This window comes from Phycicoccus jejuensis, assembly GCF_044797865.1.
In the GTDB taxonomy this organism is placed as follows: Bacteria; Actinomycetota; Actinomycetes; order Actinomycetales; family Dermatophilaceae; genus Phycicoccus; species Phycicoccus jejuensis.
Genome location: NZ_CP085209.1, coordinates 1531702 through 1588161 on the forward strand (window position 1 = coordinate 1531702; position 56460 = coordinate 1588161).

General features: G+C 74.2%; 51 protein-coding genes (2 of these 51 cut by a window edge). 22 read left to right on the plus strand and 29 right to left on the minus strand.

All coding sequences use genetic code 11. The annotated features are described in order from the left end of the window. From LG324_RS07225 to LG324_RS07285, 13 genes are all read right to left on the minus strand, one after another. Positions 1-155, minus strand: the 5' end (the start) of a protein-coding gene (locus tag LG324_RS07225) for an NAD(P)H-binding protein (protein WP_404352726.1). 709 nt of this gene lie to the left of the window's left edge; the window shows 155 of its 864 coding nt (coding positions 1-155); the start codon lies at positions 153-155; its stop codon lies off the left edge, out of view. Continuing rightward, a complete protein-coding gene (locus LG324_RS07230) occupies positions 155-2146 on the minus strand; it encodes a hydantoinase B/oxoprolinase family protein (protein ID WP_404352727.1) in 1992 nt (663 codons plus the stop codon). Before LG324_RS07230 ends, LG324_RS07225 begins: the two co-directional genes overlap by 1 nt. After that, positions 2143-4254: a hydantoinase/oxoprolinase family protein gene (locus LG324_RS07235; RefSeq protein ID WP_207024596.1), complete on the minus strand. Its 2112-nt coding sequence runs from the start codon at positions 4252-4254 to the stop codon at positions 2143-2145. Before LG324_RS07235 ends, LG324_RS07230 begins: the two co-directional genes overlap by 4 nt. A 111-nt stretch (positions 4255-4365) precedes the next feature. Further along, entirely contained in the window at positions 4366-5070 is a 705-nt protein-coding gene (locus LG324_RS07240) for a GH25 family lysozyme (protein WP_404352728.1), read from the minus strand. 505 nt (positions 5071-5575) lie between these two features. Then, a complete protein-coding gene (locus tag LG324_RS07245) occupies positions 5576-7129 on the minus strand; it encodes a flotillin family protein (RefSeq protein WP_404352729.1) in 1554 nt (517 codons plus the stop codon). A gap of 109 nt (positions 7130-7238) precedes the next feature. Continuing rightward, positions 7239-7736 (minus strand): hypothetical protein, encoded by a 498-nt coding sequence (locus tag LG324_RS07250; RefSeq protein WP_051750574.1) that lies wholly within the window; start codon positions 7734-7736, stop codon positions 7239-7241. A 96-nt stretch (positions 7737-7832) separates the two neighbouring features. Next, positions 7833-8057 (minus strand): hypothetical protein, encoded by a 225-nt coding sequence (locus LG324_RS07255; RefSeq protein WP_036830171.1) that lies wholly within the window; start codon positions 8055-8057, stop codon positions 7833-7835. 83 nt (positions 8058-8140) lie between these two features. Beyond that, complete coding sequence (locus LG324_RS07260; RefSeq protein ID WP_404352731.1) at positions 8141-9040, minus strand: carbon-nitrogen hydrolase family protein; 900 nt, start codon at positions 9038-9040, stop codon at positions 8141-8143. After that, on the minus strand, positions 9040-9711 hold the full coding sequence (locus LG324_RS07265; protein ID WP_030528747.1) for a carbon monoxide dehydrogenase subunit G: 672 nt from the start codon (positions 9709-9711) through the stop codon (positions 9040-9042). Before LG324_RS07265 ends, LG324_RS07260 begins: the two co-directional genes overlap by 1 nt. Continuing rightward, positions 9708-12110 carry an aerobic carbon-monoxide dehydrogenase large subunit gene (gene cutA / locus LG324_RS07270; RefSeq protein ID WP_404352732.1) on the minus strand — a complete coding sequence of 801 codons (2403 nt, stop codon included), beginning with the start codon at positions 12108-12110 and terminating at the stop codon, positions 9708-9710. The genes LG324_RS07265 and cutA overlap by 4 nt, the downstream gene beginning before the upstream one ends. Then, positions 12107-12619, minus strand: a complete 513-nt coding sequence (locus LG324_RS07275; RefSeq protein ID WP_404352733.1) for a (2Fe-2S)-binding protein — start codon at positions 12617-12619, stop codon at positions 12107-12109. Before LG324_RS07275 ends, cutA begins: the two co-directional genes overlap by 4 nt. After that, positions 12616-13485 carry an FAD binding domain-containing protein gene (locus LG324_RS07280; protein ID WP_404352734.1) on the minus strand — a complete coding sequence of 290 codons (870 nt, stop codon included), beginning with the start codon at positions 13483-13485 and terminating at the stop codon, positions 12616-12618. The genes LG324_RS07275 and LG324_RS07280 overlap by 4 nt, the downstream gene beginning before the upstream one ends. A 133-nt stretch (positions 13486-13618) precedes the next feature. Beyond that, positions 13619-15118, minus strand: coding sequence for a uracil-xanthine permease family protein (locus LG324_RS07285; RefSeq protein WP_404352736.1), 1500 nt, complete (start codon positions 15116-15118; stop codon positions 13619-13621). 224 nt (positions 15119-15342) lie between these two features. On the opposite strand from LG324_RS07285, the gene LG324_RS07290 reads away from it, so the two are divergent. From LG324_RS07290 to LG324_RS07300, 3 genes are all read left to right on the plus strand, one after another. Beyond that, on the plus strand, positions 15343-15879 hold the full coding sequence (locus tag LG324_RS07290) for a 2'-5' RNA ligase family protein (protein WP_404352738.1): 537 nt from the start codon (positions 15343-15345) through the stop codon (positions 15877-15879). Further along, on the plus strand, positions 15876-16265 hold the full coding sequence (locus tag LG324_RS07295) for a hypothetical protein (protein ID WP_404352739.1): 390 nt from the start codon (positions 15876-15878) through the stop codon (positions 16263-16265). The genes LG324_RS07290 and LG324_RS07295 overlap by 4 nt, the downstream gene beginning before the upstream one ends. A gap of 67 nt (positions 16266-16332) precedes the next feature. Further along, positions 16333-16695, plus strand: coding sequence for a VOC family protein (locus LG324_RS07300; RefSeq protein ID WP_404352740.1), 363 nt, complete (start codon positions 16333-16335; stop codon positions 16693-16695). 50 nt (positions 16696-16745) lie between these two features. On the opposite strand, the gene LG324_RS07305 is transcribed toward LG324_RS07300, so the two are convergent. Next, positions 16746-18335, minus strand: a complete 1590-nt coding sequence (locus LG324_RS07305; RefSeq protein WP_404352741.1) for an HNH endonuclease signature motif containing protein — start codon at positions 18333-18335, stop codon at positions 16746-16748. 249 nt (positions 18336-18584) lie between these two features. Then, on the minus strand, positions 18585-19901 hold the full coding sequence (locus tag LG324_RS07310) for a PucR family transcriptional regulator (protein ID WP_404352742.1): 1317 nt from the start codon (positions 19899-19901) through the stop codon (positions 18585-18587). 76 nt (positions 19902-19977) lie between these two features. Between LG324_RS07310 and LG324_RS07315 the strand changes: the two genes are divergently transcribed. From LG324_RS07315 to LG324_RS07325, 3 genes are read left to right on the plus strand one after another with little or no spacing between them, the layout of a single operon-like run. Next, positions 19978-20787: a DUF2877 domain-containing protein gene (locus tag LG324_RS07315; RefSeq protein WP_404352743.1), complete on the plus strand. Its 810-nt coding sequence runs from the start codon at positions 19978-19980 to the stop codon at positions 20785-20787. Beyond that, entirely contained in the window at positions 20784-22274 is a 1491-nt protein-coding gene (locus LG324_RS07320) for an FdrA family protein (RefSeq protein WP_404352744.1), read from the plus strand. The genes LG324_RS07315 and LG324_RS07320 overlap by 4 nt, the downstream gene beginning before the upstream one ends. Next, positions 22271-23677 carry a DUF1116 domain-containing protein gene (locus LG324_RS07325; RefSeq protein ID WP_404352745.1) on the plus strand — a complete coding sequence of 469 codons (1407 nt, stop codon included), beginning with the start codon at positions 22271-22273 and terminating at the stop codon, positions 23675-23677. Before LG324_RS07320 ends, LG324_RS07325 begins: the two co-directional genes overlap by 4 nt. A gap of 22 nt (positions 23678-23699) precedes the next feature. Here LG324_RS07325 and LG324_RS07330 read toward each other — a convergent pair whose 3' ends face one another. Beyond that, the gene (locus LG324_RS07330) at positions 23700-24050 is read right to left on the minus strand and encodes a hypothetical protein (RefSeq protein ID WP_404352746.1); all 351 of its coding nucleotides are present in this window, start codon (positions 24048-24050) and stop codon (positions 23700-23702) included. A 258-nt stretch (positions 24051-24308) separates the two neighbouring features. Between LG324_RS07330 and LG324_RS07335 the strand changes: the two genes are divergently transcribed. Beyond that, positions 24309-25190, plus strand: coding sequence for a bifunctional methylenetetrahydrofolate dehydrogenase/methenyltetrahydrofolate cyclohydrolase (locus LG324_RS07335; RefSeq protein ID WP_030528734.1), 882 nt, complete (start codon positions 24309-24311; stop codon positions 25188-25190). A gap of 1 nt (position 25191) precedes the next feature. After that, entirely contained in the window at positions 25192-26304 is a 1113-nt protein-coding gene (locus tag LG324_RS07340) for a calcium:proton antiporter (protein ID WP_404352748.1), read from the plus strand. Positions 26305-26396: 92 nt separating this feature from the next. Here LG324_RS07340 and LG324_RS07345 read toward each other — a convergent pair whose 3' ends face one another. From LG324_RS07345 to LG324_RS07355, 3 genes are all read right to left on the minus strand, one after another. After that, a complete protein-coding gene (locus LG324_RS07345; RefSeq protein WP_404352749.1) occupies positions 26397-27386 on the minus strand; it encodes a malate dehydrogenase in 990 nt (329 codons plus the stop codon). Between the two features lie 144 nt (positions 27387-27530). Further along, complete coding sequence (gene aqpZ, locus LG324_RS07350; protein WP_207024555.1) at positions 27531-28346, minus strand: aquaporin Z; 816 nt, start codon at positions 28344-28346, stop codon at positions 27531-27533. 154 nt (positions 28347-28500) lie between these two features. Continuing rightward, on the minus strand, positions 28501-30717 hold the full coding sequence (locus LG324_RS07355; RefSeq protein ID WP_404352750.1) for an NADP-dependent isocitrate dehydrogenase: 2217 nt from the start codon (positions 30715-30717) through the stop codon (positions 28501-28503). A 137-nt stretch (positions 30718-30854) separates the two neighbouring features. Between LG324_RS07355 and LG324_RS07360 the strand changes: the two genes are divergently transcribed. Beyond that, positions 30855-31652 carry an exodeoxyribonuclease III gene (locus tag LG324_RS07360; protein WP_404352752.1) on the plus strand — a complete coding sequence of 266 codons (798 nt, stop codon included), beginning with the start codon at positions 30855-30857 and terminating at the stop codon, positions 31650-31652. A gap of 30 nt (positions 31653-31682) precedes the next feature. Here the strand turns inward: LG324_RS07360 and LG324_RS07365 are convergent, their stop codons facing one another. Genes LG324_RS07365 through cysC form a run of 3 tightly spaced genes read right to left on the minus strand, consistent with a single transcriptional unit; the run spans position 31683 to position 34559 of the window. Further along, positions 31683-32432, minus strand: coding sequence for a 3'(2'),5'-bisphosphate nucleotidase CysQ (locus LG324_RS07365; protein ID WP_404352753.1), 750 nt, complete (start codon positions 32430-32432; stop codon positions 31683-31685). Beyond that, positions 32429-33433, minus strand: a complete 1005-nt coding sequence (locus LG324_RS07370) for a sulfite exporter TauE/SafE family protein (RefSeq protein WP_404352754.1) — start codon at positions 33431-33433, stop codon at positions 32429-32431. Before LG324_RS07370 ends, LG324_RS07365 begins: the two co-directional genes overlap by 4 nt. Beyond that, positions 33426-34559 (minus strand): adenylyl-sulfate kinase, encoded by a 1134-nt coding sequence (cysC, locus tag LG324_RS07375; protein WP_404352755.1) that lies wholly within the window; start codon positions 34557-34559, stop codon positions 33426-33428. Before cysC ends, LG324_RS07370 begins: the two co-directional genes overlap by 8 nt. A 107-nt stretch (positions 34560-34666) precedes the next feature. Here cysC and cysD point away from each other — a divergent pair, with 107 nt between their 5' ends. Together cysD and LG324_RS07385 are read left to right on the plus strand one after the other, a co-directional pair. Next, entirely contained in the window at positions 34667-35578 is a 912-nt protein-coding gene (gene cysD / locus LG324_RS07380) for a sulfate adenylyltransferase subunit CysD (RefSeq protein ID WP_030528725.1), read from the plus strand. After that, complete coding sequence (locus LG324_RS07385; RefSeq protein WP_030528724.1) at positions 35578-36819, plus strand: sulfate adenylyltransferase subunit 1; 1242 nt, start codon at positions 35578-35580, stop codon at positions 36817-36819. The genes cysD and LG324_RS07385 overlap by 1 nt, the downstream gene beginning before the upstream one ends. Positions 36820-36907: 88 nt before the next feature. On the opposite strand, the gene galK is transcribed toward LG324_RS07385, so the two are convergent. Further along, complete coding sequence (gene galK / locus LG324_RS07390) at positions 36908-38065, minus strand: galactokinase (protein WP_404352757.1); 1158 nt, start codon at positions 38063-38065, stop codon at positions 36908-36910. A gap of 33 nt (positions 38066-38098) precedes the next feature. Between galK and trpS the strand changes: the two genes are divergently transcribed. Both trpS and LG324_RS07400 read left to right on the plus strand, forming a co-directional pair. Further along, entirely contained in the window at positions 38099-39133 is a 1035-nt protein-coding gene (trpS, locus tag LG324_RS07395; protein ID WP_404352758.1) for a tryptophan--tRNA ligase, read from the plus strand. An 11-nt stretch (positions 39134-39144) separates the two neighbouring features. Beyond that, positions 39145-39657, plus strand: coding sequence for a 2'-5' RNA ligase family protein (locus LG324_RS07400; protein ID WP_030528721.1), 513 nt, complete (start codon positions 39145-39147; stop codon positions 39655-39657). A gap of 13 nt (positions 39658-39670) precedes the next feature. Here the strand turns inward: LG324_RS07400 and LG324_RS07405 are convergent, their stop codons facing one another. Next, positions 39671-40933 (minus strand): glycosyltransferase family 4 protein, encoded by a 1263-nt coding sequence (locus tag LG324_RS07405; RefSeq protein WP_404352759.1) that lies wholly within the window; start codon positions 40931-40933, stop codon positions 39671-39673. Between LG324_RS07405 and LG324_RS07410 the strand changes: the two genes are divergently transcribed. Next, positions 40932-42008: a mannose-1-phosphate guanylyltransferase gene (locus LG324_RS07410; protein ID WP_030528719.1), complete on the plus strand. Its 1077-nt coding sequence runs from the start codon at positions 40932-40934 to the stop codon at positions 42006-42008. The two genes, LG324_RS07405 and LG324_RS07410, sit on opposite strands and share 2 nt — an antisense overlap. A 147-nt stretch (positions 42009-42155) precedes the next feature. Beyond that, a complete protein-coding gene (locus LG324_RS07415) occupies positions 42156-43802 on the plus strand; it encodes a hypothetical protein (RefSeq protein ID WP_404352760.1) in 1647 nt (548 codons plus the stop codon). A 72-nt stretch (positions 43803-43874) separates the two neighbouring features. Here the strand turns inward: LG324_RS07415 and LG324_RS07420 are convergent, their stop codons facing one another. Next, positions 43875-45473, minus strand: coding sequence for an ABC transporter permease (locus LG324_RS07420; protein WP_404352761.1), 1599 nt, complete (start codon positions 45471-45473; stop codon positions 43875-43877). Next, positions 45470-46384, minus strand: coding sequence for an ATP-binding cassette domain-containing protein (locus tag LG324_RS07425; protein WP_404352762.1), 915 nt, complete (start codon positions 46382-46384; stop codon positions 45470-45472). Before LG324_RS07425 ends, LG324_RS07420 begins: the two co-directional genes overlap by 4 nt. Before the next feature lie 54 nt (positions 46385-46438). Here LG324_RS07425 and LG324_RS07430 point away from each other — a divergent pair, with 54 nt between their 5' ends. The 5 genes from LG324_RS07430 to LG324_RS07450 all read left to right on the plus strand — a co-directional run bounded on the left by LG324_RS07430 (position 46439) and on the right by LG324_RS07450 (position 51186). After that, entirely contained in the window at positions 46439-46942 is a 504-nt protein-coding gene (locus LG324_RS07430) for a GbsR/MarR family transcriptional regulator (protein ID WP_404352764.1), read from the plus strand. A gap of 138 nt (positions 46943-47080) precedes the next feature. Further along, positions 47081-48298, plus strand: a complete 1218-nt coding sequence (locus tag LG324_RS07435) for an amidohydrolase (protein WP_404352765.1) — start codon at positions 47081-47083, stop codon at positions 48296-48298. After that, complete coding sequence (locus LG324_RS07440; RefSeq protein WP_404352766.1) at positions 48295-48702, plus strand: cytidine deaminase; 408 nt, start codon at positions 48295-48297, stop codon at positions 48700-48702. Before LG324_RS07435 ends, LG324_RS07440 begins: the two co-directional genes overlap by 4 nt. A 103-nt stretch (positions 48703-48805) precedes the next feature. Continuing rightward, a complete protein-coding gene (locus tag LG324_RS07445) occupies positions 48806-50095 on the plus strand; it encodes a thymidine phosphorylase (RefSeq protein WP_404352767.1) in 1290 nt (429 codons plus the stop codon). Further along, positions 50095-51186: an adenosine deaminase gene (locus LG324_RS07450; protein ID WP_404352768.1), complete on the plus strand. Its 1092-nt coding sequence runs from the start codon at positions 50095-50097 to the stop codon at positions 51184-51186. Before LG324_RS07445 ends, LG324_RS07450 begins: the two co-directional genes overlap by 1 nt. A 27-nt stretch (positions 51187-51213) precedes the next feature. Here LG324_RS07450 and LG324_RS07455 read toward each other — a convergent pair whose 3' ends face one another. Further along, positions 51214-52047, minus strand: coding sequence for an RDD family protein (locus LG324_RS07455; protein WP_404352769.1), 834 nt, complete (start codon positions 52045-52047; stop codon positions 51214-51216). A 52-nt stretch (positions 52048-52099) separates the two neighbouring features. Here LG324_RS07455 and LG324_RS07460 point away from each other — a divergent pair, with 52 nt between their 5' ends. Continuing rightward, a complete protein-coding gene (locus LG324_RS07460) occupies positions 52100-53095 on the plus strand; it encodes a stage II sporulation protein M (RefSeq protein ID WP_404352770.1) in 996 nt (331 codons plus the stop codon). A gap of 116 nt (positions 53096-53211) precedes the next feature. Further along, positions 53212-53814, plus strand: a complete 603-nt coding sequence (locus tag LG324_RS07465) for a DUF2231 domain-containing protein (protein WP_404352771.1) — start codon at positions 53212-53214, stop codon at positions 53812-53814. Positions 53815-53915: 101 nt separating this feature from the next. Here the strand turns inward: LG324_RS07465 and LG324_RS07470 are convergent, their stop codons facing one another. Continuing rightward, complete coding sequence (locus LG324_RS07470; RefSeq protein WP_404352772.1) at positions 53916-55364, minus strand: HNH endonuclease; 1449 nt, start codon at positions 55362-55364, stop codon at positions 53916-53918. A 137-nt stretch (positions 55365-55501) separates the two neighbouring features. Next, positions 55502-56460, minus strand: the 3' portion of a protein-coding gene (locus LG324_RS07475) for a DUF58 domain-containing protein (protein WP_404352773.1). 334 nt of this gene lie beyond the right edge of the window; only the last 959 of its 1293 coding nucleotides appear in the window; the start codon falls outside the window, past its right edge; it ends in the stop codon at positions 55502-55504.

The following is a 56460-nucleotide window of genomic DNA, read 5'->3' on the forward strand; positions in this document are numbered from 1 at the left end:
TCCACGGCGACGGGCTCGGTGCCCGCCGGGGCGGACGCCTCACGGCCCGGTCGCACCGCGGCCCGCACGGCGGCGCCCCGCGAGAGCAGGGCGCCGCACACGGCCCGGCCCGTCTTGCCGGCGGCGCCGACGACGAGGACCGGGCCGGTGGGCATCAGAGCCAGTCGACGTCCGCCGCGCCGGCGCCGCCGGCCAGCTGGGCGTACCCGGGGCCGCGGTCGAAGAACGGCTCCTCGCCGCGAGCGGCCCGGCGCTCGGCGCGCAGCGAGTCGGAGGCGGCGACGTCGACGACGGGCTCGTCCTTCGTGCCCGACGCCACGACGCCGTAGTCCTCGCGGGCGCCGTCGAACGACACCTTGCCCCAGCGCAGGTCGCGCTCGACCTCGTCGTAGGGGCGCTCGAGCGGGTCGCCCCAGCCGCCGCCACCGGTGGTCCGGATGCGGATGACCTGGCCGGCCTTGACCGGCTCGGCGTCGGCGAGCGCGTCGACGGTGCGCTCGGTCGGGCCGCCGAGGTCGATCGTCACCTCGAACGGCCGACCGGCCCTGCCGCCCTTGACACCCCAGCAGGCGAGGATCGAGCGGTCCGCGATGGACATGAAGTGCGCGTCCTCGAGCATCCGGATCTGCTTCTCGTAGCCGAGGCCGCCGCGGTGGCGCCCGGCGCCACCGGAGTCGACCGCGAGCCCGAGGCGCTCGACGCGGAACGGGAAACGGCTCTCGGTGAACTCGGTCGGGAGGTTGCGGCTGTCCGGGACGACGTGGATGGTGTCCTCGCCGTCGGCGTAGTAGCGGCCGCCCGAGCCGCCACCGAGCACCTCGCGCATGAGGTAGTCGTTGCCGTCGCGGTCCTTGCCGTAGACGCCGGTGTAGCGGATGGTCTCCTGGTCGGCCGGCATCCGGCCGTCGACCGCCTTGGCGACGACGCCGGCGAGCACGCCGAGCAGGCGCAGGATGACGAAGGTCCGGGCGTTCGTCGGCGCCGGGTAGACCGGCGTCAGCAGGGTCCCCTTCTCCGGGAATCGCATCTCGATGAGCGGCACGACGCCCTCGTTGACGTCGAGCTCGGCCATCCGCTCGGGGGTGTCGGCGAGGTTGCGCAGGATCGGGGCCAGCCACTTCTTGAGGAAGTTGCCGCCGACGTAGTCGCCGCAGTGGTTGATCGGGCCCTTCGCCTGGGCGCTCGTCCCGGTGAAGTCGATGATGAGCCGCGGCCCGCCGTCACCGGGGCCGGGGCCGCCGGTGCTGGTCTTGGTCAGCGTGATCCGCTGCGTGTGCAGCATCGGCTCGTCGACGCCGTCGTGCTCGGCGTAGTCCTCCCAGACGTACGAGCCGTCGGGGATCTTGTCGAGGATCTCGCGGCGGTAGGTCTCGGTCGTCGCGTCGAGGATGGCGTCGAACGCGGCCTCGACCGTCTCGCGGCCGTAGCGGGTGAACAGCTCGCCGAGGCGGCGCGCGCCCATGAGGCAGGCGGAGCACTCGGCGTCGAGGTCGGCCGCGAGGCTGTCGGGCATCCGGCTGTTGCGGGTCATGATCCGCAGCGCCGCCCTGTTCGGGACTCCGCTGTCCCACAGCTTGATCGGGGGGACCGAGAGGCCCTCCTCGAACACGCTCTGGGCGCCGCTGGGCATCGACCCGGGGCACGCGCCGCCGATGTCGTCGTGGTGGCCGAAGGCCTGGACGAACGCGACGACCTCGCCCTCGTGGAAGACGGGGACGGTGACGCAGAGGTCGGGCAGGTGGCCGATGCCGCCCTCCGACTCGTAGACGTCGTTGTGGAAGAAGACGTCGCCCTCGTGCATCTCGTCCAGCGGGAAGTCGCGCACGATCGGGTGCACGAGAGCCGAGTACGAGCGGCCGGTCAGCTTGCGCAGCTGACGGTCGTGGATGCCGGCGCGGAAGTCGTGGGCGTCGCGGATCATGGGGGAGCGCGAGGTGCGCGCGATGGCGGTCTCGACCTCCATCTCGACGCTGGCCAGCGTGCCCTGCACGATCTCGACGAGCACCGGGTCGACGGCGCTGCCCTCGGGGGTGAGGCGGCCGCCGTGCTCGTACGCGGTCGGCAGGCCACCGGGGTTGACCGGCTCGCTCGCGAGGTACGCCTCGAGGTCGACGAGCGGGTCGGGGGTGGTGGGGACGGCGGTCATCGGGTCGCCTCCTGGGTGATGACGAGGTTGCCCCAGGTGTCGACGCGGACGGCGAAGCCGGGGTGGACGGGGACGGTCGAGCCGAACTCCTCGACGATGGCCGGGCCGCTGAAGGAGTCGCCGGCCCGCAGGTCGGGGCGCCACAGCACCGGGGTGTCGACGTAGCCGGCGGCGGGGTCGAAGCAGACCGGGCGCACCGAGCGCTGCGCGGGCAGCCCGTCGGTGACCTCGGACGACCCCTCGCGGTCGGGGAGCGGGCGCAGCTCGGGACGGGTGATCGGCCCGACACCGGTGACGCGCAGGTTGACCCACTCGACGTGCTGGGTCGGGTCGTCGCGGAAGTCGTAGCCGTAGAGCTGCCGGTGCTCGTCGTGGAAGCGCGTCGCGACCTCGTCGGCCCACGCCTCGTCGACCGGCCCGGGGCCGGCCGGCACGCGCACCTCGTAGGCCTGCCCGAAGTAGCGCAGGTCGGCGGTGCGGACGAACTCGTGCTGCTCGGGCGCGAAGCCCTCGGCCGTGAGCGCCGTGGCGCCCTTGGCCGTCAGCGAGTCGAGGACCGCGGCGACGGACGAGAGGTCGATGCCCTCGTGGCGCGTCACGTGCGTCTGGACGTAGTCGTTGCGGACGTCGACGGTCAGCAGGCCGAACGCGCTGAGGTTGCCCGGGTTCTGCGGGACGACGGCGCCGGCGAGGTCGAGGACGTCGACGAGCCGGCACGCGAGGAGCGAGCCCGAGCCGCCGAAGGTCGTCAGCATGAAGTCGCGCACGTCGAGGCCGCGCTTGACCGAGACCTGGCGCAGGGCGTTGGCCTGGTTCCACGCCGAGATCTCGAGGATGCCCGTCGCGCAGGTCTCGAGGTCGAGCCCGAGCTTGCCGGCGAGGTCGACCAGGCCCGCGCGGGCGGCGTCGACATCGAGGGGGATCTCGCCGCCGAGCAGGTGCGGGGGGATGCGGCCGAGGACGACGTGCGCGTCGGTGATCGTCGGCTCGGTGCCGCCACGGCCGTAGCAGAGCGGTCCGGGGTCGGCGCCGGCCGAGTGGGGCCCGACCTTGAGCGTGCCTTCCGGGGAGACCCAGGCCACCGAGCCGCCGCCCGCGCCGACGGTGACGACGTCGATCATCGGGATCTTGCTCGGGTACGCCCCGACCGAGCCCTCCGTGGTGAGGGTCGGCTCGCCGTCGAGGACGACCGAGACGTCGGTCGAGGTGCCGCCACCGTCGCAGGTGAGGACCTTGTGGAAGCCGGCCTTCTCGGCGATGAGCGCGGCGCCGAGCGCGCCGGCGGCCGGGCCCGACAGGACCGTCGTGATCGGCTGGTGCACGACCTCGTCGGCCGAGAGCACGCCGCCGTTGGACTTCATGACGTAGAACGGCACCGGCCGTCCGCCGGTGAACCCGTCGAGGCGCTCGTGGATGTTGGTCACGTAGCGGCTGACGTTCGGTTTGACCGCGGCGTCGACGAGCGTCGTCATCGCCCGTTCGTACTCGCGGTACTCGCGCAGCACCTCGCTGCTGATCGAGACGACGGCCTCGGGGTGCTCGCGGCGCAGGACCTCGCGCATCGCGAGCTCGTGCTCGTCGTTGGCGTAGGCGTGCAGGAAGCAGACGCCGATCGTCGTGATGCCGCGGTCGCGGAAGAAGCGGGCGGCGGCGACGGCATCGTCCTCCGAGAAGGGCCGCACCTCGGCGCCGGTGACGTCGAGGCGGCCGCCGACCGTGCGGACGGCGTCGGCCGGGACGATGCGCGGGGGCTTGACCCAGAAGTAGGAGTTGCCGTAGCCGTCGGGGACGGCCTGGCGGGCGATCTCGAGCATGAACTCGTAGCCCTCGGTGGTGATGAACCCGAGCCGCTCGACCTTGCCCTCGAGGAGCTTGTTCGTCGCGACCGTCGTACCGTGCGAGACGGCGGTGAGGTCGTGGCCCGAGGCGCCCATGACGCCGAGGATCTTCTCGATGCCGGCGATGAAGCCGTCGGCGGGGTTCGAGGGGGTGCTCGGGGTCTTGGTCGTCACGACCTCCCCGGAGTCCTCGTCCACGGCGACGACGTCGGTGAACGTGCCCCCGGTGTCGATGCCCACCCGGATGCGTCTGCGGTGCCCGTCGGTCATGGGGACGATCAAACCCGTCCCGGGGTCACGATCGCGTTGGCAGATGCTGCCGACGGAACGCCGATTCGACGGCCAACCTCGCCAGGGGTCCGTGGCTGCTCGCCGCGGCGGTCAGCCGCGGGGCGCGACCACGTCGAGGTCGACGGGGCCGTCGATGCCCGCGACGCTCGCCCGGCTGCTCACCTGCCACCACGCCCAGCCGTCCGTCGACGGGCGCAGCAGGAGGCGGCGCTCCCAGCGGTCGCGGTCGCGCAGGCCCTCCGGCAGCGGGTAGCGGCTCGTCCAGTCGTCGAGGGCGTAGAGAACGACGCGTCGGCCGGTGCCGCGCTCGACGGCCTCGACGAGGTCGGTCAGGCGCTGGTCGACGACGCCTCGGGGCGGCCGGGCCGAGCAGTTGCCGCTCAGCTCGAGGTCGAGCACCGGTGGAAGGGCGGTGTCGTCGGCGCCCACCTCGCGCAGCCGGGCCAGCAGGTTCTCGGCCTGCTCGGTGCCGTCCTTGCAGAGGGTGAAGAAGTGGTACGCCCCGACCTCGAGGCCGGCCTCGCGCGCGCCGGCCCAGTTGGCCGCGAAGCGCGGGTCCTCGAACGTCGCGCCCTCGCTGGACTTGAGGTACGCGGCGTCGATGCCGTCCGCGGCGACCGCCTCCCAGTCGACGTCGCCCTGGTGGGCGGAGACGTCGATGCCGTAGCGCTCGCCGGCGGCGAGGTCCGGACGGTAGTGGGGGAGCACCCAGCGGTACCCGGCCCAGCCGGCCGCGACGACGAGCGCGAGCACGACGACGACGCCGGTCGTCCACCGCAGCACCCTCCGCCCCATCCGCGCAGCCTAAATCTTGGTCGTCCGGGGCCGAGAACCGGTCGGCGGGCGCCACGGGTTCATCGGGGAGGAACAGTGTGCTCTCCCGGCCTCCATGCGGCATGGAAGGAATCCCTTCCACCCCGCAACCACTCCTTCCACCTGCAAGGGATCCCTTGCCGCGCGACAGGAAACCCTTGCCGGCTGGAAGGGAAACCATGCTGAGTGGAAGGGAGACCATGCTGGGTGGAAGGGAAACCTTGTCGCGTGACTGCTTCCACGCCGTGCCGCCCCGACCTCGCCCTGCCGTCCCGACCTCGCCCTGCCCTCGCGACCTCGCGGTGCCGCGCTGACCTCGCCGTGCCGCCGTGCCATGGCACCCCGGCGAGGCGACCGGACCGCGGCACGGCGAGGTCGCACCGGCCGCCCGGTCACGACACCCCGGAACGTCCACGAGACCCCGGCTCGGAGCCGGGGTCTCGTGGACTTCTCGGGGTGACCCCGAAAAGTCGAGGTCGCGGAGGGGTCAGGCGGTCGGGGACGACGCGCTGCGCACGACCTCCCCGTCGGTCGCCGCCGGCGTGCCCGACGCTCCCGCCGCCGACGCGGTGAAGCGCTGGAGCAGCGCCTGCAGGTCCACGCCCGTCGTGTTCTCGAGCATCGCCATCGTCTGCGTCAGGTTGTCCGTCACCTGCTTCGGCAGCGCGGCGGCGCCGTCGGTCGAGACGACGGTCAGCTTGTCGATGGCCGCCATCGGGGCCGCGACCTCGCGGGCCACCTGCGGCAGCACCTCGACGAGCATCTGGAGCACCGCCGCCTCGTTGTACCGGGCGAACGCGTCGGCGCGCTTGTTCATCGCCTCGGCCTCGGCCTGACCGGTCGCGAGGATGGCCGACGCCTGCGCCTCGCCCTCCGCGCGCGTGGCCTCGGCCTGCGCGACACGCAGCGCCTTGTCGGCCTCACCGCGGCGCGAGCCCTCGATGGCCTCGGCGTCGGCGAGCGCCGTGCGGCGGGCCTTCTCGGACTCACCGGTGAGGCGCGCCTTCTCGGCGTCGGCCTGAGCGGCGGCGATGCTCGCGGCCTTGCGGGCCTCGGCCTCGGCGATCGCGGCGTTGCGCGAGGCCTCGGCCTCCTGCTCGACGCGGTAGCGCTCGGCGTCCGCCGGCTTGCGGACCTCGGTGTCGAGCTGGCGCTCCTTGAGCGCGGCCTGCCGCACGGCGACCTTCTCCTGCTCGGTGAGGATGGCCTGGTCGCGGTCGGCCTGCGCGAGCGGACCCGCCGCGGCGGCCTGCGCCTGGGCGGCGTCGGTCTCGGCCTTGATCTCGGCCTGCTTGAGCGCCAGCTGCCGCTGGCTGATCGCGATCTCCTGCTCGGCCACGATGCGCGCCTGCTCGGCCGCCTGCCGGGCGTTGGCCTCGGCGATCGCGGCGAGCTGGCCGACCTTGGCCGACTCCGGGCGCCCGAGGTCGGAGAGGTAGGTGCCGTCGTCGGTGATGTCCTGGATCTGGAAGGTGTCGAGGACCAGGCCCTGGCCGGTCAGCGACGACTCGGCCTCGTCGGCGACGCGCTGCGCGAAGGCGGCACGGTCGCGGATGATCTGCTCGACGGTCAGCGAGCCGACGATCGAGCGCAGCGAACCGGCGAGCGTCTCCTGGGTGAAGGTCTCGACCTCGCCCTGCTGCGAGAGGAAGCGCTGCGCCGCCGCGCGGATGGAGTCCTCGTTGCCGCCGACCTTGACGATCGCGACGCCGTCGAGGTTGAGCTTGACGCCCTGGCCCGACACCGCCCCGCGGATCTGGACCATGATGCGGCGGCTCGAGAGGTCGAGGATGTGCAGCCGCTGGACGAAGGGGATGACGAAGATGCCGCCGCCCATGACGACCTTCTGCCCCGAGAGGTCGGTCGAGATCTCGCCGGTCTCGGGGTTGCGCACCTCCTTGCCCTTGCGCCCGGTGACGATGAAGGCCTCGTTCGGCCCCGCCACGCGGTAGCGCGACGCGACGACGAGGCCGCTGAGGACGACGAGGAGGACGAGCCCGAGAACCGCGATGAGCCCGGTCGAGACGTCTAGCCCGAACATGGGTGCCTGGCCTTTCCGGGCGCACTCGGCACCCAGGTCTGTGGGGTGACGACATGGACGCGGCGGACGGCCCCCCGGTTCCGGCCGACGCGTGGGTGCGGGGTGCCGGTCAGTCCGTCCGGCGGGCGACGGTGACGGCGGTGGGGCTGAGGACCCCCGTGACGACGATGGCCGCGCCGCTCGGGAGCGGCTCGGCGGCGCGGGCGTTGAGGCGGGTGATGTGACCCGCGGCGACGACGCTGACCATCCCGTAGCCCTCGGCCGGGACGGGCTCGACGACCGTGCCGGTCAGCCCGACGAGGCCGGCCGTGCGCACGGTCGCCTCGTCACCGCCGCGCATGAGGCGGCTGCTGGCCCATCCGGCACCTCCACCGGCGGCGACGCCCGCCAGCACCCCGGCGCCGATGGCCACGCCGCTCGGCGCGCCGGCGTCGAGGGCGAGGGCGCCGACGAACCCGAAGGCCGCGAGGAAGCCCGCCACCGCGAGGCCCGACAGGAAGTCGGGGCCGATGCCGTCGAGGAAGCCGTCGACGAGGTCGCCGACGACGAGCGAGACGACGAGCAGGAGCAGGCCGACCCCTCCGATGACGAGCATCGTGACCTGCATCCGTCGTGTCCTTCCCGCCCCGGGAGCGCGACGCAGCCGGTGCGCGCCGTCGTGTCCGGCGACCCTACCGGGTGCCGTGGAGCGGCGCCGCGGGTCTCAGATCTTCGTGAGGCGGGTGAAGGGGCTCGTGACCCGGGCGCGCTGGGCGCCGAAGTCGACGAGGACGGCCGCGGACTCGAGGACGATGACCTTGCCGAGCCCGTAGCGGTCGTGCGTGACCCGGTCACCGACGGCGAAGGTCTCGACCGGGGACTCCACCGCCTGGACGAACGGGCTGCGCGCGGAGTAGGTCGTGGGGCCGCTCGGGCGTCGTGAGGTCACGACCCCAGTGTCCCCCGGATCCGTCCGCGACACGCCGACGGGGGGGGTGCCGGGTCCGGTCGAGGGTCCGGACCCGGCCCCGCTCACGCGTGCGGGAAGGAGGTCTTCGCCGGGGCCTCGAGGTCCGCGCGGTGGTTGCGGATGAGGTCGAGGTTGCGGTCGCGCAGGTGGTCGAAGCCCTGCCCGACGTTCGAGCCGGGGGTCAGCGAGGCCAGCGCCTCGGCCGGGTCGAGCCGCGCGGACACCCAGCCCTCGTGCGAGGCGGCCTTGGCGGCGATGTGCCCGATCGGCGTCACGACGTGGCTGTTGCCGAAGTAGTGGACGCCCGCGGCGTCCGTGCCGGTCGCGTTGGCCCCGATGACGTAGACGTGGTTGTCGTACGCCCGGGCCCGCGAGGTCAGCTCCCAGACGTCGGCCGAGCGCAGCAGCGCCGACGGGCGGGCGATGACCTCGGCACCCTGGACCGCCTGGATGCGGGAGAGCTCCGGGTAGTCGCCGTCGAAGCAGATGATCATCCCGATCCGGCCGAGCTCGGTGTCGACGACGGTCACCGTGTCGCCGGGCGTCACCCAGCCGCCGCCGGAGACCGACTCGGAGCAGAACGGGTGCGTCTTGCGGTAGATGCCCCGGACCTCGCCGCTGGGGTCGACGAGCACCGACGCGTTGTAGACGACGTCGGGGCTCGGGCCGCGCTCGTAGGTGCCGAAGACGAGGTGGATGCCGAGCTCGGCGGCGAGGTCGGTCAGCCGCTGGGTGATGGGGCCGGGCAGCTCGGAGACGAGCTCCCACAGCTCCTCGGTCGGGCAGCCGGGGGTGAACCCGGTCGTGCAGGACTCGGGGAGGACGACGAGCTCGGCGCCGGTCGCCTCGACGCAGCGGCGCGTGTACTGGATGCAGCGGTCGATGTTGGCGGTGACGGTCTCGGCGGTGAGCGGGGCCGCGACGGGCGCGACCTGGACGGCGGCGGCGGTGAAGGCGCGCATCAGCGGGCCCGCCCGATCCGGGCGCCGAGCGCGACGCCGACGAGGGCGACGACCGCCCCCGCGACACCGGCGAGGACGAGGTCGCGCGCCGACGCGGCGCCACCCGCGCCGCCGGAGCCGGGGGCGGAGGCCGCCTTCCCGACGAAGGTGGTGCCCACCGGCGCCTCGCTCGGCACCGCGACGGCGTCGGCGGACGCACCGGGCGGCGCGATGACGGGGGTGGCCGGGCCGTCGCCGGCGATGTCGGCGTCGAGAGCGCTGAAGAACTGGCCGGCCATCTTCTTCGTGACGCCGGCGAGCATCCGCTGGCCGACGCCGCCGATCGTGCCGCCGACGGTCGCGTCGGCGTCGTAGGAGAGGTCGGTGCCGCCGTTGGCCGCCGGCGACAGCGTGACGCGCACGTCCGCGTCGATGGTGCCGGGTGCCCCGGACCCGTTGGCGCGCAACGTGAGCGCCGAGGGCTTCTCCATGTCGGTCAGCGCGACCTCGCCCTGGTAGGTGCCCTTGATGGCCGCGACGCCCGCGGTGACCGTCATTGCGTAGCGGTCCTCGCCGACGGTGCGCAGGGCCTCGCAGCCGGGGATGCAGCGGGCGAGGACGGCGGGGTCGAGGATGGCGGCCCAGACCTGCTCGACGGGGGACTCGAGGGTGGACGAACCGGAGATCTTCATGACGCACCTTCCAGGGCGGCGGGGACGGACGAGTGCTGCCGGCGCAGCTCCCACAGCTCGGCGGGGCTGATCGGCATGGAACGGATGGGGAAGCCCTCGGCGTCCTCGACGGCCGAGGCGATGACGGCGGTGACCGGGATGGTCCCGGCCTCACCGGCTCCCTTGAGCCCCAACGGGTTGAGGGGCGAGGGGGTCTCGAGGTGATCGGTCTCGACGTGCGGGACCTCGGAGGCGTAGGGCACGAGGAAGTCCATGAACGAGGCGTTGAGCAGCTGGCCGCCCTCGTCGTAGACCATCCGCTCGTAGAGCGCGCCGCCGACGCCCTGCGCGACACCGCCATGGACCTGGCCCTCGACGATCATCGGGTTGACCATGACGCCGCAGTCGTGGATGACGCAGTAGCGCAGGATGCGGATCTCGGCCGTCACGGGGTCGGTCTCGACGACCGCCGCGTGCATCCCGTTCGCGAACGTCGCCTGGGTCGGCGAGTAGAAGTCCTGCCCCTCGAGCCCGGGCTCGTCGTCGTCGGCGACCGGCGGCTTGTCGGGGTCGAACGCGCCCGCGAACTGGGTGGCCGCCTGGGCTGCCGTGTCGAACGCGTAGCGCAGCGGGTTGGACATCACCGCGATGGTCTTGAGGTCGATGCTCGTGCCGGGCGCGCCCTTGACCGAGATGACGCCGTCGGTGATCTCGAGGTCGTCGGGGGAGACCTCGAGCGCGTCCGCCGCGATGCGGAGGGCCTTGTCGCGCACCACCTTCGCCGCGAGGGCGACGGCGTTGCCGGACATCACCGCGCCGCGCGAGGCGAAGGTGCCGACCGCGTACGCCATCCGCCGGGTGTCACCGGTGGTGACGTGCACGTCCTCGAGGCGCACCCCGAGCTGGTCGGCGACGATCTGCGCCAGCACCGTCTGGTGGCCCTGGCCCTGCGTGGTCAGGCCGGTCGCGACGTTGACGCGCCCGTTGGTCTCGACCTGCACGTGGCCGCCCTCGTAGGGGCCGACCCCGGTGCCCTCGACGTAGCAGCCGATGCCGAGCCCGACCTTGCGGCCCTCGCGCGCGGCCTGCTCGCGGTAGGCGGCGAAGTCGTCCCAGCCGACGAGGTCCTTGAGCTTGGCCAGCGACGCGGGGAAGTCACCCGAGTCGTACTTGAGCGGGCGGCCGTCCTGGAACATCAGGCCGTGGTCGTACGGCATCTCGTCCGGCTGGATGAAGTTGCGGCTGCGGACCTCGGTGCGGTCCAGGCCGAGGTGCGCGGCGATGGCGTCCATCGTCCGCTCCATCGCGTAGCAGCCCTGGGGGCGGCCGGCGCCGCGATACGGCGTCACGAGAACGGTGTTCGTGTAGAGCGACCAGAACTCGACGCGGTAGGCGCCGGGCTTGTACGGGCCGAGCAGCTGGGTCGCCGTGATGATCGGGACGATGATCCCGTAGGGCGTGTACGCGCCGTTGTCGTGCCAGAAGCGGACGTCGAGGGCGAGCAGGCGGCCGTCGTCGTCGAAGCCGACCGTGACCTTTTGGAGCTGCCCGCGCTCGTGCGCGCTCGAGACGAAGTGCTCGCGGCGGTCCTCGGTCCACTTGACGTCGCGGCCGAGCCGGCGTGCCGCCCACGGCACGAGAACCTCCTCGGGCCATGGGTGCATGATCTTGACGCCGAAGCCGCCGCCGACGTCGGGGGTGACGACCTCGACCTTGGCCAGCGGCATCTCGAGCTTGGCCGCGACGGCCGCGCGCACCCCGGTGCTCGTCTGCGTTGAGGAGTAGAGGCGCAGCGACGCGTCGTCGGCGTCCCAGCGGGCGTAGACGCCCTTGCCCTCCATCGGCATGCAGGCGCTGCGCTCGATCTCGAGCTCGAGGGTCAGCGTGTTGGGGGCCGCCGCCATCGCCGTGTCGACGTCACCGACCTCCTGGAGCAGGTTGGCCGCGACGTTCCCCGGGGCGTCGTCGTGCACGAGTCGCTCTGCGGCGCGGGCGTTCTCGAGCCCGACGACCGGCTTGAGCGTCTCGTACGTGACCTGGATGCGCCCGCAGGCGTCCTCGGCGACGTAGCGGTCGCGGGCGACGACCATGACGACGGCCTCGCCGACGTGGTTGACCTCGCTCTTGGCGAGGCAGTAGCCGGTGCGCGGGTGGGTCAGCGCGGGGTGGGGGATGAGGACGGGCAGCGGCTCGCCGACGCGGCCGTCGAGGTCCTCCCACGTGTAGACGGCCTCGACGCCGTCGAGCTCCCACGCGTCGTCGATGTCGATGTCGACGATGCGCGCGTGGGCGTGCGGGCTGCGGACGAAGGCGGCCTGGAGCGCCCCGAGCCCGAGGTCGTCGAGGTAGCGGCCGTTCCCGGTGAGCAGCCGCGGGTCCTCGCGCCGCTGGACCGGCTCGCCGACCTGGCGGGTGGTCATCGGGTCTCCTCCTCGCGCTCGCGGACGATCTCGGAGGCGCGCACGACCGCCTTGACGATGTTCTGGTAGCCGGTGCAGCGGCAGAGGTTGCCCGAGATGGCCTCGCGCGCCTCCTCCGGCGTGGGCCTCGGGTTCTCGTCCAGGTAGGCGGTGATCGTGGTGACGAACCCCGGTGTGCAGAAGCCGCACTGGAGCGCGTGGCACTCGGCGAAGGCCTGCTGCACCGGGCTGAGGTTCGCCGGGTCGTTGCCGATGCCCTCGACCGTGGTGATCTCGTGCGCCTGGGCGGTCACCGCGAAGACGAGGCACGCACGGGCCGGCTCGCCGTCGAGGAGCACGGTGCAGGCACCGCACACCCCGTGCTCGCAGCCGACGTGCGTGCCGGTGAGGCCGAGGTCGTGGCGCAGGAAGTCCGACAGCAGACGACGCGCGGGCGCGCTCGCCGTCCGGCGGACGCCGTTGACCCTCAGGGTGATGTCGAGCAGCTGCTCCGTGGCGGCGTCGGTCATGCCGCTCCCTCCGTCGGGGTGGTCGTCGTGGTCAGGACCCGCCGGGTGAGCTCGGCGGCGAGCATCCGCCGGTAGTCGGCGGGGGCGTGGATGTCGGACTCGGGGTCGACGTGGGAGCGGACGAGCTCGACCGCGTCGTCGAGGGGGAGGTCGTGGGCCGACCGGCCGGCGAGCGCCGGCCCGAGGTCGAGCACGTCGGGCACCGGGGTGACCGAGACGAACGAGGCGCGGGCCGAGGTGACGACCTCCCCGTCGAGCCCGACCGCGAGGGCGACGCCGGCGAGGGCGTAGTCGCCGGAGCGCCGGGCCGACTCGACGAAGCCCGTGCGGGTGCCGGCGGGCAGCCGGCCGAAGCGCACGGCGACGACGAGCTCGTCCTCGGCGAGGGTGGTCTCGAGCGGTCCGGTGAAGAAGTCGGCGGCGGCGATCTCGCGCCGGCCGCGCGGCCCGGCGGCCTCGACGACGCCGTCGGTGAGGACGGTGACGGCCGGCATCTCGCCGGAGGGGTCGGCGTGGGCGATCGAGCCGACGGTCGTGCCGCGGGTGCGGATGGCCGGGTGGGCGACGTTGCGCAGGGCCTGGCGCAGGAGGGGGAGCGCGGCGGCAGCGCCCTCGTGCCGCTCGAGCCCGGCGTGCCGGACGAGGGCGCCGACGCGCACGTGGGTGTCGGTGACCTCGACGGTGTCGAGCCCGGCGACGCCGTTGACGTCGACGAGGTGGGCCGGCGAGGCGAGGCGCATCGAGAGCAGGGGGATGAGGCTCTGGCCGCCCGCGAGCACCTTGCCGTCGTGCCCGACGTCGCCGAGGACGGCGACCGCCTCCTCGAGCGTGCGGGGTGCGTGGTGGACGAAGGGGGCGGGCTTCACCTGGTCGATCCTGCCTCTCGGGTGGGCGCCGCGGTAGGGGCGGGGCCGGTGGGTGGGGTGGGGTGTGCGGGTCGTCCGGGAAAAGCAGTGCGCCCCGCCCGGTGCGGTGCCCGGGCGGGGCGCACGTGGTCGGTCAGGGGCGGCTGTCGCGCCCGGGGTCGCGGGAGCCGCGGCCGCCGGGGTAGCCGTCCTGGTAGAGGTCGTCGATGCCGTCGCTGTCGCCGTAGACGTGGTCGCCGACCGCGACGAGCGTGCCCTCGGCGTCCGTGCGCAGCTCGGCCGGGGCGAGCGCCCGGGCCAGGTGCCAGCCGGCGACCGTGACGATGGTGCCGAGCGCGATGCCGCCGAGCGAGAAGTCGTCGGTCACCTTGAGCTCGACGTTGCCGATGCCGATGATGATGCCCGCGGCGACCGGGACGAGGTTGATCGGGTTGCCGAAGTCGACCCCGTTCTCCTTCCAGATCTTCGCGCCGAGGAGGCCGATCATCCCGTAGAGGACGACGGTGATGCCGCCGAGCACGCCGCCCGGGACCGACGCGACGAGGGCGCCGAACTTCGGCGAGAGGCCGAAGAGGAGCGCGACGATCGCGGCGACGTAGTACGCGGCCGTCGAGTAGACGCGGGTCGCGGCCATGACGCCGATGTTCTCGGCGTAGGTGGTCGTCGGCGAGCCGCCGACCGAGGTCGCGATGACCGTGCCGATGCCGTCGGCGGCGATGGCGCGGCCCATGACCGGGTCGAGGTTGGCGCCGGTCATCTCGGCGACGGCCTTGACGTGGCCGGTGTTCTCGGCGATGAGGGCGATGACGGCGGGCAGGACGAGCAGGATCGCGGTGGCGGAGAAGCTCGGCAGGTGCCACCCGACGACCTCCTTGCCGTCCGCGGCGACCATCGTCTGGCTCGGGAAGCCGAACCATGCGGCGTCACCGACGCCCGAGGTGTCCCAGCGCAGGTGGGTCGTCGCCTCGGTGGCGCCGCCGAGCACGGAGGTGATCTGGCCGACCGTGTTGTCGAGGACCCACGAGAGGAGCGTGCCGAAGATCAGCGCGAGGAAGATCGCGACGCGGCCGATGAAGCCCTTGAAGGCGACGGCGACGACGATCGTGAAGAGCATCGTGAGGAAGCCGACCCACTGGTCCTGCGGCCAGTAGATGCCGGCGACCACGGGGGCGAGGTTGAAGCCGATGAGCATGACGACCGCGCCGGTGACGACCGGGGGCAGCACCTCGTGGAGGACGCGCGAGCCGAGGAAGTGGATCGCGACGCCGACCGCGGCGAGGACGAGGCCGGCGACGAGGATCGCACCGGTGACCTCGGCCGAGTCGCCGCCCTGCGCGCGCACGGCCGCGACGCCGCCGACGAACGAGGCGGAGGTGCCGAGGTAGCTCGGGACCTTGCCCGAGACGATGAGGAGGAACGCGATGGTCGCGATGCCGCTCATCATGATGGCCAGCTGGGGGTTCAACCCCATGACCAGCGGGAAGACGAACGTCGCGCCGAACATCGCGACGACGTGCTGGGCGCCGAGCCCGATGGTGCGACCCCACGAGAGGCGTTCGTCGGGGGCGACGACCTCACCGGGGCCGAGCGACGCGCCGTCGCCCTTGACCTTCCATCCGAGACCGAGGGACATGCGGTGACCTCTTTCGCCGGGGCCGCGTCGGTGACGCCGCTCACAGGGTTTGTGATACCGGGAACCTAGTGACCGGTGTGGGAGGACACCCTCAGCAATCTTTGACAGCCGGATGCCGCTTCGGTTGGCAACCTGCTGTCACTGCGGTCGTGGTGTCACACGCCCGGGTCGGTCGTGTGACGCGCGCGTGTCCAGCGGCGTGTCGGGCGGGCGAGGATGGCCGGGTGCACTCCGTGGAGCTCCTCCTCGACGACGCCGGCGACGCGGCCGTCGTCGCCGAGTGGGGCGCCCTCGCCGACGCGGGGCTGCCGAGCCAGGCGCAGCACCGCGGGGCGTCCAACCGCCCGCACGTCACGCTCGTGACGAGCGAGGGCTGGCCCGGGCGCGAGGCGGTGGCCGACGCGCTCGCGGACCTGCCGCTGCCCACGCGGCTGGGGGCGCCGGTCGTCTTCGGGCGGGGGCCGTTCGTGCTGGCCCGTCTGGTCGTGGTGACCGCCGGGCTGCTCGGGGTGCAGTCCGCGCTCGGGGGTCTCCTGGCCCCGGTGTCGTCGCCGCTCGTCGAGCCGGGCCGGTGGGTCCCGCACGTGACGCTCGGCCGGCGGCTGTCGGCATCCCAGGTGGGGGAGGCGCTCGCGCTGCTCGACGACGGGCCGGGCGAGGTGGTGTTCGACGCCGCACGGCACTGGGACTCCGTCGCCCGCGAGACCGAGGAGCTCACCCCGCCCCGCGGCCCGGCCGGCGCCCGTAGCGTCGACGGATGACGTCCCGCCGCTTCGACTTCGCGTTCGACCCCCGCTACCGGATCGCCGGGCTGCCGTTCGGCGTGCTGCCGGCGACGACGTGGGTCGAGGTGGGCGACGGGCGGCTGCGGGCGCGGTTCTCGTGGTGGAGCCTCGACACCTCGCTCGCCAACGTGGCGGGGGTGGAGCAGTCGGGCGGCTACGCGTTCGTCAAGACCGCCGGTCCGCCGCACCTGTCGTTCACGGACCGGGGCGTCACCTTCGCCACCAACGGCGAGCGGGGCGTCTGCGTCTCGTTCCACCGGCCGGTCCCGGCCATCGACCCGACCGGGACCATCCGGCACCCCGGTGCCACGTTCACGGTCGCCGACCCGGACGGCTTCGAGGCCGCCCTGCGCGACGCCTGATGATCTCTGTGGGTTCGGAGGCCCGCGGGATGCCCGTGCGGCATCGGCGACGGCGAGGACGGGGACCGTGGATGCGTCGCTGAGGGTCGAGATCTTCGTGGCCGACCTGGACGAGACCGTCAGGTTCTACGAACGGCTGGGCTTCGGGACGACTGGCCGGTCGGACGGGCGGCCGCGGTACGCGGCCTTCCGGATGGGGCGCGCGCGGATCGGTGCCGCCGAGGCGGCGGCCGTCGACCCGGTCCTTCGAGCGGTCCCGACCGGTGTCGAGATCGTCATCGACGTCGACGACATCCGTGAGGTCCGGGACCGGGTCGTCGGTGCCGGCCTCCCACTCGCCGAGGACCTGCAAGACAGGCCGTGGGGCCTGCGGGGCTTCCGCCTGAGCGACCCGGACGGCTACTACCTGCGGTTCACCAGCCGTCACTGAACGGCGGACGTGGCCACGCCGGAGCTGCCGACGGTCCACGGTGCGTCGTGTCAGAAGGGGGGTGGGTCGGTGACCCGGGAGGTGTCTGCTCGGCGCGATCGAGGGTGCGGGCGGAGCGCGCAGGTCAGCGGGACCGGTGGGCGGATGACGTGGACGCGGCAGGCCGGGGCGCGGTGCTCGTGCTCGAGCTGGTGCTCGACGGCCGAGTGGGGGCCGTCGGGCAGGACGAGCCGCGGCATGCCGCGGGGCGGGGGACTGGCATCGGTCCCGGTGTCGGGTAGCACGGTGAGGCCAAGGCGGTCGGGCGGATGGGTGGTCCGGACCCGGCCGGTGGGGTCGGTCCAGGTCATCGTGGCGTCGGGGTGGAGGACGGCCCGCCAGCCTGGGCGCTGCTTGGTGCGGTGGTGCCGACGGCACAGGCAGACGAGGTTCGAGGCGCTGGTGGGCCCGGTGGGGAACGGGACGACGTGGTCGAGGTCGCAGAACTGGGCGGCGACGTGGCAGCCGGGGAAGCGGCAGTGCTGGTCGCGGTCGCGGACGAAGGCTGCCAACCGGGCGCCGGGTCGGTAGGCCGCGGTGGCGAGGGTGTCCTCGGGATCGACGGGCGCTCCGGTGGTCGGGTCGCAGCGGAGGAGGGGCGTCGCGTCGGCAGCGTCGCTGCCGCTGCTGCGCCCGAGGGCCGAGGCCAGCCATCCGCGGGGGACGAGGACCGGGTCGCCGGGGCGCAGGCCGGTGACCTCGACGAGGTCGGCGTCCGAGACGGTGGCGAGCGGCGCCACCGAGTTCCGTTCGGCGACAGCAGTGGACCCGTCCGGGGTGGCGACGACGACCCGGACGTCGATCGTGGCCTGCCCGATGACGAGGTCGGTCAGGGCCTTGGCGCGGGCGCGGTCGACCCTGTCGCAGACCCCGTCGGCCACGTACTGCTGGGCGAGCCGGTCGATGGCCGCCCACGCCGCGCAGGCCTCTTCGGACGGGAAGGTGCCGTGCCAGGTGTCGACGCCCGGCTCGTCGACCCACCGTTGCAGGGAGGACTCCGAGCGGGCACGGATCGCGCGCTGCCGCAGAAGGTCCGGCGAGATGCGGGCAAGGGCGCGCCGGACCCGCCGGCGCAGCGCCGGCGCGGCCTCGCGGTCGAGGTGCTCGTCGATGGTCGTGACCACCGTCGCGGCCACGTCGGTGGGCACCTCCTCGAGCTCGTGGGCGACGACCTGGGCGCGGAAGGCGTCGAGCCGGCCGGCGGCCATCGCGTCGTGCAGCCCGCCGAGCCCGGTGTGGGTGCCGGTCCCGTCCGGACCGTCGGCCGCGCGCCGCACGGCGTCGCGGACCCGACGCTCGGCGGCGACGGACGAGAGGCACAGGACGCCGGAGACGATCGCCGGCGCGTCGAGGGCGATGTGCCCCGGCGCATGACGGCGCTCGACGAGCGTGCCGTCCTCGGCCACGTCCGTCTCCACGGCAGCCAGGGCGACGATCGCGCTGTCCTGCAACGCCGTCGCGGCGTTGACGAGGGCCTGCAGCTCGCCGACGAGGGAGGCGCAGTCGACGAGCGAACCACCGACCGGAGCCGCTGGGTCGGCCTCGGCAAGGAGCTCGCGGGCGGCGCGCACGGCCGCTGCGACCTGTGCCGGGTCGAGCATGAGCACCCCCTCGCTGTAAGGGTCCCAGTCTATCGAAATCCTGTTCGAACGGCAAGAGCAAAGTCGGCCAATCGTGCTGTCGGCCAGTCCTTTCCGTCGAACATGTGTCATCACCGTGACCGGGGGAAACTGGCGCTCGTCGACCTGCGTGGGCGACTTCTCGACTCGGTCACATGAGCTTGCTGGGCACCCGCCGAGGCTGCGCGGCCCGCTGCGGCCCATCGATGTCCCAATGGCAGCGTCTGGCTGTCAGAGGCCCTTCATGCGGTGGACGCGCAGCGCGAGGGCGAGCGTGAGGCGCAGCTGGGGGTCGGTCGTGAACGGGCCGAGCATCCGCTCGAGCTTGGCGATGCGGTAGCGCAGCGTGTTGTAGTGGAAGAACAGCCGGCGCGCGGTCTCGGCGACGTTGAGGTTGGTGTCGATGAGCACCGACAGGGTGTTGCGCAGGTCGGCGTTCTCGGGGACGTCGTCGGTCGCGAGCTCGCCGAGGCTCTCGGTGACGAAGCGCCGTAGGTCGGCCGAGTCGGGGACGAGCGCGAGCAGGCGGTAGATGCCGAGCTCGTCGAAGTGCGCGAGCCCGGAGTCGCCGTGCACCTGGCGACCGACGTGCACCGCCGTCAGCGCCTCGTCGTAGGCGCGGGGCAGGTCGGCCGGCGAGGTGACGAGCCGCGAGACACCGGTGGTGAAGGTGCGCCGCCCGCCGCCGCCGTCGCCGCGGACGACCCGCGCGAGCTCGGCGACGGGGCGCAGCACGGCCTCGGTGTCGGCGTCCTCGTCGACCGGCAGGAGCACGACGACCTCCTGGCTGAACCCCGCGACCGCCACGGAGGTGTCGCGCGAGCGCACCGCCTGGGTCCACGCCCGGACGAACCGGTCCTGGAGGCCGCGCACCTCCTCGGCGCTGCGGGTCGTCGCCGAGTCGTCCTCGTCGGTCTCGGCGGCGACGACGACGAGCGGCCGGTCGACCCGCCACCCGAGCGACGCCGCGTGCGAGGCGACGTCGGCGGGGTCGCCGGCGCGCCCGGCGAGGGCGTCGCGCAGGAACTCCGCGCGGTACTTGCCCTCGACCGCGGCGACCGCCTGCTCCTTCGTGATGGCCAGCGCCGCCACGGTCGCCGCCCGCTCGAGCATGTGGACGTCGGTGCGGGACAGGGCCGGACCGGGGGAGTACGCGCCCAGCATCCCGAGGTCGGACGAGCCCGCGACGATGCGGACGAAGGCACGGGTCGGGTCGGCGCCGCGGTCGGGGTCGCGCCAGCCGACGGGCTCGTCCTCGACGAGCAGGCGCCCGGTGCGGTCGAAACAGGCGAGGTCGGTCACGTCGTCGACGCCGGCGAGCGAGCCAGCCTGCGACAGCAGGCGGCCGTCGGTCGTCGTCACGGTCGCCGCGCCGCCGAAGAACCCGGCGACGGCCTCGGCGACCTGCGCCAGCCCCCCACCGTCGAGCACGACGTGGACGAGGACGCGGTGCACCTCGTCCTCGCGGGCGAGCAGGGCCCGCTGGTGCTCGACGAGGGCGGCGAGCTCGACCGGGTCCGCGCTCTGCTCCGGCGGGACGGCTGGCAAGGTCTGTGCGCCATCGGGCCCATCGTTGGCAACTCTGACCATCCGGGCACTCTAGCGGCGTCACTAGCGTCTCGGTATGCCCATCCCGGACCCCACCGCCGAGCCCCGCGTGCTGGCCGGTGCGGTCTCGCCGCTGACCGCCGACCTCGTCCACGGTCCGCCCCGACGCGCCGAGGTGCTCGCTGCCGGCCGCGTCGGCGTCTACCTGCGGCTCGACGGGCGCGTCCTCCCGGTGCTCGGCCCGGACGCCGTCGCCCTCCCGTCGGCCCTGCGGGTCACCGAGCCCCTCGACGTCGCCGCCCTCGCCCCGGGGGACGCGGTCGTCGTCGGCGAGGGGAGGGTGCGCCTGCCCGCGGCCACGGTCGTCGCGCGGCGCACCTGGCGTCCGGCGCGCGTGCCGACGGGGCACCTCGGCCTCGACGACGGCCGCGTGGCCGCGCTGCTGGCCGCCGCCACCGTGGAGGCTCCGGGATGGCTCGTCGCCGGCACCGCGGGCGCCGTCTCCGATGCCGAGCCGGAGGTCGCCGTCCGCGCCCTCGTCGGCCGTGGGCCGGGGCTCACCCCGAGCGGGGACGACGCCCTCGCCGGCGCACTGCTCCTGCACCGCGCCGCGGGCGTCCCCTCCGACGCGCTCGCCGCCGCCGTCCGTGGGCGGCTCACCGCGACCACGGCGGTGTCGGCCGCGCTCCTCGAGGGCGCCGCCGACGGCTGGGCCACGCCGGACGTCGTCGCGCTCGTCTGCGCCGTCGCCCGCGCCGACGCCGCCGGCGTCACCACCCATCTGCCCGCCGTCCTCGCGGTGGGGCACACCTCCGGCCGCGACCTCGTCACCGGGCTCGCCGCCACCCTCGCCGTCCTGGCACCCACCGGAAGGATCGCCGCATGACCGTCCACGTCGAGCTCCGTCGAGGGGCCTACCACGACTCGGTGAGCCTCATGCAGGTCTCCCGCAGCGTCGCCGGCGCCCCGGGGGTGCAGGCGGCCCAGGTCGCGATGGCCACCGAGCTCAACGTCGACGTCCTGCGCCAGATGGGCTTCGAGGTGCCGACCGACGCCGGGCCCAACGACATGGTCGTCGCCGTCCGCGCGGACGACGAGGCCGGCGTCGAGAGCGGCCTCGCCGCCGTCGAGGACGCCCTGCGCGCCCTCTCCGCCAGCTCGTCCGACACCGGTGCGGCCGACGAGGTCCCGCCGGCCACGCTCGGCTCGGCCATTCGCCGGGCCGGCGCCGGCCTCGCCGTGGTCTCGGTCCCCGGCGCGCACGCCGTCACCGAGACCTACGACGCCATCGCCGCCGGGGCCTCGGTGATGCTGTTCTCCGACAACGTCTCGGTCGAGGACGAGGTCGCCCTCAAGGACGCCGCGGCCGCCGCCGACGTCCTCGTCATGGGGCCGGACTGCGGCACCGCGCTCGTCGGCGGGGTCGCGCTGGGGTTCGCCAACGTCGTGCGCCAGGGCCCGGTCGGCCTCGTCGCCGCGTCGGGCACCGGTGCGCAGCAGGCGATGTGCCTCCTGGAGGCCGCGGAGGTGGGCGTCAGCCACTGCCTCGGCGTCGGCGGTCGCGACCTCAAGGCCGCCGTCGGCGGTCGCTCCACGCGGCAGGCGCTGCGGGCGCTCGCCGACGACGCGTCGACCGAGTGGGTCCTCGTCGTCTCCAAGCCCCCGGACGACGCCGTGCTCGAGACCGTGCGGGCGGAGGCGGCCGACCTCGGCCTGCGCGTCCACTGGGCGACCCTCGGCGCCGGCCGCCCCGACCTCACCGCCGCCGTCGAGCAGGCGCTCGCCGCGGAGGGCGTCACCGTCCCGACCTGGCCCGCGACGACCGCCACCCCCGAGGACGCCGGCCTCACCGTCGGTGCGGCCCTGCGCGGCCTCTTCTGCGGCGGGACCCTGGCCGAGGAGTCGCTGCTGGTCGCCACCGAGACCCTCGGTCCGATCGCGTCCAACCTCGGTCACGAGCCGGCGCTGGGCGCCGACCTCACGGGCACCGGGCACGTCGTCGTCGACTTCGGCGCCGACGAGCTGACCCGCGGCCGCGCCCACCCGATGATCGACCCGACCCTGCGGATGGAGCGGATCGCCGCCGAGGCCGCCGACCCGACCTGCGGCGTCCTCCTGCTCGACCTCGTCCTCGGCCACGGCGCGCACCCCGACCCCGCCGGCGAGCTCGCCGACGCCGTCCGCGCCGCCCGCGACACCGCGCACGCCGACGGCCGAGCGCTGCCGGTCGTCCTCTCCCTCACCGGGACCGACGCCGACCCCCAGGGTCGCAGCCGCTGCGCCGAGGCGCTCGCCGCGGCCGGCGCGTCCGTCTTCCTGTCCAACGCGGCGGCCACCCGGCACGCCGTCTCCCTGCTCGGAGGTGCCCGATGACCGCCCCGCTCCGCGGCCTGCTCGCTGCCGACCCCGTCGTCGCGACCTCCGGCGTCGCGCTCTTCGCCGACGCGCTGCGCGACCAGGCCGTCCCGGTCACCGACGCCGGCTGGCACCCGCCGATGCCCGGCACCGAGGACGCCCTCGCCCGGGTCATGGCCGACCCGCGCCGCGAGGACGCCAACGCCACCGCCGTGGCTCGGATGACCGCGGCCGAGGCCACCCTCGTCGACGTCGCGCCCGCCTCGGAGGCCCTCGGCCTCGAGCGCGGTACCTTCCTCCACGCCGGCCCGCCCATCACGTGGGAGCGCGCGTCCGGGCCGCTGCGCGGCGCCCTCATCGGCGCGGTGCTCCTCGAGGGCCTCGCCGAGACCGCCGAGGACGCCGAGCAGCGCCTCGCGGCAGGCGAGTTCGAGCTCGAGCCCTGCCACCACCGCGGCGCGGTCGGGCCGATGGCCGGCGTCGTCAGCCCGTCGATGTGGACCTACGTCCTGCGCGACGAGGTGCACGACAACACCTCGTGGTGCTCGCTCAACGAGGGCCTCGGCAAGGTGCTGCGCTACGGCGCGTACGGCCCCGAGGTCGTCGAGCGCCTGCGCTGGATGGGCGACGTCCTCGGCCCGATCCTGCGCCAGGCCGTCCGCAGCACCGGCCCCATCGACATCCGGGCCATCGTCGCGCAGATGCTCCAGATGGGCGACGAGGGTCACAACCGCAACCGCGCCGGCTCGCTCATGCTCCTGCGCGAGCTGCTGCCCGGGATGATCACCGCCGACGCGTCGTCGGCCGACGTCGCCGAGGCCGTGCGCTTCTCGGGGGCGAACGAGCACTTCTTCCTCAACCTCGGCATGCCCGCCTGCAAGCTGGCGACCCTCGCAGCCGAGGGCATTCCCGGGTCGAGCGTCGTCACGACCATGGCGCGCAACGGCACCGACTTCGGCATCCGCGTCTCGGGCACCGGCGACCGCTGGTTCACCGGCCCGGCGAACACGCCGCAGGGGCTCTTCCTCGGCGACTACGGACCCGAGGACGCCAACCCCGACATCGGCGACTCGGCGATCACCGAGACCGGCGGCATCGGCGGCTTCGCGATGGCCGCCGCGCCGGCCATCGTCCGGTTCGTCGGCGGCGACGTGCCGTTCGCCCTCGCCGCGACCCGCCGGATGTACGAGGTGACCGTCGGCGAGCACCCGGTCTACCAGGTGCCGGTGCTCGGCTTCCGCGGGACGCCGGTCGGCATCGACGTCACCAAGGTCGTCCGCACCGGCGAGCTGCCCCAGATCAACACGGGGATGGCCGGCCGCGTCGCGGGCACCGGACAGGTCGGCGCCGGTCTCGTCACCCCGCCCGAGCAGTGCTTCACGCAGGCCGTCGAGGCGCTCGCGGAGGCCGTCCTCCGCTGACCGGCCGCGCTGCCGGCCGCGGTCAGCCGCTCGTCGCGTCGAGGAGCTGGAGCAGGTCGTGCGCGGCCAGCTCCACCTCCTTGTGGCGCCACTCGGACGCACGGTAGACGCACGCGATGAGCGCGCTGCGGTGCACGCGGCGGAAGTCCCCGGCGACGAAGGCGTAGCGCGCCTTCGTGCCGTCGGTGGCGCCCTCGGTCAGCCCGAGGTGCCACGCGGCGTACTCCGGCCAGGAGTGGCGCTCGAGGAAGGCGTTCTGCGCGGCGGCGTCCGGCTGGACCGCACCCCAGTCGCTGTCGAGCACGTACTGGTGGGCCGTGATGCGCGCCCGCACGTGCTCCACCGCCTCGTCGTTGACCCGGTAGACCGCCACCCCGACCACGCTAGCCGCGCGGCGGGACGAGTGGCGTCCGGTCGCCGACGGAGGTCGTCGGCGACCGGACCCATCCGGACCCATCCGGACCCCCGGACCGTTCCGAACGACTCGTCGTGACCGGCTCCTGGCAGAGGAGGACCGGCCACGGGTGCCGGTGGGGCGGCGTAGCAGAGGGGCCGCCCCACCGGTGCTCCCGTGCCCGGCGTGGACCGGACGGCGTCCCCACCCCCGTCGCGTCGATGGGAGGATGGGCGGGTGAGCGCCACGACACTCGACGGCAAGGCCATCCTCGCGACGATCAAGGACGAGCTGCGCGCCCGCGTGGCCGCGCTCGCGGAACGCGGGGTCGTGCCCGGGCTGGGCACCGTCCTCGTCGGGGAGGACCCCGGCAGCCAGTGGTACGTCGGCGCCAAGCACCGGGACTGCGCCGAGATCGGGATCCACTCGATCCGCCGCGACCTGCCGGCGACCTCCTCACTCGACGACGTGCTCGCGGTCGTCCGCGAGCTCAACGCCGACCCGGCGTGCACCGGGTTCATCGTCCAGCAGCCGACCGGCCTGGACGAGAACGCGATCCTGTCGGCGGTCGACCCGGCCAAGGACGTCGACGGGCTGCACCCGACGAACCTCGGGTGGCTCGTGCTCGGCGAGCCGGCGCCGCTGCCCTGCACGCCGGTCGGCTGCATCGAGCTCCTCCGCCGCTACGACGTGCCGATCGCCGGCGCGAAGGTCGTCGTCGTGGGTCGCGGCCTGACCGTCGGCCGCCCGCTCGGGCTCATCCTCACGCGGCGTTCCGAGAACGCCACCGTCACCCTGTGCCACACCGGCACCCGCGACCTCGCGGCCGAGGTGCGCCAGGCCGACATCGTCATCGCCGCGGCCGGCGTGCCCGGCATCGTCACGGCCGAGATGGTCAAGCCCGGTGCGGCCGTGCTCGACGTCGGCGTCTCGCGGATCGTCGACGAGGAGACCGGCAAGGGCCGGGTCGCCGGCGACGTCGCCGACGACGTGTGGGACGTCGCGGGCTTCGTCAGCCCGAACCCCGGCGGGGTCGGGCCGATGACCCGCGCGATGCTCCTCTCCAACGTCGTCGAGGCCGCCGAGCGCGCCGCCGGGCTGCACCCAGGGGGTGGCTGAGGTGGCCGCCGCCGGAACGCACCCGATGGCCGCGAGGACGTGGACGGCCGCCCCCGTCGTCGCGCTCGTCGCCCTGGCCCTGACCTGGGGCCGCGACATCGGCACGCTCGTCGTCGTCCTCGTCGCGATCCTCCTCGCCCTCGCCGTGCTCGCCGCCGTCCACCACGCGGAGGTCGTCGCGCACCGGGTCGGGGAGCCGTTCGGCTCGCTCGTCCTCGCGGTCGCGGTGACCGTCATCGAGGTCTCGCTCATCGTCACGCTCATGCTCAGCGGCGGCGACGAGGCCGCGACGCTCGCGCGCGACACGGTCTTCGCGGCGGTGATGATCACCGTCAACGGCATCATGGGCCTCTCGCTGCTGCTCGGGGCGCGCCGCTTCGGCTTCGCGCGCTTCAACGCCGAGGGCACCGGCGGCGCGCTGGCGACGGTCGCGGCCCTCGCGGCCACCTGCCTCGTGCTGCCGACCTTCACGACCGGCCAGCCCGGCCCGGAGTTCACCGGCCCGCAGCTGGTCTTCGCCGCCGTCGCCTCGCTCAGCCTCTACGCGGCGTTCGTCGTCACCCAGACCGTCCGCCACCGCGACTTCTTCCTTCCCGTCACCAAGCAGGGCAAGCCGGTCACGGAGGAGGACTCGGAGGACCACGCCGACCCGCCGACGAACCGCGAGGCGAGCGTCTCGCTGGTCCTGCTGCTGCTCTCGCTCGTCGGGGTCGTCGGCCTCGCGAAGATCGAGTCGCCGGCCATCGAGTCGGCGGTCCTCGCCGCCGGGCTGCCGGTGTCGTTCGTCGGTGTCGTCATCGCGCTGCTCGTGCTCCTGCCGGAGACGATCGCGGCGGCCAACGCGGCGCGGCGCGAGCGCATCCAGGTCTCGCTCAACCTCGCGATGGGGTCGGCGATGGCGTCCATCGGCCTGACCATCCCGACCCTCGCGGTGGCGTCCATCTGGGTGCCGACGCCCCTGCACCTCGGGCTCGGGCCGACGCAGATCGTCCTGCTCTCGATCACGATGATTGCGGCGGTGCTGACCGTCGTGCCGGGTCGCGCGACGCGGCTGCAGGGCACGGTGCACCTGACGCTGCTCGCGGCCTTCTTGTTCTTGTCGATGTCCCCGTGACACCCGTCGAGCGAACAGAACACGCCGTGCAGCCCGAGGGCCGCACGGCGTGTTCTGTTCACTCGACGGGGTGAGCCGCCGGGGAGGCCGGCTCAGATGAGGCCGAGCTCCTTGACGGCGTCGCGCTCACCGACGAGCTCGGCGACCGAGGCGTCGATGCGCCCGCGCGAGAACTCGTCGATCTCGAGGCCCTGGACGATCTCCCAGCGACCGCCCGAGACGGTGACGGGGAAGGAGGAGATGATGCCCTCCTGCACGCCGTAGGAGCCGTCGGAGCGGACGGCCATCGACACCCAGTCACCGTCGGGCGTGCCCTCGACCCAGGTGCGGGCGTGGTCGATGGTCGCCGACGCGGCGGAGGCCGCCGAGGAGGCGCCGCGGGCGTCGATGATGGCGGCGCCGCGCTTGGCGACCGTCGGGATGAAGGTGTTCTCGAGCCAGTCCTGGTCGCCCACGGCCTCGGCGGCGTTGCGGCCGCCGACCTCGGCGTGGAAGAGGTCGGGGTACTGGGTCGCCGAGTGGTTGCCCCAGATCGTCATCTTCCTGATCTCGGTGACCGGCACGCCGAGCTTGGCGGACAGCTGCGAGATGGCGCGGTTGTGGTCGAGGCGGGTCAGCGCCGAGAAGCGCTCGGTGGGGATGTCGGGGGCGTTGCTCATCGCGATGAGGGCGTTGGTGTTGGCCGGGTTGCCGGTCACGGTGATGCGGATGTCGTCGGCCGCGACCTCGTTGAGGGCCTTGCCCTGCGGGGCGAAGATGCCGCCGTTGGCCTCCAGCAGGTCGCCGCGCTCCATGCCCGGGCCGCGCGGGCGGGCACCGACGAGGAGGGCGTGGTTGACGCCGTCGAAGACCTTCGACGCGTCGTCGCCGATCTCGACCTTCGCGAGGGTCGGGAAGGCGCAGTCGTCGAGCTCCATGACGACGCCCTCGAGCGCCTTGAGGGCCGGGGTGATCTCGAGCAGGCGCAGCTCGACGGGCGTGTCCGGCCCGAGCAGCGCACCGCTCGCGATGCGGAACAGGAGGCTGTAGCCGATCTGGCCGGCGGCGCCGGTGACGGCCACCTTGACGGGCGTGGTGCTCACGGATGTAACCCCTTCGGACGAGCGAGTCTGTATGTCGGTTCGACGCTATCAGCGCGGCGCCCGACGCCCACAGGCACGGCCGGGTGGGGTTGGCCACTCCCACCCGCCCATGGAGGGGGTGCGGGTGAAAGGTGGCCGGCTCGGTCAGCGGGGTGCGTCGGGGTCGACGCCGTCGGCGACGCGGACGTCCTCGGCCTCGATCTCGCCGGAGATGTCGCGGTCGCGGCGGTCGACACCGGTGATGAGGTGGAAGGTCGCGCCGGCGATGGCCGCCCCGAAGATCGGCGCCAGCCAGAAGACCCACAGCTGGCCGGGCGCACCCGCACCGTTGAAGAACGCGACGCCGGTGGAGCGGGCCGGGTTGACCGAGGTGTTGGAGATCGGGATCGAGACCAGGTGGATCAGGGTGAGCGCCAAGCCGATCGCAATGGGCGCGAAGCCCTCGGGGGCGCGCGAGTCCGTCGCGCCGAGGATGACGTAGACGAAGACGGCGGTGAGCAGCGCCTCGGCGACGAACACCGCGACGAGCGAGTAGCCGCCGGGGGAGTGCTCACCGAAGCCGTTGGCGGCGAGGTTCCCCTCCGCGCTGAAGCCGTCCTTGCCCCGGGCGATGCCCCAGACGGCGAGGCCGCCGAGCAGGCCGCCGACGACCTGGGTGACGACGTAGGCCGGCACGTCGCGCCACTCGAAGCGCCGGGCGACGGCGACGCCGATGGTGACGGCCGGGTTGAAGTGCGCCCCCGAGACGTGGCCGACGGCGTAGGCCATCGTCATGACGGTGAGGCCGAACGCGAGGGCGACGCCGACGAAGCCGATGCCGAGCTGCACGCTCTGGCCGGCGACGACGTTGGGCGCGAGGTAGGTCGCGGCGAAGACGGCCGACCCGCAGCCGCCGAACACGAGCCAGAACGTGCCGAGCAGCTCCGCACCGAGCCGCTGCACCATCGTGGGTGTGGTCATGGCGCTCAGTGTGGCGCGTCGGCGGCGCGGACGCACGGGTCCGTCGAGGGTCCGTCCGGACGTGTCGCGTCCGGCCGACGACGGGACCGGACACGGCGGAGGCCGGGTCCCACCGTCGTGGTGGGCCCGGCCTCCGGCGTGGTGGCGCCTGCGGTCAGCGCTTGAGGGCGTCGAGGATGCCGTTGAGCGTGCCGCTCGGGCGCATGACGGACGCGGCCTTGACGGGGTCGGGGCGGTAGTAGCCGCCGATGTCGGCCGGCTTGCCCTGCACCGCGAGGAGCTCGGCCTCGATGGCGTCGGTCTGCGCGACGAGCTGCTCGGCGACGGGCGCGAACACCTGCGCGAGCTCGGCGTCCTCGGTCTGCGCAGCGAGCTCTTGGGCCCAGTAGCGAGCGAGCCAGAAGTGGCTGCCGCGGTTGTCGATCGAGCCGACCCGGCGGGCCGGGGACTTGTTCTCGTCGAGCAGCGTGCCGGTGGCGCGGTCGAGGGCGTCGCCGAGCACGCCGGCGCGGGCGTTGCCGCGGTCGGCCTCGTGGCGGAAGGACTCGGCCAGCGCGAGGAACTCGCCGAGGCTGTCCCAGCGCAGGTAGTCCTCGGCGACGAGCTGCTGGACGTGCTTCGGGGCCGAGCCGCCGGCGCCGGTCTCGAAGAGGCCGCCACCGTTCATCAGCGGGACGACGGACAGCATCTTCGCGGAGGTGCCGAGCTCGAGGATCGGGAAGAGGTCGGTGTTGTAGTCGCGCAGGACGTTGCCGGTGACCGAGATCGTGTCCTCGCCGCGGCGGATGCGCTCGACCGAGAGCTTGGCGGCCTCGACGGGCGAGAGGACGCGGAGGTCCAGGCCGTCCGTGTCGTGCTCCGGCAGGTAGGCCTCGACCTTGGCGATGAGGTTGCGGTCGTGGGCGCGGGTCTCGTCGAGCCAGAAGACGGCCGGGGTCTGCGAGGCCCGGGCGCGGGTGACGGCGAGCTTGACCCAGTCGCGGATCGGGGCGTCCTTGGTCTGGCAGGCGCGCCAGATGTCGCCCACCTCGACGTCGTGGCTCATGAGGACCTCGCCGGAGCCGTCGACGACCTCGACGCGGCCGGCGGCCTCGATCTCGAAGGTCTTGTCGTGGCTGCCGTACTCCTCGGCCTTCTGCGCCATGAGGCCGACGTTGGGGACCGAGCCCATCGTCGTCGGGTCGTAGGCGCCGTGGGCCTGGCAGTCCTCGATGACGGCCTGGTAGACGCCGGCGTACGAGGAGTCGGGGATGACCGCGAGGGTGTCGGCCTCCTCGCCGTCCGGGCCCCACATGTGGCCGGCCGTGCGGATCATCGCCGGCATCGAGGCGTCGACGATGACGTCGCTCGGGACGTGGAGGTTCGTGATGCCCTTGTCGGAGTTCACCATCGCCAGGCGGGGGCCGTCGGCGAGGCCCTGCTCGAAGGCGGCGCGGATCTCGGCGCCGTTCGGGAGGGCGTCGAGGCCGTCGAGGATGCCGCCGAGACCGTTGTTCGGCGAGAGGCCGGCGGCCGCGAGGTCGTCGCCGTACTTCTCGAAGACCTCGGGGAAGAACGCGGTGACGACGTGGCCGAAGACGATGGGGTCGCTGACCTTCATCATCGTCGCCTTGAGGTGCACCGAGAAGAGGACACCGTCGGCCTTGGCCTGCGCGACCTGCTCGCGCAGGAACGCGTCGAGGGCGGCGGCGCGCATCACGGTGGCGTCGACGATCTCGCCCTCGAGGACCTTGAGGCCGTCCTTGAGGACGGTCTCGGTGCCGTCGGCGGCCACGTGGCGGATGGTCAGGGTGTCGTCGGCCGGGAGGACGACCGACTGCTCGTTGCTGCGGAAGTCGTCGGCGCCCATCGTCGCGACGCGCGTGCGGCTGTCGGCCGACCAGGCGCCCATCGAGTGGGGGTGCTTGCGGGCGTAGCCCTTGACCGCCGCGGGCGCGCGGCGGTCGGAGTTGCCCTCGCGCAGGACCGGGTTGACCGCGCTGCCCTTGACCTTGTCGTAGCGGGCGCGGACGTCGCGCTCCTCGTCGGTCTGCGGGCTGTCCGGGTAGTCGGGGAGGGCGTAGCCCTGCGACTGCAGCTCCTTGACGGCCGCCTTGAGCTGCGGCATCGACGCCGAGATGTTCGGCAGCTTGATGATGTTCGCCTCGGGCGTCGTCGCGAGCTCGCCGAGCTCGGTGAGGGCGTCGCCGATGCGCTGCTCCTCGGTGAGGTACTCCGGGAAGAGGGCGAGGATGCGGCCGGCCAGCGAGATGTCGCGGGTCTCGACGTCGACGCCGGCGGAGGAGGCGAAGGCCTCGATGACCGGGAGGAACGAGTACGTGGCCAGCATCGGGGCCTCGTCGGTCAGGGTGTAGATGATCTTCGTGGCCATGGTCGTCGTCGACGCTCCTCGGTGGTGGCGGTTATCTTGACGTCAAGACAAACCCTAGCGGAGTCGCCCCGGGGTGACCAGACGGTGCGGCGCCCCCGACGCCGGCCGCGGTGGCCGCGGATGGTGGACTGGTCCGCATGATCGTCGCCTCCGCCAACGTCAACGGCATCCGGGCCGCGCAGCGCCGCGGCGGCGTCGAGTGGCTGGCCGCCAGCGGCGCCGAGGTCGTCACGCTGCAGGAGGTGCGGGCCGACGACGGCCAGCTGCGCGCGGCCCTCGACGGCTCGCCGCTCGCGTCCTGGGAGCTCGCCCACAGCCCCTCCGTCGCGAAGGGCCGCGCCGGCGTGGCCGTCCTCTCCCGTCACCCGGTCAAGGACGTGCGGACCGACGTCGGCGAGGAGTTCGACGGAGCCGGTCGCTGGGTCGAGGCGGACGTCGTCGTCGCCGGCCGGGTCGTCACGGTGGCCTCGGCCTACGTCCACACCGGCGAGGCCGGCACGCCGCGCCAGGACGAGAAGTACCGCTTCCTCGACGCGGTCGGCGCGCGCGTCGAGGCGTGGGCCACCGAGGGGCGCCTCGCCGTCCTCACCGGCGACCTCAACATCGCGCACACGCAGGACGACCTCAAGAACTGGAAGGGCAACCGCGGCAAGGCCGGCTTCCTGGCCGAGGAGCAGGCCCACCTCACCCGCTGGGCCACCGAGCACGGCCTCGTCGACGTGACCCGTCGCCTCCACGGCCCCGGCCCCGGTCCCTACACGTGGTGGTCCTGGCGCGGGCAGGCGTTCGACAACGACGCGGGCTGGCGGATCGACTACCAGCTGGCCACCCCGTCGCTCGCCGAGCTCGCCGTCGCCGCCTCCGTCGGGCGGGCGGCGAGCTACGCGGAGCGCTGGAGCGACCACGCGCCCGTGCTCGTCGAGTACGCCCTCTGAGCCGCCCCGCCCGACCCGCGTCCGCCCGGCTCAGGCGAGCCGGTCGAGCGCCTCGCGCACCTCGGCGAGCACCTCCGGCCGCGCGACGACGAGGTCGGGCAGCCACGGGTTCTCCCGGTTGTACTCCAGCGGCGAGCCGTCGAGCCGCGTCGGCGCCAGGTCGTGCCCGAGCGCGACGGCGACCGGCGCCGCCGAGTCCCACTCGTACTGGCCGCCGGCGTGCACGTAGGCGTCGACCGTGCCGTCGACGACGGCCATGGCCTTCACCCCGGCCGAGCCCATGGCGACGAGCTCGGCGCCGAGGGACTCGGCGAGCGAGACGACGAAGGCCGGCGGACGGCTGCGGCTCACCGCGAGCCGCACCGGGCCGTCCGGGCGCGCGGGGAGCGGGGACGGGCGGTCCATCCGGTGCACGACGCCGCGCGCGGGGATGCCGACGGCGCCCGCGACGAGGTCACCGTCCTGCCAGAGGGCGACGTGCACGGCCCAGTCGTCGCGCGGCCGCTCGGAGAACTCGCGGGTGCCGTCGAGGGGGTCGACGATCCAGACGCGGGAGGCGGACAGGCGGACGGGGTCGTCCGCGCCCTCCTCGCTGAGGACCGCGTCGTCGGGGCGCAGCTCGCCGAGCAGGCGCATCATCAGCTCGTGGGAGCGGCGGTCGCCGAGGTCCTTGAGCTCCTGCCCCTCGAGGTCGGCGTGCTCCTCGCGCAGGGCGAGCAGGAGGGCGCCGGCCTGCTCGGCCACCTCCGCGGCGACGGCGTGGTCGTCGGGCAACGTCATCGGGTTCTCCTCTCGCCGAAGGGTTCGTCCGACGGTCGATCCGACCCGTCGGCGGCGAGGTCGTCCGGCAGTGGCGACGGCTGGATGTCGGGGGTGCTCGACCACGACCCGCGGAAGGCGGGCATCCCGTGGCCGACGCGCAACAGCGCCCAGGCGAGCGGTCCGAGGACGAGCAGTGCGGCGCCAGCCGCGCCCACGCCCTGGGGAGGCACGCGCAGCAGGCTGAGCCCGGTGAGCGTGAGGACGATGACGATGCCCCGGCGAACCGCCTGTGAGGGGATCCACGACGACAGCCGGGCCCCGACGAAGGTTCCCGGGGCGCCGCCCACGATGAGGGGGATGAGGACCGCCCAGTCGACGCCGGTGACGACGACGTGGCCGATGGCCGCGGCGATGACGAGCGGCACGGCCTGGACGAGGTCGGTGCCGACGAGGCGCTTGACCGACATCCCGGGGTTGAGCAGGAGGAGCGAGATCATGATGATCGAGCCCGAGCCCACGCTCGTCAGGCCGACGAGGAAGCCGCCGACGGCGCCCACGATGACGGTCGGCGCCACCTTGACGGGCCGGGCCGAGTCGCCGCGCCGGCCCCAGCCGAGGAACGTGGTCCCGTAGACCCGCGCCGTGTACGTGGCGGCGGTGAGGAGCAGCGTGGCGCCGATCGCCAGGCGCAGCGTCTCCTGGGCCTCCTCGCCCGACCCGAGCTGCCCGACGAGCCAGGCGCCGACGAGCGCGCTCGGCACGGAGCCGACGACGAGCAGCCCCGCGAGGCGCAGGTCGGGGGATCCCTGCCGGGTGTGCACGGCGGCGCCGATCGACTTGTTGACCGCGGCGGCGACGAGGTCGTTGGCGACCGCGGCCGTCGGGGGGATGCCGAGGAACACGAGCGCCGGCGTCATCAGCGCGCCACCGCCCATCCCGGTGAGGCCGACGACGACACCGACCCCGAGGGCGACGACGAGGACGGCGAGGGCGTCGGTGGTGAAGAGGGCGTCAAGCACGGTGGGTCCCGTCGGTCGGTCGGAGCAGCGCAAGCACCTCGTCGGCGCAGCCGGGGACGTCGCGCCCGGTCGTGTCGAGGCGCAGGTCGGGGTCGGCGGGCACGTCGTACGGCGCCGAGATGCCGGTGAAGTCGGGGATGTCGCCGCGCCGGGCGGCGGCGTACAGGCCCTTGCGGTCGCGGCGCTCGCACTCCTCGAGCGGGGTCGCGACGTGGACGAGGACGAACCGGCCGCCGCGCTCGCGCACGCGCTCGGCCACCTGCCGGCGCACCTCGTCCTCGGGGGCGATCGGGCTGCAGACGGCGATGCCGCCGTGGTGGGCGACCTCGGCCGCGACCCAGCCGATGCGCAGCACGTTGGTCCGCCGGTCGGCCTGGCTGAAGCCGAGGCCGGCGGTGAGGCTGCGACGCACGACGTCGCCGTCGAGCAGGGTCAGCGCGCGACCGTCCTCGACGAGCCGGGTCGAGACCGCCCGGGCGACGGTCGACTTGCCCGACCCGGAGAAGCCGGTGAGGAAGAGGACGACACCTCCGAGCCCGTCGGGGCTCCGGTCCGTGGCGGGGGCGGCGGGGGACGCGGCGTGCGCGTCGTCGACGCCCAGGGTCGCGAGGAGCGCCCGGCGGCGCTCGGCGTCACCGGGCGGGACGGGCAGCACGAGCACCCGGGACGGGTCCCCCGTCGCGGCGAGGGCCGCGCGGACGGTGTCGACGGCCCCCGACGGCCCGTCGAGCGAGGTCGAGACGAGGGCGAGGACCACGGCGCCGGCGGGAACCTCGGCGGGGACCTCGGACGGGTTGTCCACCAGCAGGACCCGGCGGCCGGTGAGGTCGACCGGCTCGGCGGGGTGCAGCTCCTCGAAGGGGCGGCTCGAGGGCCACCCCAGCCACTGGGGGCGTCCCGTGACGGTCGGGCCACCGGCGTCCTCGAGCTCCTCGAGCTGGACGACCGGCACGCCCTCGGGGTCGACGACGACGAGCCCGCCGGCGGCAATCGCGCTCTGGCGGACGTCGTCGGGGAGGGGCAGCGGGCGCATCGACGCGTCCGGTCCGTAGAGCCCGCGACGCAGCAGGACCAGGTCGTCGAGGTCCGCCCTCGGGGGGGAGGTCGTCGGCAGTGCGGCGGTCACCGGGCCAGTCTGCCCACAAATCGGTGTCCGAGGTGCAGATTCCCACGACGTGGGGTACACGGTCGCGGGTAGGGTCGGCCGCGACCCGTCACGGAAGGCAACATCCAGTGCAGACCCATGCCGACTACCGGCTCTCGCAGCTCGACGAGCTCGAGTCGGAGTCCATCCACATCTTCCGGGAGGTGGTCGCCGAGCTCGAGCGACCTGTCCTCATGTTCTCCGGGGGCAAGGACTCGATCGTCATGCTCCGGTTGGCCGAGAAGGCCTTCTACCCGGCGCGGCTGCCGTTCCCGCTGCTCCAGGTCGACACCGGGCTCGACTTCCCCGAGGTGCTCGCGACGCGTGACAGCTGGGTCGAGCGCCTCGGCGCGACGCTCGTCGTGGCGTCGGTCGACGAGGCCATCGCCAACGGCGTCGTCGTCGACGACGGCCGCACGAGCCGCAACCGCCTCCAGACGGGCACGCTGCTCGACGCCATCGAGAAGAACGGCTTCACCGCGGCGTTCGGCGGCGGCCGGCGCGACGAGGAGAAGGCCCGCGCCAAGGAGCGCGTCTACTCCCACCGCGACGAGTTCGGCCAGTGGGACCCGAAGAACCAGCGCCCCGAGCTGTGGTCGCTCTACAACGGGCGCCTCCACGCCGGCGAGCACATGCGGATCTTCCCGCTGTCCAACTGGACCGAGCTCGACATCTGGCACTACCTCGAGCGCGAGGAGGTCGAGATCCCCTCGATCTACTTCGCCCACCGCCGCCGCGTCTTCGAGCGCGACGGGATGCTCCTCAGCGAGCACCCCGCCAACCCGTGCCGTGACGGCGAGGTCGTCACCGAGCGCACCGTCCGGTTCCGCACCGTCGGCGACCTCAGCCTCACCGGCTGCGTCGAGAGCGAGGCGAGCACGCTCGCCGAGATCGTCGAGGAGGTGGCGGTCGCGCGGGTCACCGAGCGTGGTGCCACCCGCGGCGACGACCGCTTCTCGGAGGCCGCCATGGAGGACCGCAAGAAGGAAGGCTACTTCTGATGGACCTGCTCAGGTTCGCCACCGCCGGCTCCGTCGACGACGGCAAGTCGACCCTCATCGGTCGTCTGCTGCTCGACTCCAAGGCCATCTTCGAGGACCAGCTCGAGGCCGTCGAGGCCACGTCGAGGACCAAGGGCTTCGACTACACCGACCTCGCGCTGCTCACCGACGGCCTGCGCTCCGAGCGCGAGCAGGGCATCACGATCGACGTCGCCTACCGCTACTTCGCCACTCCCCAGCGGAAGTTCATCATCGCGGACACCCCGGGGCACGTGCAGTACACGCGCAACATGGTGACCGGTGCCTCGACCGCCGACCTCGGCCTCGTGCTCGTCGACGCCCGCCAGGGCCTCACCGAGCAGTCGCGCCGGCACGCGGTCATCCTCTCGCTGCTGCGGGTCCCGCACCTCGTCCTCGCGGTCAACAAGATGGACCTCGTCGACTGGGACGAGGAGACCTTCAACCGCATCCGCCAGGAGTTCGTGCAGTTCGCGCAGCGCCTCAACGTGCCCGACCTCGCGGTCATCCCGATCTCGGCGCTCCAGGGCGACAACGTCGTGACGCGCAGCGAGAACATGCCCTGGTTCGAGGGCTCCTCGCTCATGCACCACCTCGAGAACGTGCACATCGCCTCGGACCGCGACCTGCGCGACGTCCGCTTCCCGGTGCAGTACGTCGTGCGCCCGAAGTCCGACGAGCACCACGACTACCGCGGCTACGCGGGACGCGTGGCGAGCGGTGTCCTCAAGCCGGGTGACGAGGTCCTCGTCCTCCCGAGCGGCCTGACGAGCAAGATCGCCGGGATCGACCTGTACGACGAGGAGGTGGCCGAGGCCTTCCCGCCGATGTCCGTCGTCGTGCGGCTCGAGGACGACCTCGACGTCTCGCGCGGCGACATGATCTGCCGCGTGCGCAACGCGCCGGAGCCGACGCAGGACATCGACGCGATGGTCTGCTGGATGACGCGCGACCCGCTGCGGCCCGGCCGCAAGCTCGCCATCAAGCACACCACCCGCTCGGCGCGCGCGCTCGTCAAGGATGTGCAGTACCGGCTCGACATCAACACCCTCCACCGCGACCTGGAGGCGGGTGAGCTGGGGCTCAACGAGATCGGGCGCATCCGGCTGCGGACGACGCAGCAGCTGTTCGTCGACCCGTACGAGCAGAACCGCACGACCGGCTCGTTCATCCTCATCGACGAGGCCACCGGCACCACGGTCGGCGCCGGGATGACGAACTAGTCCCCGCACTCACGCGAGGGCGCCCCGCGGTCGCGGGGCGCCCTCCGTCGTGTGAGGCGTTGGATCAATCGCGGCGTCGGGCGCGGCGTCAGGCGTCGCGCGCGGCCGGGCCGCCGGCGGTGACGGTGAAGCAGGTCGGCTCCTCCCACCCGCGGGCGCCGAAGGCCGCGCGCACCGCGGTGACGGCGTCGTCGGCGGAGTCGCGCGGCACGAGCGCGATGCACGAGCCGCCGAAGCCGCCGCCGGTCATCCGCGCCCCGAGCGCGCCGGCGCCCTCGGCGGCCTCGACCGCGACGTCGAGCTCGTCGCAGCTGACCTCGTAGTCGTCGCGCAGCGAGGCGTGGGAAGCGGTGAACAGCCGGCCGACCTCGTCGAGGTCGCCCGCCCGCAGCGCGGCCACGGCCTGCCGCACCCGCTCGATCTCGGTGACGACGTGACGGGTGCGCCGGCGCAGCTCGTCGGTCGAGAGCCGGTCGAGGGCGGCGTCGAGCCCCGCCGGGTCGACCTCGCGCAGCGACGCGACCCCGAGCTCGGCGGCCGCCGCCTCGCAGGCCCGCCGGCGCTTCTCGTACTGGCCGTCGTTGAGCGCGTGGGAGGCGCGGGTGTCGGTGACGAGCAGCACCATCCCGGCGGCCTCGAGGTCGAACGGCACGTGCTCGGTGGCGCCGTCGCGGCAGTCGAGCAGGAGGGCCGAGCCGGGCCGGCAGAGCAGGGCGGCCGACTGGTCCATCCCGCCCGTGGCGGCGCCGGCCACCTCGTTCTCGGCCCGCACGCAGGCCGTGGCCAGGCGGGCGCGGGCGTCGTCGTCGCCGAGCAGGTCGAGCCCGAAGAGGTCGCTGGCGGCCGCGCCGACCGCGCACTCGAGCGCCGCCGAGCTCGACAGGCCGGCGCCGAGCGGCACCTCGCTCGTCACCGTCACGTCCATCCCGCGCACCGGGTGACCGTCCTCGCGCAGCGCCCACAGGACCCCGGCGACGTAGGCGGCCCAGCCGTCGGGGGAGCCGGGGCCGACGGTGCCGAGGTCGACCTCGACCGTCTCGCCGGTCTGGACCGAGTGCACGCGCAGGAGGTCGTCGGCGCGGGGCGACGCCGCGGCGGTCGTGCGCTGCGGCAGCGCGATCGGCAACGCGAGGCCGCCGTTGTAGTCGGTGTGCTCGCCGATGAGGTTGACCCGTCCGGGGGCCGACCAGACGCCCTCGGGCGCCGAGCCGTGGACGTCGCGGTGGGTGGTGGCGGCACTCGTCATGCGGGTGAGTCTAGGGACGCGCGGCAGGGCACAATGGGGACCATGCCCGCCCAGCCTCCGACCGATGCCGCACGCCCCCGGATCCTCTCCGGGATGCAGCCGACGAGCGACTCGCTCCACCTCGGCAACTACCTCGGGGCGCTCGTCAACTGGGTCGGGCTGCAGGAGGACTTCGACGCCTACTACTTCGTCGCCGACCTCCACGCGCTGACCGTCCCGACCGACCCCGAGGTGCTGCGCCGCCGCACCCGCGTCACCGCCGCGCAGTTCATCGCCGGCGGGGTCGACCCGGAGCGCTCGGCCGTCTTCTGCCAGAGCCACGTCACGGCGCACGCCGAGCTCGGCTGGGTCATGAACTGCCTCACCGCCTTCGGCGAGGCCAGCCGGATGACGCAGTTCAAGGACAAGACGGCCAAGGGCCAGAACGCCAACGTCGGGCTGTTCACCTACCCGATGCTCATGGCCGCCGACATCCTCATGTACGACGCCGCGTACGTGCCGGTCGGGGAGGACCAGCGCCAGCACCTGGAGATCACCCGCGACCTCGCCGAGCGCTTCAACACGCGCTTCGGCCCGACGCTGGCCGTGCCCGAGCCGTACATCCTCAAGGAGTCGGCCAAGATCATGGAGCTGACCGACCCCACGTCGAAGATGTCCGGCACGAACTCACCCGACAAGGGCCTGCTGCTGCTCAGCGACGAGCCGAACCGGCTGCGCAAGAAGATCATGTCCGCGGTCACGGACACCGAGACCGAGATCCGCTACGACCCGGAGACCAAGGCCGGGGTCTCGAACCTGCTCGTCATCCACAGCGTGCTCACCGGGACGCCCGTGGCCGACCTCGAGGCGCAGTTCGCGGGGCGCGGCTACGGCGACCTCAAGAAGGCCGTGGCCGAGGTCGTGCTCGAGGCCGTGGGCCCGTTCCGCTCCCGGATGGCCGAGCTGCTCGACGACCCCGCCGAGCTCGACCGCATCCTCGCCCGGGGTGCCGAGCGCGCCGCGGTCGTCGCGGCGGCGACGATGACCCGCGTCCGGGACGCCGTCGGCCTGCTGCCGGCCGCGCGCTGAGGAGCCTGCTCGTGCCCGTCCACGGCGTCGCCGTCACCATCCCCGAACCCTGGGGCGAGCAGCTGCAGTCCGCCCGAGCCGGTTTCGGCGACCCGATGGCCGGCGCCATCCCGCCGCACGTGACGTTGCTGCCGCCCACGGTCGTCCCGCCCGAGCACCACGCGGAGTTCACGGACCACCTCGATGACGTCTGCCGCGCGGTCCGGCCGTTCGAGATGGTGCTGTCCGGCACGGGGACCTTCCGGCCGGTCTCGCCGGTCGTGTTCGTCCAGGTCTCCAAGGGGATCGGGGAGTGCGAGCGGCTCGAGAGCGCCGTGCGCGGCGGGCCCGTGGAGCGCACGCTGGACTTCCCGTACCACCCGCACGTGACGATCGCCCACCACCTCGACGACGACGCGCTCGACCGCGCCTTCGAGGGGCTCGCGGGGTTCCGCTGCGCCTTCACCGTCGCGAGCATCGAGCTCTACCACCACGACCCGGACGGCGTCTGGCGCGTCATCCGGTCGCTCCCGCTCGGCGGCTGACGACCGGTCGCGCTCAGGCGGCCCGACGGCCGCGGCGGCTCCACCGGGCGTCGACCGCCCCCTCGTAGTGGCCGACGAGCTCCGCGGTGACGCCGGCCCAGGTGCGTCCCTCGACCGACGCCCGGCCGGCGCGGCCCATCCGTGCGCGCAGGGCCGGGTCGGCGACGAGCGCGGCCACCGCGGCGGCGAGGGCGCCCGGCCGGTCGGGGTCGACGAGCAGCCCGGTGCGCCCGTGCTCGACGAGGTCGAGCGGCCCGCCCCGCGCCGGCGCGACGACCGGCAGCCCGCTCGCGTGCGCCTCCTGGAGGGTCTGCCAGAACGTCTCGCGGGTCCCCGTGTGGACGAACACGTCGAGCAGCCCGTAGGCGTCGGCCAGGGCCTCGCCGGAGCGCGCGCCGAGCAGGACCGGCGGCCGGTTCGGGCGACCGGGGGTGCTCGCCACCGCCTCGGCGAGCAGCGCGGCCGTGCGGGCGCGGTCCGGGCCGTCGCCGACGAGGACGAGGCGCACGCCCGGCACCCGCGCGACGTCGGCCAGCCGGTCCAGCTCCTTCTCGGGGGCCAGCCGGCCGACGTAGCCGACGACGACCTCCCCGTCGGGGGCCAGCTCGCGCCGGGCGGACGCGACGGCGTCGCGGCGGCCGGGGTGGAAGAGCCGGGCGTCGACGCCCCGTCCCCACCGGGCCGTCCGGGGCACCCCGTGCGCGGCGAGCTCGGCCATCGTGTGTCGTGACGGCGCGAGCGTCAGGTCGGCGAGGCCGTGGACGCGACGCACCCAGCGCCACGCGGCCTGCGAGGCACCGGGCCCGACCGGGCGGGGCGCGTGCTGCGCCAGGTAGCTCGGCATGTCCGTCTGGTAGACGGCCACGGACGGGCTGCCCAGGCGCGCGGTCTCGCGCAGCGCGCGGGCCCCGAGGACGAACGGGGAGGCGATGTGCACGACGTCCGGCCGCAGCTCCTCGAGCACGTCCCGCACGGCGCCGGACGGCAGGCCGGTGGGGAAGGCCCGGACCGACACCGACGGGACGGCGTGCACCGGCACGCCGGCGTGCTCCGCGGGCGCGGGCCGCGGGCAGACGACGGAGACGCGGTGCCCCTGCGCGGCGAGGCACTCGACGACCCGGCAGACCGAGGTGGTCACGCCGTTGAGGGTCGGGAGGAAGGACTCGGTGACGACGACGATGCGCACGACCCCCAGCGTCCCCCCGCCGGGCGACGGGCCGACGACGGCCGGGTCGGGATCCGGTGACGAGCGGGTGACCGGATACCCTCGGGCCATGCCGGAGATCGAGGGGTTCTGGGCCGTCGTCCCGGCCGGGGGCGCCGGCACCCGTCTGTGGCCGCTGAGCCGCGCCGGCCACCCGAAGTTCCTCCTCGACCTGACCGGCGGCGGCCGCTCGCTGCTCCAGGCGACGCTCGACCGGCTGGCCCCCCTCACCGGCGACCACGCCGTCGTCGTCACCGGCGCCGCGCACGCCGACGCCGTCCGCGCCCAGCTGCCGGAGCTCCCGGCCGGTCGCGTCCTCGCCGAGCCCGCGCCACGTGACTCGATGGCCGCCATCGGCCTCGCCGCCGCCGTCGTCGAGCGCACCGACCCCGACGCCGTCATCGGGTCCTTCGCCGCCGACCACGTCATCCCCGACGCCGACGCCTTCCGGACGGCGGTCCGCGAGGCGGTCGACGTCGCGCGCGACGGGCACCTCGTGACGCTCGGGGTCGAGCCGACGCACCCGGCCACCGGCTTCGGGTACATCCGGGCGGGTGAGCCGCTCGCCGGCTTCCCGACGGCCCTGCACGCCGTCGAGTTCGTCGAGAAGCCGGATGCCGAGCGCGCCCGGGCCTACGTCGACTCCGGCGAGTTCCGTTGGAACGCGGGGATGTTCGTCGTCCGGGCCTCGGTCCTGCTCGACCTGCTCGCGCAGTGGCACCCCGACCTCGCCGCCGGGCTGCGCGAGATCGCGGCCGCACCGAGCCGTCTCGACGACGTGTGGCCCGGCCTGACGCGCATCGCCATCGACCACGCCGTCGCCGAGCCGGCCGCGGCGGCCGGCCGGGTCGTCGTCGTGCCGGCGCCCTTCGGGTGGGACGACGTGGGCGACTTCGCGAGCCTCTCGGCCCTGCTGCCGGCGCCGGACGGTACGGCCGTCCTCGGGGACCGCTCGGACGTCACCGTCCTCGACGGCTCGGGGGTCGTCGTGCCGGGCGGCGCCCGGCGGGTCGCGGTCGTCGGGCTCGACGACGTCGTCGTCGTCGACACCCCGGACGCCCTCCTCGTGACGACCCGGGCCCGGGCCCAGGAGGTCAAGGCGGTCGTCGACGTGCTGCGTGCCGAGGGCCGCACCGACCTGCTCTGACCCCCGCGTCACCCGTTCGGCGGAGACGCGGCCGAAGTGCTCTCCCCCTGTCGCCCCCCGCCGCTAGGGTGCGCTCCGGTGCGGCCGCGGCGAGCGGTCGCGCCGCCGAGCCCGCATCCCCCGGGATGCCCACCGAGGGGGAGTCCCATGTCGTCGTCCGTCCCGCCGTCCGGCCCGCTGCGCGGCCCCGAGCCGCCCTTCGACCCTCCCGCGTACGGAGCCGTCGAGCCGTCCGATGCCGCCGGCGCCTCCGCCGACAACGTCGTCACCGAGCAGCCCGGCGCGCGCCGCGGCCTCGGGCGCGGGCTCGCGGTCGGCGGCATCGCCGCGCTCGTCGTCGTCGGTGGCGCCGGCGCCTGGGCGTGGACCGCGCTCGGTGGGGGAGGCGAGCGACCCGCCGACGTCCTGCCCGGCACGACGTTCGCGTACGCCGCCGTCGACCTCGACCCCGGCGCGAGCCAGAAGGTCGAGGCCCTCCGCACGCTCTCGAAGTTCCCCGGGCTGTCCTCGAAGGGCGTGTCCGAGAAGTCCGACCTCGGCACGACGCTCACCGACCTCGTCCTCTCCGACGACGAGTGCGCGAACCTCGACCCCGCGCGCGACGTCACCCCGTGGCTCGGGCAGCGCGCGGCCGTCGCCGGCGTCACCGTCGGCGAGGACTCCGTGCCGGTCGGCGTCGTCCAGGTCACCGACGACGAGGCCGCCGGCGCCGGGATGCTCAAGCTTCTCGCCTGCTCCGAGCACCAGGACGCGGCGAAGACCGACGGCCTGACCCCGACGTGGATCGTGCGCGACGGCTGGGCCTACGTGGCCCGGGACGCCGACACCGCGACGCGCGTCGCCGACGCCGCCGCGAAGACCACCCTCGCCGGGTCGCGCGACTGGGCCGAGTGGACCGGCGCCGTCGGTGAGCAGGGCCTCCTGACGATGTACCTCGCCCCGAAGCCGGGCAGCCAGATCCGCTCGCTCGTCGGGTCGCTCGACCTCGGCGAGGACCTGTCGGCCCTCGAGTCGGCCACCGCACAGGACGACGAGTTCGTCGGCGGTGCGATGACCCTGCGCTTCGCGGACGGCGGGTTCGAGCTCGAGGGCGTGAGCGGCCTGGACGACGCGACCCGGACGATGCTCGGGTCCGGGGCGGGGACGTCGATGGCCTCGCTGCCCGACGACACGCTCGCGGCGCTCGCCGTGAGCCCCGGCCAGGGGTGGTTCGAGGCGCAGGCCGCCCGGATGTCGGCGCAGTCGGGCGCGGACGTCGAGGAGCTGTACTCCGCCATCGAGGAGGCGACCGGCCTCGAGCTCCCGGGTGACCTCGAGACGCTCTTCGGCACGAGCACCGTGCTCTCGCTCGGCCCGGGCTTCGACCCGGCGGCTCTCGACACCGCCGGTCCCGGCGCCCTGCCGGTGGCGGCCAAGGTCACCGGCGACGCGGCCGGCATCGAGGACGTCCTCGGCCGGCTCGGGTCGCTCGACCCCAGCGTCGGCGAGCTGCTCGCGACGACCCGCGAGGGCGACCGCACCGTCGTCGTCGGCCCGGACGCCGACTACCGGACGAGCGTCGCCACGGGCGGCTCGCTCGGCAGCCGGGCGGCCTTCCGCTCCGTCGTGCCGCACGCCGACACGGCCGCCGCGGCGTTCTACCTCGACGTCGACGGTCGCGACGGCTGGCTCGCCCGGCTCGCTGCCGACGAGCCGGAGGTGGCGAAGAACCTCGAGCCGCTCTCGGCCGTCGGGATGTCGATGTGGCCGGAGGGCGACACCCTGCACACCCGGGTGCGCGTGACGACCGACTGACCTCGTACCGCGGCGACGACGACCTCGCGGAGCGACCCCGTCCGGCACCCCGCCGGGCGGGGTCGCTCGCGCTCAGGCGACGTCGCGCCGACCGTAGGCGAGCGCCCCGGCCGCCGTGAGGCCCGCGGCCGCGAGCGTCATCACGGCCGCGGCGAGGGCCGCGAAGTCCCCGCCGGGCAGCTGTCCGAGGTGCGCGAAGGGCGAGACGTCGACGAGCCAGCCCGGCAGGTCCATCGTCGGCCCGAGCTCCCCGACGACGAACCCGACGAGGAGGAGGGCCCAGGCCAGCGGCGCGAGGCGGGGGCGGGCGCCGACGAGCAGGCCGGCCACCCCGACGAGGACCCACACCGCGGGGAGCGTGGCGGCGAACGCGCCGAGCGTCGCCCAGAAGCCCGGGGCGCTGCTGCTCGCGAGGGAGCCGACGACACCGACGGTCGCCCCGATGACGAGGAGGAAGAGGGTCGTCGCCAGCACGGCGACGAGGACGTGCGCGCCGTACCAGCGCAGGCGGCTCGTCCCCGTCGCGAGCACCGACTCCCCGAGGCCCGACCGCTCCGAGGCGCCGAGCCGCAGGACGAGGGCGACCCCGGCCGCGGCGACGGCGACGGCGACGAAGCGCGTCTCGCTCGCGAGGTAGATGTCCTCGACGGTGCCGGCGGACCCGCCGAGGGCCTCGAGGAAGCGGGCCATCGCGGGGTTGGAGGTGAGGTCGCCGACCGCCCCGAGCAGCGACCCGAGGACGACGCCACCGACGAGCATCCCGACGACCCAGCCGGTGACCGTCCCGGTCGCGAGGCGGGAGACGAGGGCGAACGGACCCGTGAGGCTGCGGGCAGCCCGGGCCGGGCCGAGCCGGGCCGGGAGCACGCCCGCGCCGAGGTCGCGCCGGCCGAGCACGGCCAGCCCGGTCGCCACCCCCGCGACGAGCACCGCGAGGCCCAGCAGGAGGACCCACGTCCGGTCCGGTCCGTACGGCTCGACCCGTCCGGCCCAGCCGAGCGGGGAGGCCCATCCGAGGGCGTGGACGACGCCGTCGTCGACCGAGTCCGCGGCCGCCCGCAGGACGAAGGCGGCACCGAGCGTGCCGAAGGCCAGCCCGCCGGCCCCGCGCGTCGTCGAGGCCAGCTGGACGGCCGCCGCGGTGATGCCGACCCAGGCGAACCCTGCTGTCCCCCAGGCGACCCCGAAGGCCACCGACCCCGCCGGGTCCATCCCGAGCGAGGCGAGGCCGAGGGACGACAGGCCGCTCGCCGCGACGACACCGAGCAGCGCGACGAGGATCCCCGCCGCGAGCGGCGCCCAGCGCCCCACCGCGCCCGCGCCCACGAGCTCGAGGCGGCCCTCCTCCTCCTCGGTCCGGGTGTGCCGGCGCACGAGGACGACCGCGAGCACCGCGACGAGGACGGCGCCCATCATCACGGTCTTGAAGACGGCGAGCGCGTCGGCGTCCGCGGCGCTGATCGGGCCGTACATGGCGACGACGGCCGGGTTGCCGACGAGGTCGCCGAGGCCCGCGACCGCGGAGGCGTCGTCGGGGAAGAGCTCGAGCGTGGCCTGCGCGGAACCCACGGAGAGCAGGACGAGGCCGAGGACGCTCGCGGGGAGGATCACCCGGTCGCGGCGCAGCGCGAGCCGCAGCAAGCGGCCGAGACCGGCCAGCCGCATGGTCATGCCGGCACCTCCTCCCGGTGCGCCTCGGTCCGGTAGCGGGCGAGGAAGAGCTCCTCCAGCGTCGGGGGCCGGCAGGTCAGCCCGGTGACCCCGCGCGGCGCGAGGGCGGCGACGAGCGCGTCGAGGTGGTCGGGGTCGACCGTCAGGCGCAGGGTCGAGCCCTCGACGGAGACGTCGTGGGTGCCCGGCCACGCGCCGACCTCCGCCGCCGTCGGCACCTCGCGCAGCTCGGCCTGGACGGTCGTGCGGGTCAGGTGGCGCAGCTCGGTGAGGGTGCCGGAGTCGACGACGCGCCCGGCCCGCACGATGCTCACGCGCTCGCAGGCGCGCTCGACCTCGCTCAGCACGTGGCTCGACAGCAGGACGGTGCGGCCGCGCTCGCGCAGACCGGCGAGCTCCTCCTGGAAGACCTGCTCCATCAGCGGGTCGAGCCCGGCGGTCGGCTCGTCGAGGACGAGGAGCGGCGCCTCGCTCGCCAGCGCGGCGACGAGGGCGACCTTCTGGCGGTTGCCCTTGCTGTAGGCCTTGCCCTTCTTCGTCTCGTCGAGCTCGAAGGCGTCGACGAGGCGTCGGCGGCGGTCCTCGTCGAGGCCGCCCCGCAGCCGGCCGAGCAGGTCGATGGTCTCGCCGCCGGTCAGCGTCGGCCAGAGCACGACGTCGCCGGGGACGTAGGCGAGGCTGCGGTGCAGCTCGGTGCTGTCGGCCCAGGGGTCACGCCCGAGCACGGTGGCGCGGCCGTCGTCGGCGCGCAGGAGCCCGAGGAGGATGCGCAGCGTCGTGGACTTGCCGGACCCGTTGGGGCCGAGGAAGCCGTGGACCTCGCCCTCGCGCACGGTGAGGTCGAGGCCGTCGAGGGCGGTGGTGCGGCCGAAGGACTTGCGCAGCCCGACGACGTCGATGGCGGTGGTCACGTCGTCCACGCTACTCCGGTTTCACAATGTTGTGAATGTTGTAATGTGCGCCGCATGGCGACCTCCCACCCCACGAGCCCCGGGCGCGACCTCCCGGACGCCGCGGTCGTCGAGCAGGTCGGTGGGACCCTCGCGTCGCTGGGGATGCAGCTCCAGCCGGCGCGGGTCTTCGCCGCGTTGCTCGCGTCCGAGGACGGCCGGCTCACCTCCGCCGAGCTGGTCGAGCTGCTGGGCCTCAGCCCCGCGGCGGTGTCCGGCGCCGTCCGCTTCCTCACCTCGGTCCGGATGGTCCGGCGCGAGCGCGAGCGGGGGAGCCGTCGGGACGTCTACGTCGTCCAGGACGACGCATGGCACGACGTCATGGTCCAGAAGGAGAGCCTCTACGGGCCGCTCGTCGTCGCGCTGACCGCGGCCCGGGATGCCGTCGGCGGAGGAACCCGCGCGGGGGAGCGGATGCAGCTCTCGGTCGAGTTCCTCGAGTTCGTCATGGCCGAGATGGAGCAGATGGCCTCCCGCTGGGACGAGTACAAGGCACGCCGGACGACGCCTCCGGTCTGAGGGGTGGGTGGCGCCGCCGGCGCCGTCGTGCTCGTCCTCGAACGGGACGCCGTCGCGTCCCGCGGGTCGGGACCGTCGCGGCGGTTCGGCGGGTTCGGTCCGGGCGGCGAGGTCCGCGGCGGTACAGTCGGTCCTCTGATGAACGACGATGCCCTCCTCGCCGCCCTCGGCGAACGCATCACCTCGCTTGCACCCGAGCTCATCGAGATCCGGCGCGACCTCCACGCCCACCCCGAGCTGTCCCGCGAGGAGACGCGCACGACCCAGTCCGTGGCGCGGCGGCTCGACTCCGCCGGCGTCGCCGTCCGGCTGCTCCCCGGCACCGGCGTCCTCGCCGACCTCGGCGCGGCCGAGCCCGTGCACCGCATCGCGCTGCGCGCCGACATGGACGCCCTGCCCGTCCGCGAACGCTCCGGCCTCGAGTTCGGCTCGCGCACCGAGGGCGTGTGCCACGCCTGCGGCCACGACGTGCACACCGCCGCCCTCGTCGGTGCGGTGCTCGCCCTGCACGAGGTCGAGGACGCGCTCGCCGACCGCGGGATCGCCGTCCGCGCCGTCTTCCAGGCCGCCGAGGAGGTCATGCCCGGCGGCGCGCTCGACGCCATCACGGCCGGCGCCCTCGAGGGGGTCGACTCCGTCTTCGCCGTCCACTGCGACCCGAGCATCGACGTCGGCCAGGTCGGGCTGCGCGAGGGGGCGCTCACCGCTGCCGCGGACCAGGTGCACATCACGCTGCACGGGCGGGGCGGGCACACCTCGCGGCCGCAGCTGACCGAGGACCTCGTCTTCGCGCTCGCCAAGGTCATCACCGACGTGCCGGCCGTCCTCGGCCGCCGCCTCGACCCGCGCACCGGCGCGGCCCTCGTGTGGGGCAGCGTGCAGGCCGGCCGGGTCGCCAACGTCATCCCGTCCTCGGGCGAGTGCCGCGGCACCCTGCGGATGCTCGACGCCGAGTCGTGGCACACCGTCGGTCCGCTGCTCGAGGAGATCGTCCACGGCGTCGTCCAGCCGTACGGCGTCAAGGCGCAGGTCGAGCGGGTCAAGGGCGTGCCACCGGTCGTCAACACGGCCGACGGCATCTCGGCCCTGCGCCGCGGTGCGCTCGCCGGCCGGCTGACGCCGGTGCCCACCGCGCAGTCGCTCGGCGGCGAGGACTTCGCCTGGTACCTCGACCACGCGGCCGGCGCGATGGCCCGCCTGGGCACCCGCACGCCGGGTGGTCCCACCTACGACCTGCACCAGGGCGACCTCGTCGTCGACGAGCGGGCGATCGCCCTCGGCGCGCGGCTGCTCGCGACCGCCGCGGTCGTCCGCGGCCTCGACGCCCGGCGCCAGGCCCCGAAGGAGGAGTCGTGACCGCTGCCGAGGTCGACTGGGAGGCCCTGCGCGTCGAGGCCGTCCGGATGACGACCCTCGCGTACTGCCCCTACAGCGAGTTCCCCGTCGGGGTCGCCGGGTGGGTCGACGACGGCCGGATGGTGTCCGGCTGCAACGTCGAGAACGCCGGCTACGGCGTCACGCTCTGCGCCGAGTGCGGCATGGTGTCGACGCTGCACGCGACCGGTGGTGGCAAGCTGACGGCCGTCTGGTGCGTCGACGGCCGCGGCGACACCCTCATGCCGTGCGGCCGGTGCCGACAGCTGTTGTGGGAGAACGGAACTGCGGACACCCTGCTGCAGACGCCGGAGGGCGTCCTGACGATGCGCGAGGTGCTGCCGCAGGCCTTCGGCCCCGACGACCTCGCCACCCGGCGCCCCTGACCGTCGACCGTCCGCGGGACGGCAGATCTCGACGACGTGGTGGTCCCGCGGTGGTGGTCCGGGGGCGTTCTGGAGTGCCGCGCGCGCCTGCCATGATGGGCGGATGACCGAAGCCTTCGACGCCGTCGACGTCATCGTCCACAAGCGCGACCGCCGCGAGCTCTCCGACGACGAGATCCGCTGGGTCGTCGACGCGTACACCCGCGGGGTCGTCGCCGAGGAGCAGATGAGCTCGCTCGCGATGGCCATCCTCCTCAACGGGATGACCCGCCGCGAGATCTCCACCTGGACCACCGCGATGATCGCCAGCGGTGAGCGGATGGACTTCTCGTCCCTCTCGCGCCCGACCGCCGACAAGCACTCCACCGGCGGCGTCGGCGACAAGATCACGCTCCCGCTCGCGCCGCTCGTCGCCGTCTTCGACGTCGCGGTGCCGCAGCTGTCCGGGCGCGGCCTCGGCCACACCGGCGGCACGCTCGACAAGCTCGAGTCGGTCGCCGGCTGGCAGGCGGGCCTGACGAACGAGGCGATGATGCGTCAGCTCGACGACATCGGCGCCGTCATCTGCGCCGCCGGCTCCGGCCTGGCGCCCGCCGACAAGAAGCTCTACGCGCTGCGTGACGTCACCGGCACGGTCGAGGCCATCCCGCTCATCGCGTCGTCGATCATGAGCAAGAAGATCGCCGAGGGCACGGGCGCGCTCGTCCTCGACGTCAAGGTCGGCTCGGGGGCGTTCATGAAGACCCGCGAGAACGCGACCGAGCTCGCCCGCACGATGGTCGACCTCGGCACCGACGCGGGCGTCACGACGGTCGCGCTGCTCACCGACATGTCGACCCCGCTCGGCCTCACCGCCGGCAACGCGCTCGAGGTCCGTGAGTCGGTCGAGGTGCTCGCCGGTGGCGGGCCCGAGGACGTCGTCGAGCTGACCGTCCGCCTGGCCGAGGAGATGCTCGAGGCCGCCGGTCGCGGCGGCCAGGACGTCCGCGCGGCGCTGTCCGACGGGCGCGCGATGGACGTCTGGCGCCGGATGATCGCCGCCCAGGGTGGTGATCCCGACGCCGCGCTCCCGACCGCCGCGCACACCCACGAGGTGAAGGCCACCGCGTCGGGCACGCTGACCCGCCTCGACGCCTACGCCGTCGGTGTCGCGGCCTGGCGCCTCGGCGCCGGCCGTGCGCGCAAGGAAGACCCGGTGCAGGCGGGCGCCGGCGTCGAGATCCACGCCAAGCCCGGCGACACCGTCCGCGAGGGCGACGTGCTGCTCACGCTGCACACCGACACCCCGGAGCGGTTCGCCCGCGCCGAGGAGGCGCTCGAGGGCGGCATCGACGTCGTCGACGGCGGCACCGCGCAGACCCTCGACTCCGTCGTCATCGACCGGATCGCCTGATGACCACCGCCGCCCCGACCGCGGAGGTCGTCCGCCGCGCCCCGAAGGCCCTCCTGCACGACCACCTCGACGGCGGCCTGCGCCCCTCGACCGTGGTCGAGCTCGCCGCGGCCTCCGGCTACGACGGGCTGCCGACGACCGACCCCGAGGAGCTCGGCCGCTGGTTCCGCGACGCCGCCGACTCGGGCTCGCTCGAGCGCTACCTCGAGACGTTCTCGCACACCGTCGCCGTCATGCAGACGCGCGAGCAGCTGACCCGCGTCGCCCGCGAGTGCGCGCTCGACCTCGCCGCCGACGGTGTCGTCTACGCCGAGTCGCGCTTCGCGCCCGAGCTGCACATCGAGGGCGGGCTCTCGCTCGAGGGGGTCGTCCAGGCGGTGCTCGCCGGCTTCCGCGAGGGCGAGGCGGAGGCCGCGGCCGCCGGCACCCCCATCCGGATGGTCGCGCTGCTGACGGCGATGCGGCACGCCGCGCGCTCCCGCGAGATCGCCGAGCTGGCCGTCGCCCACCGCGACCACGGCGTCGGCGGGTTCGACATCGCCGGGGCCGAGGCCGGGTTCCCTCCCACCCGGCACCTCGACGCGTTCGAGTACCTGCGCCGCGAGAACGCGCACTTCACGATCCACGCGGGCGAGGCCTTCGGGCTGCCGTCGATCTGGGAGGCGATCCAGTGGTGCGGCGCCGACCGGCTCGGGCACGGCGTGCGCATCGTTGACGACGTCGAGGTCCTCGACGGAGGCGCGGTCTCGCTCGGCCGGCTCGCCGCGTACGTCCGCGACCGGCGCATCCCGCTCGAGATGTGCCCGTCCTCGAACCTGCAGACGGGGGCGGCGGAGTCGATCGCCGCGCACCCGATCACTCTGCTCAAGGGTCTGCGCTTCCGGGTGACGGTGAACACCGACAACCGGCTGATGAGCGGCACGTCGATGTCGCGCGAGATGCAGCTGCTCGTCGACGAGGCCGGGTGGACCCTCGAGGACCTGCGCTGGGTGACCATCAACGCCCTTAAGTCCTCGTTCCTGCCGTTCGACGAGCGGCTCGAGCTGATCGAGCACGTCGTCAAGCCGGGGTACGCCGCCCTCGGTGCCTGACGCCCCTCCACTGGCAAGAAGTCGGGGTCAGGCGAGCGGGTCGGCGCCGACGACGCGCCGGCGCAGGGCGTCCTCGCGGGCGAGGCGCTCGGTGTCGCGCCGGCGGCGCTCGGCGATGACGGCGGAGAGCACGTACTCGGGGTGGAAGCCGGCCGGCGGGGCGGGCGCGACGAAGCGCAGCACGTCGGTGAGCAGCTCGCGGGCCATCGGCTCGCGCGAGGCCGGGGTCAGGCTGCCCGAGCGGGCGAGGAACTGGCGCACGGCGACCGTCAGCCCGGCCGGGAGCGCCGCGACGTCAGCGGCGCCGGCCCAGGCGGCGAGCGGCGGCGGCATCTCGGGCGGCGGCAGCAGGCGCATCCGGCTGCGCTGGGTGACGACGTAGGTGCCGGCGGCGTAGTCGCCGAGCCGCTTGCTGCGGGCGCTGACCACCGACGACACGAGCGCGGGGACGCCGAGGAACGGCGGGGTCCACAGCTCGACGACCCCGACGAGCGCGCGGGTCAGGGCGTGGCGGACGGTGATGGGCCCGCCGTCGTCGCGCACGGTGCGCAGGCCCAGCGCCAGCTTGCCGAGCGTGCGTCCGCGGGTGAGGGTCTCTATCGCCGTCGGGAAGCCGACGAGCACGGCGACGGTGGCGACGAGCCCGAGGGCGGTGGCGACCGCGGTGCTCGCGTTGGCGACGAGCCAGCCGACGCCGAAGCCGATCGCGATGAGCAGCACGACCGTCACGACGACGTCGATGAGCCCGCTGGCGGCCCGGACGAGGGTGCCGGCGACGGGCAGCTCGACGGCGACGCCCTCGCCCGTCACGACGTCCTCGCTCGCGTACGCGCGGTAGCCCGTCTGCTCGCTGCTGCTCACGGGCACAGGCTAACCGGGTGGGCCGACGCGCGCGGTCGCCTAGGCTGAGCCCGTGGACCTCGACGCCTACGTGGCCGCCCACCAGGCGCAGTGGAACCGGCTCGAGACGCTCGTGGGGCAGCGTCGGCACACCGGCGCCGAGGCCGACGAGCTGCTCGACCTCTACCAGCGCGTCTCGACACACCTCTCGGTCGTCCGCTCGGCGAGCCCGGACCCCTCGCTCGTCGCCCACCTCTCCTCCCTCGTCGCGCGGGCGCGGTTCGCGACGTCGAGCCGCCGCGGGACCTGGTGGCGCACGCCGATCACGTTCTTCACGACGACGTTCCCCGCCGCGCTCTACCGGCTGCGGTGGTGGTGGGTGACGACCGCGCTCGTCAACGTCGGGATCGCCTTCCTCGTCGGGTGGTACGCCTATCGCCACCCGCAGGTGTGGACCCGGACGATGACGCCCGAGGAGGTCTCGCAGTTCGTCGACACCGACTTCGAGAACTACTACAGCGAGTACGCCCACCTGGACTTCACCGGGCTCGTCTGGACGAACAACGCCTGGGTGTCGGCGCTGGTCATCGCGCTCGGCGTCCTCGGGCTCCCGGTCATCTACATCCTCGCGAACAACGTGCTCAACGTCGGCATCTCCGGGGCGCTCATGGCCTACAACGACCGCACCGCGCTGTTCTTCGGGCTGATCCTCCCGCACGGGCTGCTCGAGCTGACGGCCGTCTTCGTCGCCGGCGCCGTCGGGCTGCGGATCTTCTGGTCGTGGGTCAGTCCCGGCGGGCTGCCCCGAGGGCGGTCACTGGCGCGGGAGGCGCGCACCGGGACGGGTGTCGCGCTCGGGCTCGTCGCCGTGCTGTTCGTCAGTGGCGTCATCGAGGGGTTCGTCACGCCGTCGGGACTGCCGACGTGGGCACGCATCGCCATCGGCCTGCTCGCCGAGACGGCGTTCGTCCTCTACGTGTTCGTGGTCGGACGCGCCGCTGCCGCGCGGGGTGCCTCGGGCGACGTCGCCTCGCGCGACCTCGGCGACTCGGTGCGCGTCGCCGCCTGACGCGCGATGCAGCGCCCGCTGCCGCCCGCGGCGCGGGGCGTTGACGGGGGATGCGGTTGTGGGGAGCATCGAGCGGGTAGGCGACCCACGCGTCGTCACCGTCGAGAGGGGACCCCATGAGCTCGGTCGAGAAGCTGCCGCCGCAGGTGTCGGCGATGCTGCGCCTGGAGGAGGCCGAGAGCCTGGACCGCGCGGTGGCCGCGGTCGCGCCGGTCGTCGGGGCGGCCTTCGCCACCGGCCGGCGCGGGCGGCTGCTGCGGGGTGAGTGGCTCGGCCACGCGCTGCACCCCCTGCTCACCGACGTCGTGATCGGCACGTGGACGTCGGCCTCCGTGCTCGACGCCGTCGGTGGGGACGACACCCGTGGGGCGGCGCGCACCCTCGTCGGGGTCGGTCTTGTCTCGGTCGGCCCGACGGCATGGACCGGCTGGGCCGAGTGGTCTGGCTCCGGGCCGCGCGAGCAGCGGGTCGGGCTGGTGCACGCGGTGACCAACGGCGCCGCGATCGGGCTGTACGGCGCCTCCTACCTCTCCCGGCGGCGCGGGCGGCACACGCAGGGAGCGCTGCTCGCGGTCGCCGGGGCGGCGGCCATGGGGGCCGCGGCCTACCTCGGCGGGCACCTGTCGACCGCGCGCGACGTCGGCACGAGGCACCCTGCTTTCTCGGCCACCGACGGCGCAGGAGCGACAGGCGGGAGCCCCGACCCCACCGGTCACTGACCGCCCACGCCTGGGCATCGTGGGGCACTGGCTCCCGCGGTTGACGGGACCGCAGGGTCGGCAACCCGACCGGGGTCGCTCCTCCGGCGACGGTCGGCTCGTCAGGCGGCGGGGCTGGCGCGGTGGTCGGGTGGGTGGCGGAGGGTGGCGAGGTGTCGGTCGTAGGAGCCGGGGGTGAGGTCCCAGGCGACGTGGTGGCCGTGGTCGTCTGGGTGTGCTCGGACGGTGGCCCAGAGGCGGCGGTGGTGGACGTGGGTGTGGTGGCGGGGGCAGAGGAGGGCGGCGTTGGTGGTGTCGGTGGGGCCGCCGTCGGCCCAGTGGTGGACGTGGTGGGCGCGGGTCCAGGCGGCGGGGGCGGTGCAGCCGGGGTAGGTGCAGCCGCGGTCGCGCAGGAGGAGGTGGCGGCGTTGTCCGCGGGTGTAGAGGCGCAGGATGCGGGTGAGGGTGAGGGGTTCGCCGCGGGCGCCGAGCAGGTGGATCAGGAGGCCGGCGTCGCAGCCGAGGCGGCGGACGGTCTCGGGGGGCAGGAGGGTGCCGTCGGCGGTGGTGGCCAGCACGGTCCCGGCGCCGCGCGCGGTCGACGGCCCTTTGACAGGCGCCGTCGCGGAGGAGCGGACGCCGCCGGTCAGGTTGGCCATCAGCTCGTCGGGGTTTGGGGTCGTCCCGCTCGTGAGGTCGGTCAGGGGGATGGTGAGGTGGAGGGTGGTGTCGGGGCCGCGGTCGGTGTCGTGGGTGCCGGTGTGCAGGGTGGTGGCGGTGGCACACACGGCGGTCAGGGCTTCGACGCGGCGTTGGCCGGCGGGGCGCAGGTCGGGCTCCCCGGTGGCCTCGTTGGGGGCGGGGGCGGACAGGGGTCCGATGGCGGCTTCGAGGGTGGCGGCCTGTTCGGGGGTCATCCACAGCTGGTACTCGGTCAGGTCCGCGGGCTCGATGTGGGGCATGGACAGGCGGGCGGCGGTGGCCAGGCGGGTGTGGAGGTCCTGCAGGGCGTCGTCGTGGCCGTGCTCGGCCAGCAGCCGGGGTCGCAGGCGGCGCATCACGGCGGGTCCGTGCTCGGCGGCCAGGGCGACCAGCCCGGCGGTCGCGGTCGGCAGGGCAGCGGGCTCCAGCAGGGGTGCCAGGCGGGTGGCCTCGCGCAGCACGGCGCACCCGGTGTGCGCCTCGACCTGCGCGTCGTGGACGGCGGTCCAGACGACGCCGAGGGCGGTGTTCGGGTCGGGGTCGTGGCGCTGGGTGGGGGTGTCGCCGGCGGCGACGTCGACGACGATCCGGGCCACGGCCGCGGCGCCGGACTGCCGCAGGGAGGGGGCGTGCTGCCGGATCCAGGCGTGGGTGGCGGACCCGGCGACCTCCCCGCGCCGCACGGCCTCCAGCGCGACCACGACGCGCGCCGCGGAGGCGCGGGCGGCGACCTCGTCGAGGAGCTCCATCAGCTCACCCAACCCGTCCCCGCACGCTCCGGTCAGGACCTCGTCGAGCCCGGTCAGGGCGTCCCGGGCAGCCTCGAGCCGGGAGCGGCGCTCCTCGAGTTCGGCTGTCCCCGTTGACATGTGACCATCCTGTCACCGGACACCGACAGGACATCAGGTCAGGACGGGCACCTGTGGACGACGGCTGCCGTCCTACCTCACTGTGGAAAACCGCTCTGCGACAGGCGTGGACACGGACGGGTGGACGGACCGGTTCCTCAGAGCAGCCCCTCGCGCTTGAGCGCGAGGTAGTGGTCGGCGAGGCGCACCGGCAGGTCCTCCGGCGTCGCGTCGAGGACGTCGACCCCGAGCCGGCCGAGGGCATCCGAGGCCTGCCGCCGCAACGACACCGTGCGCTCGGCGGCGACCGCGCCCCACACCTCCTCGGACCCGTCGCGCGCAACGCGCATCGCGTCGAGGGCGGGGTCCGCCACGGACGCGACGACGACCCGGTGGTGCGCGACGAGCGCCGGCAGCACGGGGATGAGCCCCTCCTCGATCGCCGCCGCCTCGAGCGGCGTCAGGAGGACGACGAGCGAGCGGTGCGTCGAGCGCGTCACCTCGGCGGCGAGGACGCCCCAGTCGGTCTCGACGACCTCGGGGTCGATCGGGGTCATCGCGGAGATGACGTCGTGCAGCAGGCCGGCACGGTCCGCGCCGCTGACCCGGGTCCGGATGCGACGGTCGCCGGCGACGACCTGCACCCGGTCGCGCGCGTGCCCCGCGAGCGCGGTGAGCAGGAGGGCGGCATCCATCGCGGCGTCCAGGCGTGGCGCCTCACCGACCCGGCCGGCGCTCGTGCGGCCGGTGTCGACGACGATGACGATGCGCCGGTGCTGCTCGGGCTGCCAGGTGCGCACGACGAGGTGCTGGCGGCGCGCGGTGGCCCGCCAGTCGATGGAGCGGACGTCGTCGCCGTCGACGTACTCGCGCAGGCTGTCGAACTCGGTGCCCTGCCCCCGGGTGCGCACGGCCGCCCGCCCGTCGAGCTCGCGCAGCACGGCGAGCCGGCTCGGCAGGTGCTTGCGCGACGGGAACGCGTGCAGCGCGCGCAGCCGGGCGGGGGCATCGACCGACCGCTGCCGTCCCGCGAGGCCCAGCGGCCCGAGGAGCCGCACCGTCACGCGGTCGGCCCGCCGGTCACCGCGCCGCGTCGGCGTCAGCCGCGTCGAGACGC

What these genes read in the sequence shown, in the direction of transcription:
- LG324_RS07230 (WP_404352727.1), bottom strand. Translation starts at nt 2,146, where the DNA reads ATGACCGCCGTCCCCACCACCCCCGACCCGCTCGTCGACCTCGAGGCG.
- LG324_RS07235 (WP_207024596.1), bottom strand. Translation starts at nt 4,254, where the DNA reads ATGACCGACGGGCACCGCAGACGCATCCGGGTGGGCATCGACACCGGG.
- LG324_RS07240 (WP_404352728.1), bottom strand. Translation starts at nt 5,070, where the DNA reads ATGGGGCGGAGGGTGCTGCGGTGGACGACCGGCGTCGTCGTCGTGCTC.
- LG324_RS07245 (WP_404352729.1), bottom strand. Translation starts at nt 7,129, where the DNA reads ATGTTCGGGCTAGACGTCTCGACCGGGCTCATCGCGGTTCTCGGGCTC.
- LG324_RS07250 (WP_051750574.1), bottom strand. Translation starts at nt 7,736, where the DNA reads ATGCAGGTCACGATGCTCGTCATCGGAGGGGTCGGCCTGCTCCTGCTC.
- LG324_RS07260 (WP_404352731.1), bottom strand. Translation starts at nt 9,040, where the DNA reads ATGCGCGCCTTCACCGCCGCCGCCGTCCAGGTCGCGCCCGTCGCGGCC.
- LG324_RS07265 (WP_030528747.1), bottom strand. Translation starts at nt 9,711, where the DNA reads ATGAAGATCTCCGGTTCGTCCACCCTCGAGTCCCCCGTCGAGCAGGTC.
- cutA (WP_404352732.1), bottom strand. Translation starts at nt 12,110, where the DNA reads ATGACCACCCGCCAGGTCGGCGAGCCGGTCCAGCGGCGCGAGGACCCG.
- LG324_RS07275 (WP_404352733.1), bottom strand. Translation starts at nt 12,619, where the DNA reads ATGACCGACGCCGCCACGGAGCAGCTGCTCGACATCACCCTGAGGGTC.
- LG324_RS07285 (WP_404352736.1), bottom strand. Translation starts at nt 15,118, where the DNA reads ATGTCCCTCGGTCTCGGATGGAAGGTCAAGGGCGACGGCGCGTCGCTC.
- LG324_RS07295 (WP_404352739.1), top strand. Translation starts at nt 15,876, where the DNA reads ATGACGTCCCGCCGCTTCGACTTCGCGTTCGACCCCCGCTACCGGATC.
- LG324_RS07305 (WP_404352741.1), bottom strand. Translation starts at nt 18,335, where the DNA reads ATGCTCGACCCGGCACAGGTCGCAGCGGCCGTGCGCGCCGCCCGCGAG.
- LG324_RS07315 (WP_404352743.1), top strand. Translation starts at nt 19,978, where the DNA reads ATGCCCATCCCGGACCCCACCGCCGAGCCCCGCGTGCTGGCCGGTGCG.
- LG324_RS07320 (WP_404352744.1), top strand. Translation starts at nt 20,784, where the DNA reads ATGACCGTCCACGTCGAGCTCCGTCGAGGGGCCTACCACGACTCGGTG.
- LG324_RS07325 (WP_404352745.1), top strand. Translation starts at nt 22,271, where the DNA reads ATGACCGCCCCGCTCCGCGGCCTGCTCGCTGCCGACCCCGTCGTCGCG.
- aqpZ (WP_207024555.1), bottom strand. Translation starts at nt 28,346, where the DNA reads ATGACCACACCCACGATGGTGCAGCGGCTCGGTGCGGAGCTGCTCGGC.
- LG324_RS07355 (WP_404352750.1), bottom strand. Translation starts at nt 30,717, where the DNA reads ATGGCCACGAAGATCATCTACACCCTGACCGACGAGGCCCCGATGCTG.
- LG324_RS07360 (WP_404352752.1), top strand. Translation starts at nt 30,855, where the DNA reads ATGATCGTCGCCTCCGCCAACGTCAACGGCATCCGGGCCGCGCAGCGC.
- LG324_RS07365 (WP_404352753.1), bottom strand. Translation starts at nt 32,432, where the DNA reads ATGACGTTGCCCGACGACCACGCCGTCGCCGCGGAGGTGGCCGAGCAG.
- LG324_RS07385 (WP_030528724.1), top strand. Translation starts at nt 35,578, where the DNA reads ATGGACCTGCTCAGGTTCGCCACCGCCGGCTCCGTCGACGACGGCAAG.
- galK (WP_404352757.1), bottom strand. Translation starts at nt 38,065, where the DNA reads ATGACGAGTGCCGCCACCACCCACCGCGACGTCCACGGCTCGGCGCCC.
- trpS (WP_404352758.1), top strand. Translation starts at nt 38,099, where the DNA reads ATGGGGACCATGCCCGCCCAGCCTCCGACCGATGCCGCACGCCCCCGG.
- LG324_RS07410 (WP_030528719.1), top strand. Translation starts at nt 40,932, where the DNA reads ATGCCGGAGATCGAGGGGTTCTGGGCCGTCGTCCCGGCCGGGGGCGCC.
- LG324_RS07405 (WP_404352759.1), bottom strand. Translation starts at nt 40,933, where the DNA reads ATGGCCCGAGGGTATCCGGTCACCCGCTCGTCACCGGATCCCGACCCG.
- LG324_RS07415 (WP_404352760.1), top strand. Translation starts at nt 42,156, where the DNA reads ATGTCGTCGTCCGTCCCGCCGTCCGGCCCGCTGCGCGGCCCCGAGCCG.
- LG324_RS07420 (WP_404352761.1), bottom strand. Translation starts at nt 45,473, where the DNA reads ATGACCATGCGGCTGGCCGGTCTCGGCCGCTTGCTGCGGCTCGCGCTG.
- LG324_RS07430 (WP_404352764.1), top strand. Translation starts at nt 46,439, where the DNA reads ATGGCGACCTCCCACCCCACGAGCCCCGGGCGCGACCTCCCGGACGCC.
- LG324_RS07435 (WP_404352765.1), top strand. Translation starts at nt 47,081, where the DNA reads ATGAACGACGATGCCCTCCTCGCCGCCCTCGGCGAACGCATCACCTCG.
- LG324_RS07445 (WP_404352767.1), top strand. Translation starts at nt 48,806, where the DNA reads ATGACCGAAGCCTTCGACGCCGTCGACGTCATCGTCCACAAGCGCGAC.
- LG324_RS07450 (WP_404352768.1), top strand. Translation starts at nt 50,095, where the DNA reads ATGACCACCGCCGCCCCGACCGCGGAGGTCGTCCGCCGCGCCCCGAAG.
- LG324_RS07465 (WP_404352771.1), top strand. Translation starts at nt 53,212, where the DNA reads ATGAGCTCGGTCGAGAAGCTGCCGCCGCAGGTGTCGGCGATGCTGCGC.
- LG324_RS07470 (WP_404352772.1), bottom strand. Translation starts at nt 55,364, where the DNA reads ATGTCAACGGGGACAGCCGAACTCGAGGAGCGCCGCTCCCGGCTCGAG.